We start from the raw sequence: 55,661 nt of genomic DNA on the forward strand, positions 1-55,661 counted from the left end.
GGCGTGTTCAACGGCTCCCGCTACCGCACGGTCATCGCCCCCCGGATCGCCGCCTTCATCCGCGCCCAGCAGGCGGAAGCCGGAGCGCGCGGCTCGCATCTGCGGCAGGTGGGCTGAAACCGGAGACGCCCTCTCCCGTGCGGGCTACGACGTTCACACATCGCTGCCGGATGTGAGCCAAGGCTAACCCCAAGCGCGGTTCCCTCCTCCGTAGAGCTACGGCCTACACAGTTTTGAGGCACCGGCGCTGTTGCAGGCCGCGACGCGCCCCCTCTCCCGTGCGGGAGAGGGTTGGGTGAGGGGCCAAGACTTTCCGGAGATGTCGCACCCCTCACCCTGTCCCTCTCCCGCACGGGAGAGGGGACCTGCGCCTCCTCCGCCAGCGGCAGGACCACGGCTCTGACCGAAACCTGTATAGCCTATAGCCCGCAGAGGGGGGGGAGGGAGAGACGCCTGTGTCCGGCTGTGCCCTCATCCGGAATGCGATTTATGAACACCGCAGCTCGTCGAGCGAAAGGCGCAGTGCGCCTTCGGACTCTGGGCTGCCGCCGCAGACGGGTAACCCCGCGAGCCCGACCGGGCTGTCACGCTGAATTATGAATTCTTTTTCGCGCATGATGGCGCGAGGCTTGCGAGACGGCGTCCGTGAGCACGATGACCGCCGACCCCACCGCACCCCGTTTTCCGGTCCAGCCGCCGTCCCGCCTCCGGTGGGCGGGACGGTGCGGGCGCGTGCATGAGGCGGGGAACGAGAATTCAATTCCCCAAAACCGTCTTGCGATAGCCGAGAACTGGCGCATGCTGCAGCGTCTGTAACATTTTGGCCCGTTTCGGGCTGAAATGACGGTCCGGAGACAGCGCCTTTCGTCGAACCCTTCACACGCCGCACCCGAGATGCAGGCCGGCGGCCGGGCCGAGGCCCGCACCGGCCAGGAGATCACGATGGACCGCAGGACGTTCCTCAAGGGCTCGGCCGCCATCGGGCTGGCCGCGCCGCAGATCGCCAGGCCGGCTCTGGCGCAGGGCACCAAGGTGCTGCGCTTCGTGCCCCAGGCGAACCTCGCCAATTTCGACCCGATCTGGGGTACGCAGTACGTGGTGCGCAACGCCGGCACCCTCGTCTGGGACATGCTCTACGGGGTCGACGCGCAGCTGACGCCGCAGCGCCAGATGGTCGAGGCCGAGGAGGTCACGGGCGACCAGCTGACCTGGACCTTCCGGCTCCGGCCCGGCCTGAAATTCCACGACGGCGAACCGGTTCTCGCCAAGGATGTCGTGGCGAGCTTGACCCGCTGGATGGCCCGGGACCCGATCGGCCTCATGATCCGGGGGATCCAGGACGAGCTTGCCGCCACCGATGACCGGACCTTCCGCTGGCGCCTGAAGAAGCCGTTCCCGAAGCTCCTCTACGCGCTCGGCAAGACCAACGCCCCGATGGCCCTGATCATGCCGGAGCGGATCGCCAAGACCGATCCGTTCACGCAGATCACCGACTATGTCGGCTCCGGCCCGATGACCTTCGTGCGCAACGAATGGGTGCCGGGCGCCCGCGCCGTGTTCCAGAAGTTCGCCGACTACAAACCTCGCGAGGAGCCGAATTCCTGGCTGGCCGGGGGCAAGCAGATCCTGGTCGACCGGGTCGAGTGGGTGATCATGCCGGACGCGGCCACCGCCTCGGCGGCGCTGCAGAACGGCGAGGTCGACTGGTGGGAGAACCCGATCTCCGACCTCGTCCCGCTGCTGCGCAAGAACGCCAACCTCAACGTCGATATCGCCGACCCGCTGGGCAATATCGGGTCGTTCCGGATGAACCACCTCTATCCGCCGTTCGACAACCCGAAGATCCGCCAGGCCGTCCTGACCGCCATGAGCCAGGAGGATTACATGCGGGCGATCGTCGGCGACGACGACAGCCTGTGGAAGCCGCTGCCGGGCTTCTTCACCCCGGGCACGCCGCTCTACACCGAGGCTGGGGGCGCCCAGGTCGGCAAGGGCGACATCAAGCTCGGACAGAAGCTGCTCAAGGAAGCCGGCTACAAGGGCGAGCCGGTGGTCTGCGTCGTGGCGCAGGACCAGGGGATCACCAAGGCGCAGGGCGACATCACCGCCGACCTGCTGAAGCAGATGGGCTTCAACGTCGATTTCGTCGCCACCGACTGGGGCACCACCGGCAGCCGCCGGGCCTCCAAGGCGCCGCCGGCCCAGGGCGGCTGGAACATGTTCCACACCTGGCACGCGGGCGCCGACGCCATCAATCCGGCCGGCTACCCGGCGGTGCGCGCCGGCGGCGACAAGGCCTGGTTCGGCTGGCCGAACGTCCCGCCCGTGGAGACGGCCATCGCCGAGTGGTTCGACGCGGCCGATCCGGCCGCCGAGAAGGCCGCCATCGACAAGGTCAACGCGGCGGCCTGCGAAGGCGTGGTCTACGTCCCGACCGGGTTCTTCCTCGGCTACCAGGCTTGGCGCAAATCGGTCTCGGGCATCGTGAAGGGGCCGATCCCGTTCACCTGGGGCGTGTCGAAGGCGTGATGAAACATCCCGCGATCGTCCCGTTCGGCGCGACGCGCCCCCTCTCCCGTGCGGGAGAGGGCTGGGGTGAGGGATGCGCCCTCTCCGGAAAGATCTGTCCCCTCACCCTGTCCCTCTCCCGCACGGGAGAGGGGACCTGCGCCCCAGCCGGATGCCGCCCGGGGCGCGGGCAACCGATGAGATAGGGGAGACCTATGCTCGGCTATATCGGCAGGCGCATCCTGGCCACCATCCCGGTGATGGCGGTGGTCGGCTTGTTCGTCTTCAGCCTCCTGTACTTCGCCCCCGGCGATCCGGCCGCGATCATCGCGGGCGATCAGGCGACGCCGGACGACGTGGCGCGGATCCGCGCCTCGCTGGGCCTCGACCGGCCGTTCCTGGTGCGGTTCGGCGAATGGTCCTGGCAGATCCTCCACGGGGATCTCGGCACCTCGATCTTCACCAACCTGCCGGTCACCACGATGATCGGCCAGCGGGTCCAGCCGACCGTGTCGCTGATGCTCGTGACCCTGATCCTGGCGATCGTGGTGGCGGTGCCGCTCGGCGTCGTGGCGGCCTGGAAGGCCGGCAGCCTGATCGACCGGCTGGTCATGGGCCTCGCCGTGCTGGGTTTTTCCGTGCCGGTCTTCGTGGTCGGCTACGTGCTCGCCTACGTGTTCGCCCTCGAGCTCGGCTGGCTGCCGGTGCAGGGCTACACGCCGATCGAGCAGGGCCTGTGGCCGTGGTTCGCGAACCTGATCCTGCCCGCGGTGACGCTCGGCCTCGTCTACATCGCGCTGATCGCCCGGGTGACGCGGGCGACCATGCTGGACGTGCTGAGCCAGGATTACGTCCGCACCGCCCGGGCCAAGGGGCTGGCGCAGGGGCCGGTGCTGTTCATCCACGCCCTCAAGAACGCCGCGGTGCCGATCGTCACCGTGATCGGCATCGGCATCGCCCTGCTGATCGGCGGCGCCGTGGTCACCGAGACGGTGTTCGCGATTCCCGGCCTCGGGCGCCTCACCGTCGATGCGATCCTGCGGCGCGATTACCCGGTCATCCAGGGCGTCGTCCTGCTGTTCAGCTTCGTCTACGTGCTGGTGAACCTCGCCATCGACCTGTTCTACACCTTGCTCGACCCGAGGATCCGCTATTGACCGCGACCGTCGCGCCTCTCTCCGGTCCGCCCCTCGCCAAGGGCCCGCCGCTCAAGGCGCCGCCGCCTGCCGGCATCGCGGTCGCTACGCCGATGCCGGACGTGATCCCGGCGCGCAAACGCCGGGGGCCGGTCTGGACCTATGTGCGCCGCAACCCGACCATCGTGGCAGGCGGCCTGCTGCTGCTGATCGTGTTCCTGATGGCTTTGCTCGCCCCCTATCTCGGCACCGTCGATCCCACCGCCCTGGCGCCCGCCAAGCGCACCCGCGTGCCCTCGGCCCAGTACTGGTTCGGCACCGACATGCTCGGCCGGGACATCTACTCGCGCGTGGTCTACGGCGCCCGCGTCTCGCTGCTGGTCGGCTTCTCGGTGGCGCTCCTCGCCTCGGTGGCGGGGCTCGCGGTCGGGCTGATCTCCGGCATGGTGCGCTGGCTCGACGGCATCGTCATGCGGATCGTCGACGGCATGATGTCGATCCCGCCGATCCTGCTCGCCATCACCCTGATGGCGCTCACCCGCGGCTCGGTCCAGAACGTGATCGTGGCCATCACCATCGCGGAGATCCCCCGGGTCGCCCGGCTGGTCCGGGGCGTCGTGCTGTCCCTGCGCGAGCAGCCCTATGTCGAGGCTGCCGTGACTACGGGCACGCGCATGCCGGCGATCATCTGGCGCCACATCCTGCCCAACACCCTGGCGCCCATGACCGTGCAGGCGACCTACATCTGCGCCTCCGCGATGATCACCGAGGCGATCCTGTCGTTCATCGGCGCGGGCGTGCCGCCCTCGACGCCGTCCTGGGGCAACATCATGGCCGAGGGCCGGGCCCTCTGGCAGGTGAAGTTCTACATCATCCTGTTCCCGGCGATCTTCCTGTCCATGACGGTGCTCGCGGTGAACCTCGTCGGCGACGGCCTGCGCGACGCCCTCGATCCCCGCATGGCCAAAGACGCATGAGGCTGGATACATGAGGAGCCCCGGCGTGAGCGGCGTACCCCTCCTCTCCATCGAGAGCCTGCAGGTCCATTTCCGCACCCCCGACGGGGCCAACCGGGCGGTGGACGGCGTGTCCTTCGCGATCCAGGCCGGCGAGACCCTGGCGATCGTCGGCGAATCCGGCTGCGGCAAGTCGGTGACCGCGATGTCGATCCTGCGGCTCCTGCCCGAGCCGCCGGCCAGCATCGCCGGCGCCATCCGGTTCGAGGGGCGAAATCTCCTCGACCTGCCCATCAAGGCGATGCGCAAGATCCGCGGCAACGACATCAGCGTCATCTTCCAGGAGCCTATGACCAGCCTGAACCCGGTGCTCACCGTCGGCCGCCAGATCGGCGAGACCCTGCGGCTGCACCAGGGCCTGAGCCGGCGTGAGGCCGAGGCGCGGGCGGTGGAGATGCTGACGCTGGTCGGCATCCCCGAGCCGGTGCGCCGGGTGCGGGAATACCCGCACCAGCTCTCGGGCGGCATGCGCCAGCGGGTGATGATCGCCATCGCGCTCGCCTGCTCGCCGAAACTCCTGATCGCCGACGAGCCGACGACGGCGCTCGACGTGACCATCCAGGCCCAGATCCTCGACCTGATGCGCGACCTGAAGCGCCGGGTCGGCGCCGCGATCATGCTGATCACCCACGATCTCGGCGTGGTCGCCGAGGTCGCCGACCGGGTGGTGGTGATGTATGCTGGCCGGAAGGTCGAGGAGGCCTCGGTCCGCGACCTGTTCCGGGCGCCGCGCCATCCCTACACCCGTGGCCTGATGGGGGCGGTGCCCAAGCTCGGCGCGGTCGAGCACGGCGCCACCGAGCGGCTCGCCGAGATCCCCGGCATGGTCCCGAGCCTGAAGCAGCGGATCGAGGGCTGCGTCTTCGCCGGCCGCTGCCCGGACGTGACCGACCTGTGCCGCACCTACGCCCCGGCCCTGGAGCCGAAGGCCCCGGCCCACCTCGCCGCCTGCCACTACGCGCCCAAGGACGCCCTCGCGGCATGATTTTTTTTCATGAGACCGCCGAGTCGGGCCTCTCGATGCGGCCGCGCGCTTTCCCTTCCCCCTTCTGCGGGGGAGGGTACCCTGCGGAGCAGGGGGGGAGAGGAGAGCGCCGCTTCCGGACAGGGCGCGGTGACCGCTACATCCGGCACCGTCGCGCAGCCCCTCTCTCGACCCTCGCTGACGCGAGGGCCACCCTCCCCCGCAGGGGGGGGAGGGGACGCGCTGCGCGCGCCTTTTCTCGTCTCGTCACGGAGACCTGCCCGTGACCACGACCGCCCGCACGCTCCTCCAGGTCAACGACCTCAAAAAGCACTTTTCCCTCGGCGGCGGCCTATTCGGCCGGTCGACCCGGGTGCTCAAGGCGGTGGACGGCCTGTCCTTCACGGTGGATCGCGGCGAGACCCTGTCGTTGGTCGGTGAATCCGGCTGCGGCAAGTCCACGGTCGCCAAGGCGCTGATGCGCCTCTACGTCCCCACGGCCGGACAGGTGGTGCTGGCCGGCCGGCGCATCGACGACCTTTCCGCCGGCACCCTGCGGCCCCTGCGGCGGCGGATGCAGATGGTGTTCCAGGACCCGTTCTCGTCGCTCAACCCGCGGATGCGGGTGCGGGCGATCCTGGCCGAGCCGATCCGCAATTTCGGCCTGGCCAAGGGCTCGGCCGACCTCGAGGCGAAGCTCGCCGCCCTGATGGAGCGGGTCGGCCTACCGCGGGAGGCCTTGGGACGCTGGCCCCACGAATTCTCCGGCGGCCAGCGCCAGCGCATCGGCATCGCCCGGGCGCTCGCCGCCGAGCCGGACCTGATCATCTGCGACGAGGCGGTCTCGGCGCTCGACGTCTCGGTGAAGGCCCAGATCGTCAACCTGCTGTGCGACCTGCAGCGCGAGCTCGACCTCGCCATGCTGTTCATCTCGCACGACCTCGCCATCGTCGAGCACATGACCCACCGGGTGGCGGTGATGTATCTCGGCAAGATCGTCGAGATCGGCCCGCGCCGGGAGCTGTTCCTGTCCCCGAAGCACCCCTACACCCAGGCTCTGCTCTCCGCGGTGCCGATCCCGGAGCCCGGGGCCGGGCGCACCCGCATCGTGCTCAAGGGCGACGTGCCGAGCCCGATCGACCCGCCCAGCGGCTGCCGCTTCCACACCCGCTGCCCGCAGGCCTTCGAGCGCTGCCGGGTCGAGGAGCCCCGCCTCGACTCCGTGGGCGCCGGCCATCTGGCCGCCTGCCACCTCAACGAAGACACCGTGGCCGCCGAAGCCGCCTGAGATCGGAGCGGAGACAGCCGTGCAGCACGACCTCATCCTCAAGGGCGCGCGGGTGATCGACCCGTCGCAGAACCATGACGGCGTCTGCGACGTCGCCTTCGCGGAGGGCCGCGTCTCGGGCTTCGGCCGCGATCTGGTCGCGGGCCCGGGCACGCAGGTGCGGGAGATGGCCGGCGCGATCGTCACGCCCGGGCTGATCGACCTCCACACCCATGTCTATTGGGGCGGCACCTCGATCGGCATCGACGCCGACGATTTCTGCCGCACCTCCGGGGTGACCACCTCGGTCGATACCGGCAGCGCCGGGCCGGGCAATTTTCCCGGATTTCGCAAGCACGTGATCGACCGGTCGGAGGCGCGCATCCTCGCCTATCTCCACGTGTCGTTCGCCGGCATCTTCGCCTTCTCCAAGACGATCATGGTCGGCGAGAGCCAGGATCCGCGTCTGATGGCGCCGCGCGAGGCCGTGGAGGTGGCCGAGGCCAACCGGGACGTGATCGTCGGCATCAAGGTCCGGGTCGGGCGCAACTCCTCCGGCGACCAGGGCACCGCGCCGCTCAACATCGCCCTCCAGGTCGCGGACGAGACCGGCCTGCCGCTGATGGCCCATATCGACGAGCCGCCGCCGAGCTACGAGGAGGTGCTCGCGATGCTGCGCCCCGGCGACGTGCTGACCCACGCCTTCCGGCCGTTCCCGAACGCGCCCGTGACCGCGCAGGGGGCGGTCAAGCCGGCGCTGCGCGAGGCCCGGGCCCGGGGCGTGCTGTTCGACATCGGCCACGGCAAGGGCTCGTTCGCGTTCAAGACCGCCCGGGCCATGCTGGCGGGTGGTTTCCTGCCGGACACGATCTCGTCCGACGTGCACCAGCTCTGCATCGACGGGCCGGCCTTCGATCAGGTCACCACCATGTCGAAGATGCTCTGCCTCGGCATGAGCCTGCAGGCGGTCATCGCCGCCTCCACGGTCAACGCCGCGGTGGCGCTCAAGCGGATGGAGTACGGCACCCTGAAGGTCGGGGCGCTCGGCGACGCCACCGTGCTGTCGGTGCGGGACGGCGCATTCGATTACGTGGATACAAGGGGCGAGCACATGACCGGCGCCCAGCGGATTGTTTCCGAGGGCGTGGTGCTGCGGGGCCAATGGTGGCACCCGGTTTGAGGTTGGGACGGGCTCTGCGGAATGCGCAGGCTAGTTTGCCTTGAAGTGTCACACTCAGTGCTATAAATTGATGAGCGCGGCGGTCAGGATCATCTCTTGCGCGGTCAGGGCCAAGATCGCGCGTAAGCCAGCAAGGTTCACAAGTCTGTCGTGAGGCATAGGATTGGATAGCGTTCGTATCGGGCCCAGGCCCGGCGAGGCTATCATGAAGATTTACGTCACATCAGCTTTCTCAAAAATTGCTGAGAAAGCCGATGTTTCCGACGATGCCTTGCGCGAAGCCGTCGCTCGTGCGGAGAGGAACTAGATCGACGGACCGCTCGGCGGTTACCTCATCAAGCAGCGCGTCGCACGCCGAGGGCAGGGACGGTCGGCGGGCTTCCGAACCATCCTATTCTACAGGCGCGGCGAAACCTCCGTGTTCATCCATATGTTCGCCAAGAACAGAAAAGCGAACCTAACCAAGCGCGAGCAGGACGCGTTCCGCGATTATGCCGAGCAGTTGGCCCAGCATACCGAAGAATACTTTTCCCGCCTTGTTGCCGAGCGCGGATGGAGGCGAATCGACGATGAGCAGCGCGAAGAAGACGTACCGCAGTGATGCGCTCCAGTCGCTTCACGCGGCCGTCACGGATTCCTACGCAGTTGGAGCGATCGACAAGGCGACGATGCGCCGGTTCGATGTCGCCTGCCTTACCCCTGTGGAGCCCCTGGCCCCGGAGGCAATCAGGCAGATCCGGGAGACGGCCAAGATGAGTCAGGCGATCTTCGCGCTCGCCCTGAACGTGACGACATCGTTGGTGAGCCAATGGGAGCGGGGTGAGAAGAAGCCAAGCGGTCCCTCGCTCAAGCTCCTCTCACTCGCTGCCAACAAGGGCATCGAGACGATCATCTGAATGCTGCTGCCGCAGCGATTGTGGTCTCTACCTGGGCCTAAGACCTCAGCGCCCCATGCCCGAACGAACGGCACGGCGAGGACCATCGGAATATGCGGTCGTTCAGGGTTGGGGAGGAACGGCCCTGGATTTTTTTACGATCGGCCTTGGTTCGATCCATCGCCTGCAACGCGCCGTCGACAAATAAACAACCGTCCCAATCCGGACAGCAATCCTAGTTTATTAAGAATACCAGGCTTTACAGCCTCTCCGCATCGACCCTACACTTTCCCGTGAAGTCCGGACCATCTCCGGGCTGTCAGCGACACGCGGCCCAAGCCGCGGCGCCAGGGAGGATGGATGGGTACGGGTCAGCCTCTGCTGGAAGTCGATGGCGTCACGCTCCGCTACAAGACGCCCGACCACCTCGTCACGGCCACCTATCGGGTGAGTTTCAAGGTCTGGCCCGGGGACCGGTTCGTCCTGCTCGGGCCGTCCGGCTGCGGGAAGTCGACCCTGCTCAAGGCGGTGGGCGGCTACATGGCCCCCACCGAGGGGGAGATCCGATTGAAGGGCCGCTCGGTGACCGAGCCCGGGCCCGACCGGATGATGGTGTTCCAGGAATTCGACCAGCTCCTGCCGTGGAAGACGGTCCGGCAGAACGTGATCTTCGCCCTCGAAGCCTCGGGCCGGCTGAAAGGCCGTGAGGCGCTGGAGCGGGCCAACCTCTACATCGACAAGGTCAACCTCACGAAGTTCGCCGACAGCTACCCGCACACCCTGTCGGGCGGGATGAAGCAGCGGGTCGCCATCGCCCGCGGCATGGCGATGGAGCCCGACATCCTGCTGATGGACGAGCCGTTCGCGGCGCTCGACGCGCTGACCCGGCGGCGCATGCAGGACGAACTGATGATGCTCTGGGAGGAGACGCGCTTCACGGTCCTGTTCGTGACGCACTCGATCCCCGAGGCGATCAAGCTCGGCTCGCGCATCCTGCTGCTCTCGCCCCATCCCGGCGAGGTCAAGGCCGAGCTCAACAGCGCCGCCACGCCGGAAGCGGCGCTGCGGCTGGAGAGCCGCATCCAGCAGATGCTGTTCTCGGAAGAGATCGAGGAGGCGGAGAATGTCTAGCGCACGCGTTCTGACCGGTGCTCCCCTGACCGTGCCGCCGCGCCCGGCCGCCGTCGAGCCGATCCGCCCCGAGATCGTGCGGGAGACCGGCCAGGCCCACGGCGCCCCGGTGGTGGAGAAGCCGCTCTCGGTGTTCGAGCGCCTCTACAACCAGGCCTGGCTGCGCAAGATCCTGATCCTGGTCCTGCTCGCCGGAATCTGGGAGGCCTACGGGCGCTACCTCGATAACGACCTGCTGTTCCCGACCTTCTCGGCCACCATGGAGGCGTTCTTCCGGGCCGTCGCCGACGGCACCCTGCCGGCCCGAGCCTGGAGTTCGCTGAAGGTCCTGCTGATGGGCTACGCCGCCGGCGTCGTTCTGGCGACCCTGCTCACCGGCATCGCCATCGCGTCGCGGATCGGGACCGACTTCCTCGAGACCCTGACGTCGATGTTCAACCCGCTGCCAGCGATCGCGCTGCTGCCGCTGGCGCTGATCTGGTTCGGCCTGGGCAACGGCAGCCTGATCTTCGTGCTGGTCCATTCGGTGACCTGGGCGATCGCGCTCAACACCCATTCCGGCTTCCTCTCGGTGAGCCGGACGCTCCGGATGGTCGGGCGCAATTACGGGCTGTCGGGCCCGCGGCTGATCGGCAAGATCCTGATCCCGGCGGCGTTCCCCTCGATCCTCACCGGCCTGAAGGTCGGCTGGGCCTTCGCCTGGCGCACCCTGATCGCGGCCGAACTGGTGTTCGGCGTCAGCTCCGGGGCGGGCGGGCTCGGCTGGTTCATCTTCGAGAACAAGAACATGCTCGACATCCCGAACGTGTTCGCCGGGCTGCTCACCGTGATCCTGATCGGCCTCGTGGTCGAGAATCTGATCTTCCAGACGATCGAGCGCCGGACCATCCAGCGCTGGGGGATGCAGGCCTGACGGCCAGGCCGATCCTCTTCCTCGCGGAGGCGCCGACCCTGGCGGCCGGCGTCTCCCGCGCGCGATAAGCTGAGGGTCCCGGAAGGTTTTATGGCCGAGATTGAAGATCTGGTATGACCAGAACCCGATGTTTCCCGTGAAACATTCTGGGTCCAGAACGCGCGGGCTCAGCGGGCAGAATTCCTGCGACACAGCTGAGGTAAAGCTGCGTCCATGGTTGCTGGATCGGAGAGCACTTGCGCAGGATCACTCGGTTCTCCAGAGCTACGGATGAAGGACACGACGATGGCGCATCACCACAGCGCCACGCAGCCGCCGGGCCGGGGCAAGGCGTTTTGGGATGCGGAAGTGGCCAAGATGGTCGAGGTCTGTCACGCCCCGATCGACGAGGCGGACAGCCACGCGATTGCGGCCGACCTGGCAGATACCTATTGAGCGGTCGCAGCGCCTCAGCGCAGGGCCACGGCTTGGGCAGCGTAGGCGACGACGCTCTGCACCGCGGGCATGTCGTAGGCGTAGATCCGTCCAGCCAGGATCGTCAATGCGAGCGTCCAGAACACTGCACCACCGACCCGACGGGCGGTCCGATCACCCGCAGCGGTCGGGCACGCATCGGCTACGCCCTGGGCGACGGGCTCGCCGAAAGGGTCGAACGCCATCGTCGTCGACCGGATGTCAGGGGTGGTGCGCATGCTGGTGAATTTCGCGCTCCGAACCCTGCCATGCAATGGACGCGTCTTCCGAAGATTTCTCCAGACGTAGAGCATCTTTCTCTCGCGCGCATTTGCGACAAACGTTTTCTTCCCTTTGCCGTGATGCCGACCACGGAGCGACCGTCGTGAGTCTCAAAACCTCGTCCCGGACGGGTGCCACCGAGACGGCCGCGCGGGACGCGTCCGCCGCCTCCGTCCTGCCGGGCATCGGCCTGTGTGCGGCGATCACCGCTGTGGCCATGGCAGCGCAGGCGGTCGAGGAGCGCGTCGCCGGCCATCCCTATGTCGAGGCGCTGGTGCTCGCGATCCTGATCGGGATCGCCGTGCGCACCACCTGGACGCCGGATGCAAGGTTCCGCACCGGCATCGCGTTCTCGGCCAAGCAGCTTCTGGAGGTCGCGGTGGTCCTGCTCGGCGCCTCGCTCAGCCTCGGAGCGATCCTGGCCTCCGGGCCGGCCCTGCTCGCCGGCATCGTCGGCACCGTGGTGATCGGCATCGGCGCCAGCGTGGCGATCTGCCGGGCCCTCGGCCTGCCGCCCCGGATGGCGATCCTGGTAGCCTGCGGCAACGCCATCTGCGGCAACTCGGCCATCGCCGCGGTGGCGCCGGTGATCGGAGCCCAGCCCAAGGACATCGCGGCCGCCATCGCGTTCACCGCGGTGCTCGGCGTGCTGATGGTGCTGGGGCTGCCGCTGTTCGTGCCGCTCGCGGGCTTGAGCGACAACCAGTACGGCGTGCTGGCCGGCCTCACCGTCTATGCGGTGCCGCAGGTACTGGCCGCGACCGTGCCGGTGAGCCTGCTCTCCACCCAGGTCGGAACCCTGGTCAAGCTCGTGCGCGTGCTGATGCTCGGACCCGTCGTGGTGGCGTTCTCGCTGATCGCCCCGCGCCTGCCTCAGGAGGCCGGAACGGAGGCGAGGGGTCCGAAGGGACGCCCCGGCCTGACCAAACTGGTGCCGTGGTTCATCCTGGGCTTCCTGGCTCTCGCCACGTCCCGCTCGCTCGGGTTGATCCCGGACGCGGCGGTCAAGCCGCTGACGCAGCTCGCGGGCGTGCTCACGGTCCTGTCCATGGCAGCCCTGGGCCTCGGCGTCGATGTCCGCGTGCTCGCTCGGGTCGGCGGTCGGGTGACGCTGGCGGTGACCGCATCGCTGGCCGTTCTGGTCGCCGTCAGCCTCGGGCTCATTCACGGCCTCGGGATCGGGTGAGTCTATGAACAGGACGAACTTCGTTCTGAGTTTCGTATTTAAAATTTTCTTTGCATTTGAGCCTGCGAGCTGGAGCAGAATGACTGCTGCGCTCGATAAAGACAGAAGGTCTGAAAATCGGGTTCCTTAGAGATGCATTAAAATTCTCCTGAGCCAGCCATCGGCTCAAGAAAACATCTTGACACTGTGATGATTTTTGCTTTGGAGACAGGCTGTCCCAAACGAAATCTTAGACTGGATCTTCCGCCGTGCCCGAATCGATTCCTGAGAGCCACATCGAACTCGCCGTGCTGGTGGGCGACGTCGTCGCGGCCTATGTTTCGAACAACCCCGTCCCGCCGGCCGCCCTGCCGGAACTCATCGCCAGCGTGCACGGTGCGCTGGTCAATCTCGACCGGAAGCTGCCTGTCGTGGCCGAGCCCGTGATCGAGCCGCCGACGGCGGCGCAGATCCGCAAGTCGGTCCAGCAGGACGGTATCATCAGCTTCATCGACGGCCGGTCGTACAAGACGCTGAAGCGCCACCTGACCGCCCATGGCCTGACGCCGGAGCGCTACCGCGAGCGCTATAGCCTGCCGACCGATTATCCGATGACGGCGCCGGGCTACGCCGCGCAACGCTCCGCGCTCGCCAAGGCGATCGGCCTCGGCGTTCCGGGGGCCCGCGCCGATCAGCGCCGGACCGGCACGAACGGCTGATCGACGCCGGCCGGTCGGGGCGGAAGGCTGCGCCGATTACCGCCCGCGGAACGGCAGCACGCGCGCTATCATCCCGGGCAACCGGGCCCGCGACGGGCGGCCGAAGGTCTGGGCCCAGCTCAGATAGATGATGCGCGCGCCGATGCGTTCGGCAGCCTCCGGCGCAGCCGCGCGGCTGTCACCGGTGCCGGGCCTCCGCGCGGCCCGGTGCGCCGATCCAGCGCGGCGGGACGGCTTCGCATCGGGCCGGAGACGCATGCGCGGGGATCGGGGATCATCGGGCTTGGCTGAGAACGACACGTCAAGAATCCCCGTCCGCGTTCGAGGGGCGAGCGGGGACGGACATTTCGGTCGGCCGTAGATCCGCCAGGGCGCTCGGCCCTCGATAATGCGGCCATTCTATCGAATGGCTCGAAGCGGGACAGGCGGCGTTCGTCCAAAAAACTTGTCTCTGTGTCCCAGGACATCCCTGGCGTCCCAGGGAGGGGACCGAATGTCTCACGCACGCCCGCTACGAAGCGCGGGCCCCCGGAACCGCCGCCAGCAGACTGCGGGTGTAGGCGTGCTCCGGGGCAGCGAACAGGTCGGCGGTCCCGCGCATCTCCACGATCGCGCCGCGATGCATCACGGCGATCCGGTCGCAGATCGTCGCCGCCACCCGCAGGTCGTGGGTGATGAACAGCATCGCCAGCGACAGCCGCTGCTTCAGGTCCTCCAGCAGATCCAGCACCTGGCGTTGGACCGAGACATCCAGCGCCGAGACCGCCTCGTCGGCGACCAGCACGTCCGGCTCCATGGCGAGCGCCCGGGCGATGCCGATGCGCTGGCGCTGGCCGCCCGAGAACGCATTCGGGTAGCGGGCCGCCGCCTTCGGGTCGAGGCCGACCAGGTCGAGGAGGCTCCGGGCGCGCTCCCGCGCCTCCGCGGCCGGCACGCCGTGGGCGATCGGGCCGGCGATGATGATCTGCTCTACGGTACGCCGCGGATTCAGCGAGGCGAACGGGTCCTGGAAGATCATCTGGATGCGGCTGCGCTGTTGCCGCAGCTCCGCGCTGCGGAGGGCGGTGTAGTCGAGGCTGCCGAGCCGGACGGTGCCGCCATCGGGCTCGATCAGCCGGATCGCCAGCCGCGCCGTGGTCGACTTGCCGGAGCCGGATTCGCCGACCAGCCCCAGGGTCTCGCCGCGCCGCACGTCGAAGGCGACCTCCTTCACGGCCGCCACCACCCGGGGCTTGCCGAACAGGCCGGCCTTGGTCGTGTAGGTCTTGGACAGCCCGATCACCGACAGGGCCACGGGGGCCGCCTGGACGGCCGCGCGCGCGGGCGGCGTCAGGCTCGGCACCGCGGCGAGCAGGGCCTTCGTGTAGGGGGCCTGGGGATCGCGCAGCACCGCCTCGGCGCTGCCCGACTCCACCAGCCGGCCGCGCTGGAGGACCGCAACGTGGTCGGCGATCTCGGCGACCACGCCGAAATCGTGGGTGATGAACAGGACGCTCATCCCGCGCTTGCGCTGCAGGTAGCGGATCAGCCGCAGGATCTGGGCCTGGGTGGTGACGTCGAGCGCCGTGGTCGGCTCGTCGGCGACCAGGACCGACGGCTCCAGGGCCAGCGCCATGGCGATCATCGCCCGCTGGCGCTGGCCGCCGGAGAGCTGGTGCGGATAGGCCCGCACCGCCTCCTCGGGATTGGGCAGCCCGACCTCGGTGGCGAGCGCCACCGCCCGGGCGCGCCGCTCGGCCCGGGTAAGCAGGTTATGCGCCTCGAACATCTCGGCGATCTGGTCGCCGATGCGCATCACCGGATTGAGCGCGGTCATCGGCTCCTGGAACACCATGGCGATGCGCCGGCCGCGCAAGGCGCGCCAGGCCGGCTCGTCCAGGGCCAGCAGGTCCCGGCCCTCGAACAGGATCGAGCCGCCCTCGGGCTTGAGTGCCCGGGGCAGCAGGCCGGTGAGCGCGTAGGCGCTCATCGACTTGCCCGAGCCCGATTCGCCGACCACGCAGAGGATCTTTCCGGGCTCCAGGTCGAGGTTCAGGCCCTCGACGGCGTAGGGACGGTCGGCGCCCTTGGGGAGCGCGATCGTCAGGTCACGGATGCGGACGACCGGCTCGCTCATGGATCAGGTCCTCGCTGCGCGGCGGCGTAAAATGTCCGGGCCGGCCTCGCCGAGATCCCAGAACAGCCCGGCCATGATCGCCAGGCCCTCGCGGGTGCTGGAGGCGAGCATGTGCTCGTCCGGCCCGTGCTGGCGGCAGGCCGGGTAGGAATGCGGCACCCACAGGGTCGGCAGGCCCAAGATCTCCGAGAAGGCGTCGTTCGGCAGCGAGCCGCCGAGATTGGGCAGCAGGGCCGGTTTTTTTCCCGTGCTCGCCTCGATCGACAGAAGCGCCCAGTCCACCCAGGGGTCTTCCACCGGCAGCCGCGTCGCTTGAAAAACCTCCGCGGCCCGGGCCGGCCGGACCTCGATCATCGGGAAGCCGTTGGCGTCGAGATGCGCGCGCACGTTCTGGATCAGGTTCTGCCAATCGGTGCCGACCACGAAGCGCAGCTGCAGGGTCGCCTTGGCATGGGGCGGCACGGCGTTGAGCGGCCCGTCCGGATCGCCGGTCTTGAAGGCCAGGACCTCCAGGGTGTTCCAGGCGAAGACGCGCTCGGCCGGGCTGAGCCCGGGCTCGCCCCAATCGGCATCGATCGTGGGCGCGGTCGGATCCTCGCCGACCCGGATGTCGCGCAGCGCCGCGCGCACGCCCTCGGGGATCGGCGGCGGCCGCAGGGCCTCGACCCGGATGCTGCCGCGGGCATCGACCATGGACGCGATCGCCGAGGCCAGCACGGTGCCGGGGTTGCGCAGCAGGCCGCCCCAATTGCCGGAATGGTGCGGGCCCTCGCGCAGGTTCAGGCTCAGCTCGAAATTGTAGGCGCCGCGGGAGCCCAGGAAGAGCGTCGGACGCTCGGCGCTGAGCCGCGGCCCGTCCGATGCGATCAGCACGTCGGAGTGCAGGGCGTCCGCTTGCGCGCGGCAGAACGGCCGCAGGCCCGGCGAGCCCGCCTCCTCGCCCATCTCGATCAACAGCTTCACGTTGAAGCCAAGGCGGCCGCCGCGCGCCGCGATCACTTGCTCCAGGGCCGCGAGGTTGATGACGTGCTGGCCCTTATTGTCGGCGGTGCCGCGCCCGTACCAGCGGTCGCCCTCGACCACGATCTCCCAGGGGCCGAGCCCCGCACGCCACTGCTCGGGATAGCCCCGCACCGTGTCGCCGTGGCCGTAGATCAGCACGGTCGGCAAGTCCGGCCCCTCGTGCCGCTCGGCGATCAGGAACGGGCCGTGGACTCCGTCCGGATTGTCGAATTTTTTGGGGGACTCGAAGCCGAGGCGGGTGACGACCGGCGTGATGAAGGCGTCGAGATAGGCGTGCAGGGCGGCTTCCTGCCCCGGCGCCTGGCTCTCGGTCGGGTAGGCGACCGCCTCGCGCAGGAGCGCGAGGAACGCGCCCGAGTCGAAGGTCTCGGTTGCGCGTGCGATGGCGTCGTCTCGCATCATGGTGTGTTTCCCGTGAAACATTGCGGGGCTTCGCCGGAGCCGATCCGCATCAATGCCGTGCCTCGGGGGCGGTGATGTCCCGCAGGCCGTCGCCCAGAAGATTGATCGCCAGCACGAGGAAGAGGAGCGCCACGCCCGGGATGGTGATCACCCAGGGCTGGAAGAACATGTACTGCTTGCCCTCGGCGATCATCAGGCCCCAGGACGGCAGCGGCGGCTGCACGCCGAGGCCCAGGAACGACAGGGCGGCCTCCAGCAGGATCGCGTGCGCCATCTCCAGCGTCGCCACGACGATCAGCGCGTTGAGGATGTTGGGCAGGATCTCCTGGAGCACGATCCGCAGGTCGGTGAGGCCCGAGGCGCGCGCCGCCGAGACGAAATCCTGGTTGCGGATCTGCTGGGTGGCGGCCCGGGTCACCACGGCGAAGCGGTCCCAGAGCAGGAAGCCGAGCACCAGCACCACGACCTTGAGCGAGCCGCCGACCAGCGACGCCATGGCCAGCGCCACCAGCACCACCGGCATCGCCAGCCGGGTGGTCACGATGTAGCTCACCACCGAATCGACCCAGCCGCCGAAATAGCCGGCGCAGAGGCCGAGCACCGTGCCGATCAGCCCGGAGATCAAAGCCGCCGAGATCCCGATCAACAGGGAGATCTGGCCGCCGTAGAGCAGGCGGCTGAGGTAGTCGCGCCCGAGCTTGTCGGTGCCGAGCACGTGGTCCCAGGTGCCCTTGGCCTGCCAGATCGGCGGGATCAGGCGGCGCGAGACGTCCTGCGCGTAGGGGTCGTGCGGGGCGATCAGCGGGGCGGCCAGCGCCGCCAGCACGATCAGCCCGAGGATGCCGGCGCCGATCAGGAGGCCGCCGTGGTGCAGGCCCCGCCGCAGGACCAGGCTGGTGGGCGAGCGCACCGGCGCCAGGGCGGTCGGCACCGCGATGTCCGGGGGGAGGACGGGGGCGGCGAGCGCCGCCGTGTCGGGGGGGAGGCTCATGGGCGGCGCATCCTCACGATTGGCGCAGGCGCGGATCGAGGAAGGCGTTCAGCAGGTCGGCCGCCAACGTCAGGGCGATGTAGATCATCGCCAGGACCAGCACGATCGCCTGGACCACCGGGAAGTCGTTGCGGGCGATGGACTCCCAGGCGAGCTGGCCGAGCCCCTGCAGTGAGAACACCGCCTCGATCACGATCGAGCCGCCGAGCATGAAGCCGAACTGCACCGCCGCCAGGGCGATCACCGGGATCACGGCGTTGCGCAGGGCATGCCGGACCAGGATCTTCCGCGGCGGCAGGCCCTTGGCCCGGGCGGTGCGGACGTAGTCGGAGGCCAGCACCTCCAGCATGCCGTTGCGGGTGAGCCGCATCACCGCCGGCATGGCGTAGTAGCCGAGCGCCACCGCGGGCAGGACGAAGTTCTTCCAGCTCGCGTTGCCCGAGACCGGCAGCCAGCGGAGGTTGACCGAGAAGATCAGGATCAGGGTCAGCCCGAACCAGAAGCTCGGCATCGCCTGGCCGAGCACCGAGATCGACAGGGCGAGCCGGTCGATCCAGGTGTCGCGCTTGACCGCGGCGATCACCCCGAGCGGCACTGCCACGAACAGGGCCACCGCGAGGGCGATCACACCGAGATAGAGGGTGATCGGCAGGCGGGCGGCAAGCAGGTCTATGACCCGCTCGCGGAAGTAGAAGGAATTGCCGAAGTCGAGATGCAGCGCCTTCCAGGCCCAGGCGAGGAACTGGGCCAGCAGCGGCTGGTCCAGGCCGTAATCCTTGCGGATCTGCACGATCTGGGGGCCGGTGGCCTCCGGCCCGGCGATCGCCGTGGCGAGGTCGCCGGAGAGGTGGAGCAGCATGAAGCTCGCCACCGAGACCGTGAAGGCCACCGCCAGGGCGACCAGGATGCGCCGGAGCGTGAAGGCCAGCATGGGACTCAGGCTCCTTCCTGCTGATAAGGATCGAGCGCGCGCCCGCTCTCCCGTGCGGGAGAGGGGGCACGTCGCGCAGCGCCCGCTCGGTCCGGTGAGGCGGCGGACATGATCACTTCCAGGACGCCGCGTAGAAGCGCGGCACCTCGTCCGGCTGGGCGGTGAAGGTGAGGTCCGACGTGAAGGCGTAGTTGGTCGCGTAGGAGAACATCGGCAGGGCGTAGGCCTCTCCGGCGATCCGCTGGAGCGCCCTGGCGTAGGCGGCCTTGCGCTTGTCCGGATCGGTTGAGCCGTCGCCCGCCTGCAGATCGGCGATCACCTGCGGGTCCTTGGTCAGGTCCTCCTCGCCGCCGCGGAAATACACCCCGTCGAAGGCCGAGACGTCGTTGACCGAGAACGAGCCCCAGGTCTGGTAGCCGATCGAGATCTTGCCGGCCCGCAGGGAATCCCGGAACGCGGCGTAGCGCAGGTAGTTGAGCCGCACCCTGATGCCGACCGCCCCGAGATAGCCGATCACCGCCTCGGCGTAGTCCCGCTCGCGATAGGCGCCGAGATCGATCTCGAATCCGTTCGCGTAGCCGGCTTCCTTGAGCAGGGCCTTGGCCTTGGCCGGGTCGTAGGGGTAGCGCATCACCCCCTGGTCGTTGCAGCCGAACTGGTCGACGAAGCAGAGCGCGTTCATCACCCGGGAGGCGCCGCGCACGAGGTTGTCGACCATCGCCTTGCGGTCGATGGCGTAGGAGATCGCCTGCCGGACGCGCACGTCCTTGAGCGGCGAATTCTCCCGGGCGCGGCTCAGCGTATCGAACTGCAGGAAGCCGACCCGCATCGTCTCGGAGTTCAGCACGGTGACGTTGGGCGCGGCGCGCAGCTGCTCGGCCTGATCGCTCGGCACCCGCCAGATCCAGTCGACGCCGCCGGTCATCAGCTCGGCCATCCGGCTCTCGCCGTCCGGGATGACCCGGAACTGCAGCTTGCCGATCTTCGGCTTACCGAGCGGGCTGCCGGCCCAGTACTGGGCGAAGCGCTCCATGGTGACGCCGCGGCCGCTATCGACCTTGGTGATCTTGTACGGGCCGCTGCCGATTGGCGCCTTGGCGAAGCCGTCGAGGCCGACCTTTTTGAAATAGGCCGCCGGGAAGATCGGGGTCGGGCCGGCGAGGTATTCCAGCGCCGCCGGGAACGGCGCCTTGAGGTGGATCCGCACGCTGTGCGGGCCGGTGACCTCCACCGACTTCATCCAGTCGACGTTCTGGCGGGTGACGGTGCGGGCCTCTGGCGTCAGCACGTAGTTGAACGTGAAGGCCACGTCCTCGGGCCCGAGCGGGTCGCCGTTGTGGAAAGTCACGCCCTCGCGGATCGTCAGGTCCAGGGTGGTGTCGTCGGTCCAGGTCCATGCGGTGGCGAGCATCGGCTTGTAGGTGCCGTCGGCCGGGTCGCGCCACAGCAGCGTGTCCCAGCAGTTGCGGGCCAGCACGACGCCCTCGCGGGCGCTGTTGTGATAGGGGCTGACGTTCTCGGGCTCGCTGTCGGAGGCGTAGACCAGGGTGTCGTCGGCCTTGCCGGCGAGCGCCGGGCTCGCGGCGACCAGTGCGATCAGGGAAGCCGCCAGGGAAGCGGTGAGGGTGATCGTCCGTACCGGCATGTCGACTCCGTCTCCGACGGCAAGGCGACAGGACGCTGGGAGAGACTCCGCGACTGCCGCCTTTTTCACCCTGCCATGATGTTGTGCATCTGAGATCGCAACAAGTAGAATTTGGCGAGCGCTGCATTGCCGTTTCGGCAACGGAGATGTGGTATAAGTGAATTCGAGGCAGGATAATGCAGATTACTGGGCTGCGCTACTTCCTGGCCGTCGCCCGAACCGGCTCGATCGCGGCGGCCTCGGCCCAGCTCAACGTCGCCGCCTCGGCGATCAGCCGGCAGATCGGCAACCTGGAGGCCGAGCTCGATTGCGTGCTGTTCGAGCGGCGCCCGCGCGGCATGGTGCCGAGCCCGGCCGGCGAGCTCCTGGCCCAGCACGCGCACCAGATGCTGGTCCGCTCGGAGCAGGTGGTCACCGAGATCCGCGAGCTGGAAGGCCTCGCCCGGGGCCTGATCCGGGTGGCGAGTTCGGAAGGGTTCGCGCTCGACATCGTGCCGAACGCCGTGGCGTCCTTCCACGCCGCCCATCCCGGCCTGCGCTTCGAGGTGACGGTGCTGCCCCCCGCCCAGGTGACCCAGATGGTGGCCGCGGGCGAGGCCGATCTCGGCATCACCTTCGCGCTTGCGCCGACCACCCAGGTCGAGGTGCTGTATGACGGGCGGGTCGACATGCGGGCGCTCACCGCCCCCGACCATCCCCTGGCGCGGGCGAGGGTCGTGCAACTCGCCGATCTGCCGAACTATCCCGTCGCCCTGCCGACCCGGGACACGACCCTGCGGCAGGTGTTCGACGCCGCCTGCCTGCACGAAGGCGTCGTGGTCGAGCCGGTGCTGACCGCCAACAACCTCGCCGCCCTGCTGCCGTTCGTGCGCAACTCGCGCGGCCTCGCGCTGATGTCGGCGCTGTCGGTGCGGACGCCGGTGGACCTGAACGCCCTGGTCAGCCTGCCGATCCGCGCCCGGGCGAGCCTCGCCCGGGGCATCCAGGTCCAGGCCATGCGCGACCGGCGGCTGCCCCGGGCGGTGCGGGGCTTCCTGCGCCAGCTCATGGACGCGCTGCCGCCGCCGGTGGGGGAGGGCTGAGCAGATCTTCGGCGGGGTCATCGCCGTCGCGTGACGAGCATCCGAGATAAACCAAGATTCAGGATGGCATAAGCACCGGACGGATGCTGAAGGATCCGGATCCCGGTCTGTTGGCCCTCCGGATCCTTATTCCGCTCGACTGGCCGTGCGGGCTTGCCATTTCGGATCTGTGTGATGATTCTGTCGGCGAGCGTCGGGGCGAGTCCATGATTCTCGATGAGCTTGGGCCGCGCATCTGCATCATGGGGCCGTCGAACAGCGGCAAATCCACCCTGGCGGTCGCGATCGGGCGGACCCGAGGCCTGCCGCCGATCCATCTCGACCAGCTCTACCATCGGCCGAACACCGACTGGGAGCCCCGCCCCGAGGAGGAATTCCGCGCGCTGCACGACGCGGCGATCCTCGGCCCGTACTGGGTGATGGACGGCAACTACTCCCAGTACCTGCCGCAGCGAATGGAGCGGGCGACGGGCGTCATCCTGCTCGATGTCCCGACCAGGACCAGCCTCCTGCGATACCTGCGCCGATGCTGGTTCGAACGGGACCGACCCGGTGCGCTCGAAGGCGGCCGGGACAGCGTGAAATGGGACATGATCCGCCATATCGCGGTCGCCACCCCGGCGAATCGCGGGCGATACGCGGCTTCGTTCGACCGCATCGGCCTGCCGAAGCTCCGGCTGGACACGCCGGGTGCGCTGGCCCGCTTCTACCTCACGGCCGGGCTCGATCGCTGATCGGCGGCACGCTGCCTCAGGCGCCGCCTCTGCCCGACGCGACGGCGCAGCTATGGTCCATCACGTCCTCGGCGCTGGCGCTCGGCGCCCGGTAGGCCAGCAGCAGGAAACCCGGCTCGGGATCGCCCGGCGGCGTGGCGAGCGCGGCAAAACTCGTCCGGTGCAGGTCCGGCCGGGGACCCGGCAGGGTGCGCAGGGCCGCGAACGGGTTGAAGCGTTCGGCCTCGGCGGCGGGCACCCGCATCGCGTGGTAGCGATCCCCGGCGAGCGGCACCGGGAAGCGCGTCCAGGTCCCGTGGATCTCGCGGCCATGCGCCTTCACGGCGGCCAGCACGCTGGGCTTCAGGCAATCGAGATGGATGTGGAGCTGGTCCTGGCTCCGTCCCCGGGCCGAATTGACCGCCAGCCCCACCGCCTCGGGCGGCAGCCTGCCCTTGAGGGCGTCCGACACGAACGGGCGCGCCGCCAGCGCCGCCCGCCAATAGGCGGCCCCCCGCCGCCCGCGCAGGACCGGGGCTTCGAGCCCGGCCACGGTGTCGGTGGGCATCACCACGATGTGGGTCGGCTCGCCGGGCGCGCGCAACACCGCCGAGCCGGGGCGGTTCGTGTCGCCGAGATCGACCGAGAGGCACGGAAACGTCCGGTCGGCGATCCGCTTGGCGAGCACGCAGGTCTTCAGCGCGGCCCACAGGACGTCCCGGGTCGGGTCCGGCGCCGCCGCGGCCGGCATCGCGAGCGCGACGAGGAGGACGGCGATCGGCGCACGGCGCATGGAAGGTCCCGATGAGGCTGGGGCGCCGGGGGCTGCCCGGCTCGCCACGCTTGCGATAACCATCTCGGACCACGCCGGCAAAGCACCCGGTGCCGCATGGGACGTCTCGCGATGCCGAATGCACTCACCCCGGAGATCGGCGCCCGCTTCGCGGCGGTCGCCCTCGGCCACGTCACCCGCGAATACCCCAACAAGCCCGGCCATGTCCTGGCCGGACCCGCGGATGCGCGCACCCCCGCGGCTTTGCACCCGGTCTTCCACGGCAGCTACGATTGGCATTCCTGCGTCCACGGATATTGGCTGCTGGCGCGGGTGCTGCGGCTGTTCCCCGAAGGCGTGCAGGCCGGGGCGATCCGCACGCTTCTCGACGGGCAGCTGACCCCGGAAAAAGTCGCCGGGGAATGCGCCTATTTCGCCGCCCCGACCGCCCGGGGCTACGAACGGCCTTACGGCTGGGCCTGGCTCCTGAAGCTCGCCGACGAACTGTCCCGCCTGCCCGAGCGCCGCTGGGCCGAGGCCCTGGCGCCGCTCGCCGGCCTGATCGCGCAGCGGGTCCGGGACTTCCTGCCGATCGCCCCCTATCCGGTGCGGGTCGGCACGCATTTCAACACCGCCTTCGCGCTGCGGCTGGCGGCCGACTACGCCGAGGGCGCGCGGGACGCGGGCCTGTCCGACCTGCTGCGGGGCACCGCCGAGCGCTGGTACGGGGCGGACATGGATTGCCCCGCCTGGGGCGAGCCTGGGGGCGACGACTTCCTGTCCTCCGCGCTGATCGAGGCCGAATGCCTGCGCCGGCTGCTGCCGCCTCAGGAATTCCGGCCCTGGTTCGACCGGTTCCTGCCGGATCTCGCCGCGGGGCGGCCCGCGACCCTGTTCCGGCCCGCCACCGTGACCGACCGCAGCGACGGCAAGATCGCCCATCTCGACGGTCTGAACCTCAGCCGCGCCTGGTGCTTCCGCGCGCTCGCCGCTGCCCTGGACCCGGACGATCCCCGCCGCCCCCGGCTCCAGTCCGCCGCCGAGGCGCACCTGGAGGCCGGCCTCCCGCACGTGACCGGCGACTACATGGGCGAGCACTGGCTCGCGACCTTCGCGCTGCTGGCGCTGGACACCGAACCGGCATCCGGCCCAGGCGCCACCGAAGGATGAGAAGTTCTTGAGAACCTTCGGCCGCAGGCGACGTTGTTCCCTGTCGGCCGCATGCGCGGCGCGAACAAAAAAAGGACCACCCCCGAAAGAGCGGTCCGAAGTCTTGGGAGGAAACGCCCACGAGGGGCAGCAGCACGGCTACGCCATCGCCATGCTGCATCGCATCAACCGGAGAGTGGGGGCCTTGTTCCCCGCCCGCCCCGAAGCTGCGTCGCCTCGTAGAGCACCTGGGCGAGCTGCGCGGCGGAATACGGCTTTCGCACCAGCGCGAACCCGTGCGCGTCGTCGGTGGCCAGGACGTGGCTGTAGCCTGAGGTCAGGACCACCGACAGGTCCGGGCGGGTGATCTGCAATTGCCGGGCGAGGGCGACGCCGCCCATTCCGGGCATGACCACGTCCGAGAAGACCGCGTCGAAGCGGGCGGGCGTCCGCTCCAGCTCGGCGAGCGCCTCCTCGGCGGATTTCGTCCAGATCGGCGCGTGGCCGAGATCCTCCAGGATCTGGGTGCAGAAGCGCCCGACCTCGAGATTGTCCTCGACGACCAGGATGCACAGGCTCCGCTGCGGCTCCGGCTCGCGCCGGTCGTCGCGGCCGGAATCGGCCACGTCCGCGGGGGCGTCGACCTGCGGCAGGTAGAGGGTGAAGCGCGTGCCGCTCCCCGGCAGGCTCGCCACGTCGATATCGCCGCCCGATTGCTTGGCGAAGCCGATGACCTGGCTGAGCCCCAACCCGGTGCCCTTGCCGATCTCCTTGGTGGTGAAGAACGGCTCGAAGATCCGGCCGAGATCCGGGGCCGGGATGCCGGTGCCGGTATCGACCACCATCACGGCCACGAACGGCCCCGGCGCGCCGGCATGGCCGCGGATCGGCGGCATCGGGCGGCCGCTCTCGAGGCGCAGGGTCAGGCTGCCTTCCCCGTCCATCGCGTCGCGGGCGTTCACCGCCATGTTGATCAGCGCCGTCTCGAACTGGCTCTCGTCGGCCCGCACGAAGCAGGGCGTGCCGGGCAGGTCGGTCTCCACGTGGATGCGCGCGCCCGTGACCGAATCGAGCATGTCGGAGATGCTGCGCAGCCGGGCGCAGATGTCGAAGACCTGGGGCTTGAGCGCCTGGCGCCGGGCGAAGGCGAGGAGCTGGCCGGTGAGCTTGGCGGCCCGGTCCACCGTGTCGGAGACGGCGTCGAGGTAGCGGCGCTTGCGCTCCTCGGCGAGCTCCGGACGGCGCAGGAACTCGACCGACGAGCGGATGATGGTCAGCAGGTTATTGAAGTCGTGGGCGACGCCGCCGGTGAGCTGGCCGATCGCCTCCAGCTTCTGCGATTGCCGCAGGGCTTCCTCGGCCTGGCGCTGCTCGGTGATGTCGCGCCCGAAGCCGTAATACAGCCCGTCCTCCGGGACGACGGTCCAGAGCACCCGCCGCCGGTCGCCGTCGCGGGTCGTGCAGGCGAGTTCGACATCCTCGACCCTCCGGTCCTCGCAGAGGGGCTCGAGGGCCGCGCGCGCCGCCTCGCGATCCGGGGCGGCGATGAAATCGAGGGCCGTCCGGCCCAGGGTCTCGGCCTCGGACCAGCCGAGCGCCCGGCTCCAGGACGGGTTCACCGACTGGACCTGCCCGTCCTTGTTCGAGACGATCTTCAGCACCGGCGACAGGGTCCAGACCCGGTCGCGGTCCCGGGTCTGGGCGGCGACCTGCGCCTCCAGGCGATCCGCCCGGGATTGCAGCAGCGCCTCGTCCCGGTGCCGGGCCAAAGCGGCGCGCCGGCCCTCCAGCAGGCTCATGAGGGTCCGGCCGAGCCCTTCCAGGATGAAGACCTGCGGCTCGGTCAGGCTGCCGTGCGGCGCGCGGTCGAGGACGCTGAGCGTGCCGATCGCCCAGCCGTTGGGGGTGACGAGCGCGACGCCGGCGTAGAAGCGCAGGCCCGGCTCGCCGGCGACATCCCCGAAATCCGACCGTATCAGCACGCCCTCCCGGCACAGGGTCTCGAGGCAGAAGCCGGTATCGCGGGGGCCGTCCTGCGCCGCGTGGCCGAAGGCGGCCTTGGTCCAGGTCCGTTCGGCATCGACGAAGGTGATCCGCGCCATCGCGGTGCCGCAGGCCGCCGCCGCCATCCGGGCGATCTCGTCGAACGGGTGCTCCGGCGGCGTATCGAGGATCGCGTAGCTGTGCAAAGCCGCGAGGCGCTGCGGGTGATAGCGTTCGAAGCCCGACGGGCAGGACATGGTCTCGTTCCGCGACACGGCTGCGTCATAGCCTACGGGACCGACCCCCCAATGAATCATCGGCGTGAGTCGGTCGGCGGCGGCCGGACGGCTTGTTAAGCCGGTTCTCCCTACAACGCGCGGGCGTCGATTCGAGACCGGGCGCCCGGTGCAGATCGACGCGCCGACCGGGGGCTCGATCCCTTAGCCCGATCCTTCGCTCGATCTTTAACGATGTGCAGTATCGTCGCACGGCGTATCGAAGCGAGTCGCCGCGGGTTCCCCGTTCAAGCGCGTTACGACCGGAGCAGGCGTGGACCTCAGACTCGACGACATCGCCTGGGACACACGAGGCGATCCGGTTGCGGCGGCCCGTGAGGTCGCGGCCGGCGCGTCGCGTCGGGCCGGACGCCACGATCACGACGGGGGGTTCCCGGCAGAGGATGTGGCGGAGCTCGCCCGGGTCGGCCTGCTGGCCGCACCGGTCCCCCGGCGCGCCGGCGGCGCGGGGCTCGGCGAGGAGCCGGACGGGTCGATCCTGCGTGCGGTGCTCACCCATGTCGGTGCGGGCAGCCTCGCGTTGGGGCGGGTGTACGAGGGCCACGTCAACGCGGTCCAGCTCGTCGCCCGCTATGCCGCCGGCGAGGCCCGCAACAACCTGCTCGCCGATGCCGCGCAGGGCCACCTGTTCGGGGTCTGGAACACCGAGCCGCCGGGCCAGGGCCTCAAGATCGACGACACCGACGGCACCCCGACCCTGCGCGGCGTGAAGACCTTCGCGTCGGGGGCCGGGTTCGTCACCCGCGCCCTCGTGACCGCGCAGCCGGCCGCGCCCGGGTCGCAGATGATCGTCGTCGCCCTCGAACCCGGCGAGCGGGCCGACCTTTCCGCCTGGCGGGCGCAGGGGATGCGGGCCTCGGCGACCGGCACCGTGGATTTCACCGGGCTGGGGCCCGACCGCTTCACCCTCGTGGGCGCCCCGGACGATTACCAGGCCCAGCCGCATTTCTCCGGGGGGGCCTGGCGCTTCCTCGCGGTGCAGCTCGGCGGCCTGGAGGCGCTGCTCGACGCGTGGCGTGGCCACCTCGTCGCCACCGGCCGCGGCGAGGATCCGCATCAGCTCGCCCGCCTCGGCGAGGGCGTGATCGCCGCCGAGACCGCGCGCCTCTGGGTGGCGCGGGCAGCCGCCATCGTGGGCGAGGAGGGCGATCCGGACGGGATCATCGCCTACGTGAACCTCGCGCGTCTCGCGGTCGAGCGGGCCGGGCTCGACCTGCTGGAGCGGGCGCAGCGCTCGGTCGGCCTGCAGGGCTTCCTGCGCGACCACCCGCTGGAACGCCTGACCCGGGATCTCGCGACCTACCTGCGCCAGCCCGGCCCCGACCGGGCGCTGACAGAGGGCGCCCGCCACGTGCTGCGGGCCCCGCAGGCGAGCGGCGATCTCTGGCTGGACGAGGCCTGACCCGAAGGGGCCGCGCCCTGAATCCGGAAAGCCTTGGATCCGGAAAGCAAGCCGTCCGGAATGCGGCATCGCGTCTGTGAATCGGAAGGCTGCGGCCGGGAGCCCTGAGGGTCGCCCGGCGTTTCCAGCGTCCGGGACAGGTTCGGATCAGGCATGGCCAAGCGCAGGACGAAGACGGTCGCCCATCAGGAGACCGAGGACGCGCCGCTGATGCCCACGGGGGCGCTGGCGGTGGCTCTGCTGGATCTGGCCGAGAGCGCGGCCCCCCGGGTCACGGCACCTCTCGTCCACGTCGCCCGCGACGCAAGGCGGCTGGAGGAACTGGCCGCGACCCTGCGGGCGCTCGACCCCGAGGCCCGCGTCGCCGTCTACCCAGAATGGGACTGCCTGCCGCTCGACCATGCCTCGCCGTCGCGGGGCACCATGGGCGCCCGGGCCGCCACGATGCGCTGGCTGACCGACCGCGAGGCCCTGCCGGGCTTCGTGCTGACCACGGCCCCGGCGCTGATCCAGCGGGTGCCCCCGCCGGAGACCTGGGCCACGGCCCGGGTGACCCTGCGGGTCGGCGATCCGCTCGACGTCGCTGCCGTGACCGCCGACCTCCAGCGCCTGGGCTACATCCTCGACGAGCGGGTCGACGAGCCGGGCGAGATCGCCGTCCGGGGCCGCACCGTCGAGGTGTTTCCCGCCGCCGCGCCGCGCCCCTGCCGGGTCGAGCACGCCGAGGGCCGGGTCACCGCGATCCGCTCCTACGACCCGATCTCGCAGCGCTCCGTCGCCGAGGTCGCGGACCTCGTGATCGACCCGGCCACCGAGATCGTCCTGGCGCCGGAGTCCGGCCAGAGCTTCGAGCCGTTCACCGGCCAGGAGCACCGCCTGGAGCGCTACTATCCGCGCCTCGTCACCCTGCTCGATTACGTGCCCGAGGCCCGGCTCGTGGTCGAGGATGGCACCCAGGCCCGGGTCGACGCCTTCTACGAGCAGATGGACGAGGCCGGCGCCCGGCGGACGCCCCGCGGCGGTCGCGCCGAGGGTGGCGAGGGCCTCTATCTGACGCCGAAGGCGTGGCGCAGCCTCGTGGCCGAGCGCACCCGGGCCGTCGCCACCGACACGGCGGCCGAGCCGCTCGGGGTCCCGGTCTTCGCTCGGGGGCGCCGGCCGGAGACCGCCTTCGCCAAGGCGATGCGCGAGCGGCTGAAGGCCGGCGACATCGTCGTGCTGGCCGGCTCGCGCCAGCCGCTCCGGCGCCTCGTGCGCCAGGCCGGCAAGGTCGGCGAGCGCCCGGTCCGGTTGATCGACGCCTGGTCCGACCTCGCTGAGGCGGCGCCGGGTGACATCCTCGCCCTGGAGGCGCCGATCGGGGCCGGCTTCCGGGTCCCGGGCCGGGGCGCGACGGTGTTCGCCGCGGCCGACCTGTTCGGGCCGGACGCCGCCATGGCCGGCACCGCCCGGGCGATCCTGCCGATGGGCGAGGTCGATCTGCGCCCCGGCGACGTGGCGGTCGACCGCGATCACGGCCTGTGCGTGTTCGAGGGGCTGGAACCCGTCGCGAGCCCGCAGGGCGTCGGCGCGGACGACGAGCCCTCCGAGGCGTTGCGCCTGCGCTTTGCCGGCGACGCGATCCTGATGGTGCCGGTCACCCAGGCCGACCGGATCTGGCGCTACGGCCCGGAGCCCGACGCGGTCACCCTTGACAAGCTCGACGGCGGCACCTGGGCCCGCCGCCGCCTCCAGGCCGAGGCCACCATGGCCCGGACCGCCCGGGTGATGCTGGACGCCGCCCGCGCCCGCCGGGACACCGAGGCCCCGGTCCTGGCGCCGCCATCCCGCGACATGGAACGGTTCGCCGCCGGCTTCGGCTTCGCCCCGACCCCGGACCAGGCCGCCGCGGTGGACGCGCTGATGGCCGACCTCGCCTCCGGGCGTCCGATGGACCGGCTGGTCTGCGGCGATGTCGGGTTCGGCAAGACCGAGGTCGCGCTGCGGGCACTTGCCGCAACAATTTTTGCCGGCAAACAGGCCGCGCTGATCGCCCCGACCACGGTCCTGGCCCGCCAGCACGTCGAGACCCTGCGCCGCCGGTTCGGCCGCTTCGGCATCGAGGTCGCGCAGCTCTCGCGCCTGGTCTCCCCGGCCGAGGCCAAGCGGGTGAAGGCCGGTCTGGCCGACGGCTCGATCCGGCTCGTGGTCGGCACCCAGGCGCTGGCCGCCCGCGGCGTGTGCTTTTCCGATCTCGGCCTGACCGTGATCGACGAGGAACAACGTTTCGGCGCCAAGATGAAGGCGGACCTGCGCCGCCTCGCCGAGGGCGGCCACGTGCTGACGCTCACCGCCACGCCGATCCCGCGCACGCTCCAGGCGGCTTTGGTCGGCCTCCAGAGCCTCAGCGTGATCGCCACGCCCCCGGCGATGCGCCAGCCGGTCCGGACCGTGGTGGCACCCTTCGAGGCCGACGCGGTGCGGGAGGCCCTGATCCGCGAGCATCGCCGCGGCGGCCAGAGCTTCGTCGTCTGCCCGCGCATCGAGGACATCGCCCCCATGGCCGGGCGCCTGCGCGGCCTCGTCCCGGGCCTCGACGTGCTGGTGGCGCATGGCGACCTGAAGCCGTCCGCCATGGACGAGGTCATGGTCCGCTTCGCCGACGGGGATGGCGACGTTCTGCTCGCCACCGCCATCGTGGAGAGCGGCCTCGACGTGCCCCGGGCCAACACCATGCTGGTCTGGGAGGCGGCCCGGTTCGGGCTGGCGCAGCTCCACCAGCTGCGCGGCCGGGTCGGCCGCGGGCAGCGGCGCGGGGTCGTGCACCTGCTCAGCGATCCGGCTGCGCCGCCCCCGCCGGCGGCCCTCCAGCGCCTGCGCGCCCTGGAAGCGCTGGACCGGCTCGGCGCCGGCTTCGCGGTCAGCGCCCGCGACCTCGACCTGCGCGGCGCCGGCGACCTCGTCGGCGAGGATCAGGCCGGCCACGCCAAGCTGGTCGGGCTCGGCCTCTACCAGCACCTGCTGCAGCTGGCGCTGACCGCCGCCAAGGGCGAGCCGGCCGAGGATTGGAGCCCGGAGATCGAGATCGGGCTGCCGAGCCGGATCCCGGCGGATTACGTGCCCGAGCCCGAGATCCGCCTGAGCCTCTACACGCGCCTGCTGCGGCTGCGCGACGGCGAGGCGATCGAAGCGCTCGCCGGGGAGGTCGAGGACCGCTTCGGCGCAGCCCCTGCGCCGGTCCTGGCCCTGTTCACCCTGGCGCGGCTGCGCGCCGCCTGCTGCGGGCTGGGCGTGGCCCGGCTCAGCGGCGGGCCGCAGGGTGTCGCGGCCGACATCCGGTCCGACCGGCCCCTGCCGCCGATGGCGGCCGAGGACGGGATCGTCCTGCGCCAGGGCCGCGTGGTCTGGCGCCGAGCCTGTGTCGACGCGGAAGCCCGCGCGGGCCTGGCGGCCGACCTCCTCGACCGCATCCGGTCCGCCCGGGAGCGCGCCGCGTGAGGCGGTTCTCGTCGGCAGTCCTCACAGTCACGCGCTTGTGAGGGTTGCCCGGGCCGGACCGGTACGAACGTATCAGTGACAGCGGCGCCGCCGCGGCCCATCTGCGGCGGGCCATACCCCGACCGCGAGCCGGATGCCCCATCGTGGCGTGCCGGACCGGTCGGATCCCGACGTTGTACCGGAGGCTCTTGCCCTTTCGTCTCCGGTACGGCCGCATGGCCGGGTGCCCATGAACCCCGTGCAAGGCGGGCGCCCGGCCTGTCGTCCGTCCGATCCCGGAGTTGACCGGGGGCCTCCGCTCGGGCCTTCTCAACCGGAACGGGTGATGCCCGGCTCCGCTGGAACCGTCCCGCGAGCCTGTGCATTCCCGGGGCCAATCAGGGAGGCACCATGCACGTCACGATTGAGCAGGCCGAGCGGGCGATCGCCGCGGCACGGGCGAAGGCCGTGGAACTGGGCACCCAGATGTGCATCGCGGTGGTCGATTCCGGCGGCAACCTGAAGGCGTTCCACCGCATGGACGATGCCTGGGTCGGCTCGATCGACATCGCCCACAAGAAGGCCAAGACCTCGGTCTTCTTCGGCATGATGACCGGCCAGATCGGCCAGCTGTCCCAGCCGGGCGGCCCGCTCTACGGCATCGAGCATTCCAACGACGGCTTGATCACCTTCCCGGGCGGCATCCCGATCGTCGACGCGGACGGGGTCATGTCGGGTGCGATCGGCGTCAGTGGCTCCACGGTCGAGAACGATCACGCCGTGGCCGAAGCCGGCGCCAAGGCCATCGGCCGGACCGAACTTCCGGCCCATCCCTGGCGAACCTGAGCCCGGGCTGGAGGCCCTACGAGTCCCGCCGCGCCAGCGCCCGGCCGATCCCGAGCAGCAGCGTGCTCGAGATCAGCCGGAGGTTCTCGTCGCCGTAGCGATCGAGCGCGGTCTGCAACCGGATGCAATGGTCGGCCGCGGCTTCCAGATGCTTGACCTGTCCGGGGCCGTCGTCGTGCGCGGGCGGCCGGGAGCCGTAATAGAGATCCGTGACGTCGATATAGGCGCCGCGCCCGCGTAGCGCCCCCCCGATGTCCGGAGTCAGGCGGCCGCGATTGAGGATCCAGCGAACCTCGCCGGTCTCGCTCAGGACGCGGAACTCCAGCGAGACCAGGCCGCCCGTCCGGCGCACCGTGCGGATCCGGTCGAACACCCAGCCGCGATCCTCGGCATGGATGCGTCCCAGGGCGACGTCCAGCGGCAGGGGCTTGCCGGCAAACCCCGGGTCTCCGGACAGCAAGGCGGCCGCACCCGTGTCGAGCACGGATCGGCCGGCCAGGACATCCGTGTCCCAGGTCCCGACAAATCCCGCATCCTGCAGGGCGGAGGTCGCCGTGGACGCCAAAGCCATTCAACCCCCCGAACCGGCTGCAGCGTCTCTCGTGTCCGGCACTGACAACCCGCTGTGACACATGCAGCCGACAGTCTCCATGTCCAGGGATTGATCCAGATCAATGGCCGCCCCGCACCCGGACATGTCGTCACGGGTCTCCGGCCTCCGGGCGATGACGGGGCCGGCTTTTCGACAGCGTGGCGGCGCATTCGCGCCGGGCAAACGCGACGTAAAGCTTTTCGTGGTGCGTTCTTCGCGCCGCTGAACCCATGTCCACTTCGGCGGTACGTGCTCTACATGTTCGGATACGGTATTCTTTCAGGTCTCTTGATGCGCACCTACATCTTCCGGGCGATCCGCCGCGGGCCGGACGGGATGCTCGGCCCGGACCTGTACCGGCGCGCTTTCGCGGCTGCGGATGACGCGGGCGCGGTGGCGGCGGCCAAGCGGATCGACCTCGACCTGGCCGAACTCGGCGCCAATGCGGTCTACGTCTCGGCCGAGGATGGGCGGGCGATCTGGAGCCTGCACGCACAGGATTTCCCCGATCCGACCCTCTGAGGCCGGCTCCTCCCTGGTGCCGGGCGGGGTCACGGCCTAACGTCGTCGCCTTCGGTATTTGGTCGGCCGAGGCGCGCGGGATCACACGGGCATGGATCGCACCAACCTCCCGCTCTCGCAGGACCGCCTCTGGGACAGCCTGATGGCGCTCGCCCGGATCGGCGCGCTCCCCCACGGCGGCAACGACCGGCAGACCCTGACCGACCGGGATGCCGAGGCGCGCGCCCTGTTCCAGCGCTGGGGCGAGGCGATCGGGCTCACCCTCACGGTGGACCGGATCGGCACCATGGTGTTCCACCGGCCGGGGCGGGACCCGGGCCGGAAGCCTGTCGCCATCGGCAGCCATCTCGACACCCAGCCCACCGGCGGCAAGTTCGACGGGCCGCTCGGCGTGCTCGCCGGCCTGGAGATCCTGCGCGCCCTGCACGAGGCCGGGATCGAGACCGAGGCGCCGCTCCTGCTGATCAACTGGTGCAACGAGGAGGGCTCGCGCTTCGCCCCGCCGATGAGCGGCAGCGGCGTCGCCATGGGGATTGTCCCGGAGGCCGACGTGATGGAAACCCGCGACCTCGCCGGCCACGTCTTCGGCGACGAACTGCGCCGGATCGGCTGGCAGGGGGAGGCGGATCCGGCGGCCCTTCGCGGGATCGGCGCGTATTTCGAATTGCATATCGAGCAGGGCAAGCGCCTGGAGGAGGCCGGCCTGACCATCGGGGTGGTCGACCGGGCGCTCGCCCAGATCTGGTACGAGATCACCGTGCAGGGCGAGGAGGCCCATGCCGGCAGCCCCATGGTCGGCCGGCGCGACGCCATGATGGCCGCCGCGGCGCTGATCGGATCGCTCGAAGACATCGCCCGGGAGGCGGTCGGCCCCGAGGGCGAGCGCGGCCGCGCCACCGTCGGCGTGCTGAAAGCCGAGCCCGCGAGCCGCAACATCACCCCGGGCCGGGTCTGGTTCAGCCTCGACACCCGCCACGGCGATCCCGGGCAGCTGGAGGCGATGCGCGGGCGGATCCTGGCCCGGGCCGATGCGCTCTCCGCCGAGCGCGGCGTCACGATCCGGGTGGAGGAGTTCTGGCGCGCGCCGCTCACCCCGTTCGACCCGGTGCTGGTCGATCGCGTCCAGGCGGCGGCCGAGGCGCGGGGCCATGCCTGGACCCGGATGCCGACCGCGATCTATCACGACGCCGTCTATTGCGCCCGGAGGGTGCCGGCGGCCCTGGTGTTCTGCCCCTGCCACGGCGGCATCAGCCACAACGAGGCCGAGAGCATCACGCCGGACTGGGCCCGGGCCGGCATGGAGGTGCTGGCCGACGCGGTGCTGGCCACCGCCGGCCTCGCGCGGTCCTGAGGAGGCTGGTTCGGCATGTCCGACGATAACGTCATCCGCCCGACCTTTGGCGCGCCCCGCAACACCGCTCCGCTCACGCGAACGGAGGCCGAGCGGACCGGGCCCGATCCGGATCCCAATCAGCCGCCGCTGCGCCTGTTCGGCGCGGCCGCGGGCCACCGGGTCGGCCTGATCCGCGACCCGGCCGCCCAAGAGGGGGACGTGTTCCGGATCGTGATCGGCCCGGAGAACGAGCAGGCGGTCGAGACCGTGGCGCTGCTGCCGGCCGGTGCCGACGCGGAGGGCGAGGCGGAGCGGATCGGCTTCGCGATCCTGCGGGCGCTGGAGGTGGTCGAAGGGGCGGTCTGAGGCGCGGTCTGGCCCGGATGCCTGCGCGACCGGCCGGTCAGGCGATCGGCTTCGGCTTGATGATCGGCGAGCGGGTCAGGCTCTGGATCTCGCGGCCGGGCCGCCCGGCCTTGAGGGCGATCTCCTCCTCCTGCTCGGCGATGACCTGCCGGGCCGGCTCGTCGCCGTCCAGCCCGCCGAGGATCTCGGCCGGGACACGGCGGTTCGAGGCCCGGGAGCCGTCCTCGAAGACGACGTCGAACAGAATGAAGCCCCGTTCCTGGGGTCTCGACTTGATGCGCTTAGCCATAGGTGCTGATACGCCAGCGCGATCCCGCGCGGCAGGGGGCACCGCCGCGCAGGGGGTTGCACCGCGCGCAGCGCCGAACCCGTCTGCGGCCCCTATCTCGCCGTGATCTTTCGTGCGGCCGGTCCCCGACCGGCCGCACCGCCAATCGAGGAAACGTCCGTGATACCCTGGGTTCATCTCGACACCGGATCCGTCCCGGGGGGCGGCACCGACCTGCGCCTGATGCAACGCGGCGACGAATTCTCGATCCTGGCCGACACGATCGAGCTGATGAACAACCGCCGCAGCGGCTCCGAGGCGGCGCTCGCCGCCATGACATGCGAGCGGCTGAAGGACCGGCCCCGGGCCCGGATGCTGATCGGCGGGCTCGGCATGGGCTTCACCCTGCGGGCGGCGCTCGAAGGCCTCGGCCCGGAGGCTCGGGTCGTCGTGGCCGAGCTGGTCCCGGCCGTGATCGCCTGGGCCCGCGGCCCGCTCGCCCATGTCTTCGGCGATTGCCTGGACGACCCCCGGGTCGAGGTGCGGGAATCCGACGTGAACCGCCTGATCCAGGCGGCGCCGGGCCAGTACGACGCCATCCTGCTCGATGTCGACAATGGCCCGGAGGGCTTGATGCGCCGCTCCAACGACCGGCTCTACGACAATTGGGGCCTCAAGCGCGCCCGCTGGGCCCTGCGGCCGGGGGGGATCCTGGCGGTCTGGTCGGGTGCCCCCGACCGGAAGTTCAAGGCGCGGCTACAGCGCTCCGGCTTCGCGGTCGAGGAGGCCCGGGTCCACGCGAGCGGCCGCGGCAGCGGCCCCAAGCACGTGGTCTGGCTCGGCACTCGCATCAAGGGGCCGGCGGCGCCGGACCGGCCCGAGACCGGCCGCCCCAAAGCAACCCGATAGGCGCCGGCCTGCCGCCCACGGTCGCACCCCCTGGGCCGACGCCCGGGACTCCGCACATGCGGGGCATGGGTGCGAATGGCGGGCATCTCTACACGGTTGAGGTCAGGCCGAGCCGGCACGACCCGGGCCGCTTCACGTGGGCGATCCGCGACCGCGGCAAGCTGGTCCGGGGATCGTACCGGCCGCACGCTTCCGAGGGGGCCGCTCGTGCCGTCGCCCTGGCCGAGGTCGAGCGGCTGATCGGGCATGACGAGCCGCAGAACGTCGGCTGACCGACCGTACGGGACCTGAGCCATGGCCTAGGCGCGTATCTCGACGACCAGGACGTGTCACCCATGCATGCAGAAACAACCACCGATCTGTTGCATACCGCAATGCGGTAGCCTATCTCTGCACTGCGGGATGGCGATGGCGTCGCGATCCCGCTGCCCTTCTTGGGCGTTTCCTCCCTAGACTTCGGGCCGCTCCTTCGGGAGTGGCCTTTTTTCTTGCCGGCATCCGCTGCCGGGCATCGGGACCGAAATTGGCGCGCGTGATGCCTGTGATCTGACGCGCTCGCTTGCGCCGCACCGGTATCCCCTCTGGCGCCGACCGTTCGAGCCCGGACCAACGGTCAAGCGGAACCATGACCTTGGCTGTTCGTTCTGCCGTCATGGAACACTACAAGTCCACCCTCGCGACGACCGCTATCGCCGTATTCGGGCTTGTGGTGGCCGCTCATACACTGCATCCGGGCAATTACGAGTTGCAGCCGCGGCCCGCCCGGATCGCCGCGTCGACGGTCGTGCCGTCGACCTGGATGGATCCGCCGGCCCGAACGGCCGGCGCCGACAAGCCGGAGGCGCGCGTCTCCGAGACTGCCCGCGCGTCCGCGTCCGACCTGCTGGCGCCGCAGATGGCTGCGGTGCTGCCGCCGGGTGCCGTCGTGGCCCCGGCGCTGCCGAGCGAGATGATCGCCCCGGCCGACAAGGCGCGCAAGACGTTGGCGGCGCACCGGTCGAAGGTGGCGGATCGTGGCCTGCGTCGGACGGCCCGCCTGCGCCACGCTGGTCTTGCCCGGACGGCGGCCGTGGACCCGGCGGTTGCTCCGTCAGAGCCGGCGCCGGCGCAAGCCTCCAAGAAAATCGATCCGATCGGTGACCTCATCCGCGGGCTCGGCCTCGGTCACGACAGCGAGGGCTGACCGGCCCACGCGCTACTGCACGTGGATGGTCAGCTTCATCTTCGGGTGGATGCCGCATTCGATGACGAAATCGCCCGGCTCCGCCAGCACCAGCCGGGTCTCGGTGCCGGGCTCCTGATCGCCGGCATCGAACGAGAACCGGTCCGCCTCGATGGAGGCGTGGTGGGTCTGGCTGGCATCCTCGTTGCGCAGGGTGATCGTGTCGCCCAGCCGCAGAAACAGGTCGATCGGCACGTAGTGGCGCCCCTTCTGGAGGACGACACGGGTCGTGCTCGCCAGCGTCGCCCAGGCCGAACCCGGCGCCGTACACAGGCATCCGAGGGCCATCGTCCCGACGAGAAGCAGGGGCCGCAGGCATCGGTTGCGAAGGGGCATGTCTGGCGTCCGCGCGAGAAGGGGATGCGTCCCGGCAAGGGATCGGGGAGGTCGCGTACCGAAGCGGCCCGGGATGCCGCTGCAGGCCATGATGCGCGGCGCCCCTCAACGCCGTCCTACGCGGAAGCGTAAGATTGTCTCGATCGCATGGTCAATAGCGCATCGATAGTTCAGAAATACAATCTTAGACTGTATTCGTCGGTGAAAGCGTCTCCTCATCGCACGGCGTCAGGGCCGCGCGCACGTGCTCCCGGAAGACCTGGACCCGTGCCGGCAGGTCGCGCCCGGCCAGGGTGACGGCGCGCAGCACCGCCCCGCGGCGCGCCCAGGGGGCCAGCACGCGCACGAGTTGGCCCGCGGCGACCGCCCGGTCGGCCACGAGGCTCGGGATATGGCCGATCCCGGCACCGGCCAGGGTCAGGCGGTGGACAGTGGAGAAGTCGCTGACCCGGATAGCGGGGTTCAGGACGAGTTGCTCGGCCCGGCCCTGCCCGTCGGTCAGGGAGAGGGCCCCCCCGCCGGTCCGCTCCCGGGGGAGGATCAGGTCGTGGTCGTGCAACCCGGCCAAGTCGGTCGGCGCCGGTCGGCGCAGCAGGTAGGCAGGCGCGGCGTAGAGGGCTACCGACAGGGTCGCCAGGACGACGGCCCGGTAGCCGGTCTCCTCCGCGCCGCCCAGTCGCAGGGCGAGGTCGATCCGGTTGGCCGCAAGGTCGAGGCGGGTATCGGTGTTCAGCATCTCGACCGTGATCTGCGGGTAGGCCGCCCGAAAGCTCGCGACGATCTCCGGCATCACCTCGATCCCGAAATCGATCGACGTGGTCATGCGCAGGTGCCCGGCCGGCACCGTCTGGGCGTCGCGGGCAGTCTCGGCCGCCGCGTCGAGCAGCGCCAGGCTCTCCTGGGCCTTGGCGTAAAAGGCGAGCCCCTCCGCGGTAGGCGAGACCGCCCGCGAGGTCCGCGCCATCAGCCGGGCGCCGAGCGCCTGCTCCAGCCGGGACAGGCGCCGGCTGACGCTGCCCTTCGTCTCCCGCAGGCTGGCGGCCGCGGCCGTGACGGTGCCGAGATCGACGACCGTGCAGAAGGCGCGCACGTCGTCGAGGCTGCCGTGGAAGGTTTCCGATCTCGCAACCATGGGGTTCCGGATAGCAGGCTCAACCGGGGCCGTGAACGGGTCTAGACCGACGTGGCTGTGCGCCGGACCGAGTCGGCCGTCCCAATCGGCCGTCACACCCGCCGTCCTCATCTGGGAGAATCCCTTGAAGTCGCTTCTCGCCTCCGGCCTTCTGGCCCTCCTCGTCGCCACCCCGGCCCTGTCGCAGACCCCCGCGACCCGGGACCCGGCCCAGATCCAGGCCGGCACCTACGCGGTCGATCCCCACCACACCCAGGTCGGCTGGCGGGTCTCCCATATGGGTTTCTCGAACTATGCCGGCGGCTTCTCGGACGTGTCCGGCACCCTCGATCTGCAGCCGAAGAACCCGGCGGCCGCGAAGCTCACGATCAAGATCCCGGTCGCCTCGGTGACCACGACCAGCGCCAAGCTCACCGACGAGCTGAAGGGCGACCAGTGGCTCGACGCGGGCAAGTTCCCCGACATCACCTTCGTGTCCACCAAGGTCGCCCCCGAGGGCAAGGACAAGGCGAAGGTCACCGGCAACCTCACGCTCCACGGCGTGACCAAGCCGGTGACCCTGGACGTCACCCTGGTCGGAGCCGGCGTGAACCCGCTGAGCAAGAAGGTCACGGTCGGCTTCGACGCCACCGGCACGCTCAAGCGCTCCGAGTTCGGGGTGAAGACCTACGTGCCGCTGATCGGCGACGACCTGCACCTGACCATCGCGGGTGCTTTCGAGCGCCAGGACTGACCCGGAACTCCGGGGCGGGAGGATGGCCATGGCACCCGATGCGGCGGCGCGGCGCTACTCCGCGGTGGCCATCCTGCTGCACTGGGCGAGCGCGCTGGGCGTGCTCGCCCTGATCGGCATGGGCCTGACCATGACGCATGCGGGGCTGAGCCCGATGCGTCTGTTCCCGCTCTACCAGTGGCACAAGTCGGTCGGGATCACGGTGCTGATCCTGACCGGGCTGCGCCTCGCCTGGCGGCTGACCCACCGGCCGCCGCCCCATCCGGCCGGCATGCCGGCCCGCGAACGCCGGGCGGCCGGGGCGGCGCACGGCGCCCTGTACGGGCTCCTGATCGGGCTGCCGCTCACCGGCTGGGCGGTGGTCTCGCTCTCGCCGTTCAACATCCCGACCGTGCTGTACGGGCTCGTGCCCTGGCCGCACCTGCCGCTCGCCCCGCTGCTCGCCGACCCGGCGGGCGCCGAGGGGCTGTTCAAGGCCGTGCACGCCTACGGGGCCTGGTTCCTGACCGCGCTGCTGGTGCTGCACGTCGCGGCCGCGCTGCGCCACCATCTCATCCTGCGCGACGGCGTGCTGTGGCGGATGCTGCCGGGCCGCCGCATGGCGACGCTCTCTGAGCCCCTGGAATCCACCCGATGACCCTGCGCCGCCTGCTTTCCACCGTGTGCCTGTCGGCCGCCCTGTCGGGCACCGCGTTCCCGGCCGCCGCCGCCGAGTGGGCGGTGGATCCGGCCAAGAGCGCGATCCGGTTCTCGGGCGTGCAGGTCGGGACCCCGTTCTCCGGTCGCTTCGAGCGTTTCGAGGCCCGAATCGATTTCGATCCCGCCAAGCCCGAGGCCGGCCGCGCCACGGTGCTGGTCGATCTCGGCAGCGCCCGCACCGGCGACGCCCAGCGCGACACGGCGCTGCCCCAGAAGGACTGGTTCGACGTGGCGAGCGCCAGCCAGGCCCGCTTCGAGGCGAGCCGCTTCGTCGCCAAGGGCCAGGGCGACTACGAGGCCATCGGCGACCTGACGATCCGCGGCGCGAAACGCCCGCTGACGCTGCCCTTCCACCTGTCGCTCGATGGGGGCCAAGCGCACGCCACCGGGCATGTCGGCCTCGTCCGCACCGATTTCGGTGTCGGCCAGGGTGCCTGGGCCTCCGGACAATGGGTCGCCCTCGAAGTCGGCGTCGATGTCGACCTCGTCGCTGCGGCCAAACCCGCACCGGCCGAGGGTCACTGACCGATCCCGTGGCTTTCTATGCCCCCGGCTGGTCCTCGGAGCCGGTGCCCAGCGCCCGCTGCACCATCACGCTGTCCGACCAGCGGCCGTACTTGAACCCCACCGCCTTCAGGAGGCCGACGCGGGTGAAGCCGCAGGTCTCGTGGAGGCGTAAGGACGCCGCGTTCTGCGCGTCGATGTAGCCGATCATCTGCCGGTAGCCGCCGGCCGCGCAGGCCTCGATCAGCGCCGGCAGGAGGCGGCGCCCGATCCCGGCATGGAGATGGTCGGGATGCACGTAGATCGAGTGCTTGAGGGTGTAGCGATAGGCCGGGCGCTTCCGGAACGGCACCGCATAGGCGTAGCCCGCCACCTGGCCGCCGCGCTCGGCGACGAGGTGGGGCAGGCGCTTCTTGCGCATGGTCTTGCGCCGCCGCTTCAGGTCGTCGGGCAGCAGCCGCGCCTCGTCGTCGAAATCGGCGACGTTGCCGACGCCCTTACCGATATGGTGCTCGTAGATCGCCACCATGGCCTCGACATCCGCGTCCGAGGAGGCGCGGATGATGATGTCCGGGCTCGGCCGCGCCGGGATCGGGGCGCCCTCCTCGGGCTCGATCTCCATCAGGCGCCGTCCCGCACGACGTAGGTATGGAAGCGGATCCGCCCGTCCGGCTCGACTTCGCGGTAGACCCCCTGGATCTCGGCCTCGAAGCCCGGGAACAGGTTGGCCGAGGCCTCGAACATCTTGAAATAGTCGAGCATCGGCTTGGCGCGGTCGTCCAGGCGTTCGCCCGGCAGGACCGTGCCGATCCCCGGCGGGTAGACCAGCATCAGGGTGGTGGCGATGCGCCCCTCGGCCTCGGCGATCGGCACGTAATCGACCTTGTTGCGGGTCAGCATCTGGGCGGCCTTCTTGGGCGGCATCACCATCTCGGGCAGGTGCGCGGGGGCGAATTGCCGGCGCTGGAGCGCGGAGGTGCCGGCTTCCCGGTGGAAGGCGTGGAACTCGGCGCAGAGGTCGCGCAGGCGCACCCCGCGGTAGCGGTTGGGCCGGCGGTTGACGAATTCCGGCATGGCCTCTTCCAGCGGCACGTTGTCGTCGTGGAGCCGCTTGAACGCGACGAGGCCCGAGATCAGGGTGCCGGCCTTGGAGGATTCGACGCCCGGCGTCAGCAGGAAGAGCAGCGAGTTCAGGTCGTTCTTCTCGGCGACGATCCGGTTCTCGCGCAGGTATTGCGCGACGATCGGGGCCGGCACGCCGTGGTCGGCATAGGCGCCGGTCCGCCGGTCGAAGCCCGGCGTGAGCACGGTCAGCTTGTTCGGGTCGGTGATGGCGTAGCCCGGCGCCACGTGGTTGAAGCCGTGCCAGGCCGCCCCCGGGGCGAGTTCCCAATAGCGCGGCTCGGACGCCAGCGCATCGGTGGGCACGCGCTCCCAGGCGATCTCGGCGCCGTCCGGCCCGGCCACGCGGTCGGGCACGAACGGGTCGAAGAACCAGCGCCGTAGCGGGTCGGCCTCGTTCTCCTCGAATTCCCGCCGGATCGCCCGGACCTTCTTGCGCCACTCGATCCCGAGCCGGATCGTGTCGTCCCACAGGATCATGCCCGAGCGGCCCTTCATCATCTGGGCGCCGACATCGAGGGAGGCGAACAGGGGGTAGAACGGCGAGGTCGAGGCGTGGACCAGAAAACTCTCGTTCAGGCGCTTGTGCTCCACCCGCCGGGTCTGGCCGCGGATATGGCCGTCGCGGGTGTGGATCTGCGAGGCCTGGGAGAAGCTCGCGAGCTGCTTGTGCGTCGATTGCGTGGCCACGATCCCCGGCGAGGTCTCGTCGAGCCCGGTGAGCCCCATGGCGAAGCGGCGGGCGAAGAGCGGGTGGAACTTCATGAAGCCCGCCCAGGCCTCGTCGAACAGGATGTAGTCGCAGAGGTGGCCGATCCGCTCCAGGATCTCCTGCGCGTCGTAGATCGTGCCGTCGTAGGTGCATTGCTCGATCACCGCGACCCGGAACGGCCGCTCCCGGCGCCAGGCCTCGGGGTCGGTGACCAGGGGGTTGGCCCGGATCTTCTCGCGGATCCGGGTCTCGTCCAGGGCCTCGTGATAGATCGGGCCGATCAGCCCGTAGGCGTTCCGGTCGGTCTCCAAAAAGATCGGGATGCCGCCGCCGAGGAACAGGGCGCCGTGATGGGCCGCCTTGTGATTGTTGCGGTCGAACAGCACGAGGTCGTCCTCGGCCACCAGCGAGGACAGCACGATCTTGTTGGAGGCCGAGGTGCCGTTGAGGACGAAGTAGGTCTTCTCCGCCCCGAAGATCTTGGCGGCTTCCTTCTGGGCCTTGAGCGCCGGACCCTCGTGGGTCAGCAGGTCGCCGAGGTCGAGCACCGAATTGTCGAGGTCGTCGCGGAAGATCGCCTCGCCGAGGTGCTCCACGAAGATCCGGCCGATCGGCGAGCGGTTGTAGAAGATGCCGCCGTTATGGCCCGGGCAGGTCCAGAGCTGGTTGCCCTTCTCGGCGTAATCGACCAGGGCGCCGAAGAACGGCGTCTTCAGGGTCTCGGCATATTGCGTCACCCGGCTGACCAGGCCGCGGGCGATGAATTCGGGGGTCTCTTCCGCCAGGAAGATGTAGCCGTCGATGAAGTCGAGCAGCTCGACCGGGATGTCCTCCAGCCGCTTGCGGCGGACCATGATGACGATCGGCATCTCCAGGCCGCGCTTGCGCATCATGTCGATGAGCGCGGCGGCCCGGCCGTCGAGGCCGCGCTTGCCCCAGTCGACCACCATGCAGCCGATGGCCGCGTCGGTCTGCACGGCGATGGCCGCGTCCTCGACGCGCCGGGCGCGCACCACCTCGAAGCCGCGATTCTCCACCGCCGCCACGATCTGGGCGACGCGCGCACCCTCCAGGTCGTCCGGATCGAAGGCGGGGGCGCACATCAGAACCGTGAAGCGACGGTGGAAATCCATGGAGCCCCTCTCAGCCTTGCAAGCAGCGAGTGGCTTTCTGGCCCATCTGCGACGTTTGCATGACGGTGCTGCGGATGGCGGCCGAATCCGCCTGGGGAATCGCGAACCTCAGGCGCCGATCACCTCGGCCATCGGCCGGACGGCAATCCCCCGGGCGGCGAGGTCGGACCGGACCCGGGCGGCCATCGCGACGGCCCCTTGAGTGTCGCCGTGGACGCAGATGCTGTCGATCCGGACCGGCATGCGCCGCCCTGACAGACCGGTGATTGCGCGGTCCTCCAGCATTCGCACGACGCGCTCCGCGGCCTCGGCCGGATCGTGCAGGACAGCGCCGGGGCGCTTGCGCGAGACGAGGTTGCCGTTATCGGCGTAAGCCCGGTCGGCGTAGATCTCCCGGGCCAGGGGCAGGCCGAGCCGCTCGCCGGCCCGCTCGGTCTCGAGGCCGGGCATGACCACGAAGATCAGGTCGCGGTCGAGCGTCCGGATCGCCCGGGCGACCGCCAGGGCGAGGTCCGCATCCTCGTTGGCGATGTTGCCGAGCGCGCCGTGGGTCTTCACGTGCCGCACCGGGCAGCCGGCATCCTGGGCCAGCGCCAGGAGCGCGCCGACCTGGTAGAGCACGGCCTTCTCGACATCGGCCGGGCGCTCACCGTGGATCGGGCGCCGCCCGAAACCCCAGAGATCGAGGAAGCCCGGATGCGCCCCCGCCTGGACGCCGGCGCGGACCGCCAGGGTCAGGGTCTCGTGCATGACCAGCGGGTCGCCGGCGTGGAACCCGCAGGCGATGTTGGCCGAACTGGCGATCGCCAGCATCCCGGCATCGTCGCCCAGGCGATAGACGCCGAAACCCTCGCCCATGTCGCAGTTCAGGTCGACGATCATTCCGGTCCCTCGCAGGTGCAGCGACTCTGCGTATTCAAGGGCCGGACCAGCCGGCGTCTCGGGATACCGAGGCGGCCGCCTAATGCAGCGGGTACCGACTCAGGATGTCGTCGGTCCGCTGGACGGTCTTGTCGTATTGGCAGGCATAGAGGGCGCCGGTGGTGCCGCTGCCGTTGTTCCACTCGCTGAAGGTGAGGTCGCCGCAATCGGCGTCCCGGAAGGCGATCCAGGCGCGTTGGGCTGCCGTGAACTGGGCCTTCCAGGCCGCCTTGGCGTCCGGCGGGCGGTCGTCCTGGTCGATGACCGACAGGGCCTTCTTGTAGGCCGCATTGAGCTTCGCGTCGGCTGCGTCGAGGGCCTTGTGCAGGCAGGCCTGGGTCTCGGGCGTCGCGGTCGCGGCCTGGCACAGCTTGGCCGAGGGCTGGTCGGCCCGAGCACCTGCGGACGGGAGCGCGCAGGCCCAGAGCGCGACGAGGAGCAGGATCCCGGGCGGCCGGGTGCGCTTGGACGGATTCGGATGCATCGGTGTCTCCCCGGAGGCGAATCGGGCCGGCTCGGGCTGGTGGGCGGATGGCGGTACGCTCGCCGGACAGGGATGAACACGTCTTTGGTGAGCTGGGCGATCCGCCGACGCCGGGTCCGGCTTGAGCGGACCGCCCCCGACCCTCGAACGCATGGCGGCGGTCGATCCTATGATCCTTCGCGCCATGCGGTTCTGGATTCAAGCAAAACGCATCAACATCCCTCGTTGAATTGCGGCATCGGCAAAAACTTTAAGTTGGTGTTTGTATAGATGTTCCAATTTTAGAGTAAAAACTCCCTAGATAAGTTTCGTTGACTTGCTGACTATGCCATGGAACGGCGATCTCGATCGGTTCAGCGCCGGGATATCGAGTCGTCCAAGATGCCCATGTCGCGTTCAGGCTGTTGGGGACTGGTGTGTCTCGCCTCCGTCGCGATTCTGGGCGCGAATGACCTAGGCGTCGTCGGTCCCGGTGCCGCGCGGGCCGAGGATGTCCGTCCCGGATCCACCGTCCAACTGGACGAACTCTCGGTGGAAAGCACCGGCGCGCCGCGCGGAGTCGTTCCGGCCTATGCCGGCGGGCAGGTCGCGCAGGGTGGACGCGTCGGCCTGCTCGGCAACACCGAGGCGAAAAAGTCGCCGTTCAGCGTCACCAGCTACACCGACACCTTCGTGCGCGACCAGCAGGCCCGCACGGTGTCCGAGGCCCTGAGCCGCGACCCATCGGTGCGCGCCACCCAGACGACCGGGGCGCCGTTCGATTCGTTCTCGATCCGCGGCTTCCCGTCCGGTGAGGGGACGAGCGGCGAGATCGCGTTCGATGGGGTCTACGGCGTCGCGCCGAGCTTCCGGGTCTTCACCGATTATGCCGAGCGGATCGAGGTGCTGAAGGGACCCTCGGCGGCTTTGTCCGGGGTCTCGCCGAACGGCGCGGTCGGCGGCGTCGTCAACGTCGTTCCCAAGCGCGCCGGCGAGGATCTGACCCGGTTCACCCTCGATTACGGCTCGGTCGCCCGGGGCGGCAGCCAGCTCGACGTCGCGCGCCGCTTCGGCCCCGGCCGGGAATGGGGCGCCCGCGTGGTCGGTAGCCTGCATGGCGGCGACACGCCGTTCGCGCGCCAATCCGAGACGACCGGCGTCGGGGCGCTCGCCCTCGACTATCAGGGCGACCGCTTCCGCGGCTGGCTCTACCTGCTGGCGCAGACCGACCGCTTCGACGCGCCCCTGCGCCCGTTCCAGCTCCGGGCCGGCGTGCCGGTCCCGCTTGCGCCGGACGGCCGCCTCAACCTGACCCAGCGCTGGGAATACTCGGATATCGACGACCGCGGCGCCCTGCTGCGCCTGGAATACGACCTCACCGACGCGATCACGCTGTTCGCCGATGCCGGCGGGGCGCAGACCGAGGTCGATCGCTACTTCCAGTCGGCGCCGACCATCCTCAATGCCCGCGGCGACACGACCAGCACGCCGCAATTCTACGCGATGGGCATCGACCGCTCGACTTATGATGGGGGCGCCCGGGCTCGGTTCGAGACCGGCTTCATCCACCACGCCGTCGTGGTGCAGGCCTCGGCCTACAACGAGGATACGGCGCGGCAACTTCCCGCCGGGCGGGGCGCCTACCTGTCGAACCTCTACGCGCCGCAGCTCGCCGCCACCATTCCGCCACCGATCACCGCCGGGCGGCCGCGCCTGTCCGACAGCACGCTGTCGGGGGTCGCGGTGGCCGACACGCTCTCGGCCCTCGACGAGCACATCCTGCTGACGCTGGGGGTGCGCCGGCAGCGGGTCGAGGCCCACAACTACCTGTCCAATGTCGGCACGCTGAGCTCCGCCTACGACAAGAGCGCGACCACCCCGGTGGTCGGCCTAGTGGTGCGGCCGTGGGACGCCGTCTCGCTCTACGCCAACTCCATCGAGGGCCTGAGCCGCGGCGACGTCGCCCCGCTGGCGGCAAGCAATGCCGGCACGATCCTGGCGCCTTACGTTGCGCATCAGGTCGAGGCGGGGGTGAAGCTCGATCTCGGCCGGATCGGCGCCACATTCAGCGCCTTCCGGATCACCAAGCCGAACGGCGAGGCGAATCCCGTCACCCGAAACTTCGGCCAGACCGGCGAGCAGCGCATCAGCGGGCTCGAGTTCTGCGTCTACGGCGAGATCACCCCGGAACTGCGGGTGCTCGGCGGCCTCAGCCTGCTCGACGGCGTTCTCACTCGGACGGTCACCACCAGCAATCTCGGCCACGTGCCAATCGGGGTGCCGGATGTGCAGCTCAATCTCGGCGCCGCGTGGGACCTACCCGGGCTGCCGGGCCTCACCGTCGACGGGGCGGTGATCTACACCGGGCGGCAGTATGTCGACCTCGCCAACACCCAGGCCCTGCCGGACTGGGCGCGGCTCGATCTCGGCCTGCGCTACGCGACGACGATCGACGGGCGCCGGACGACGTTCCGAGCCAACGTGCTGAATGCCACCGGGACACGCTACTGGACCGGGGTCGCCTCGTTCGGGACGTTTTTCCAGGGCGGCCCGCGCACCTATCTGCTGTCGATGTCGTTCGACCTGTAGGGATCGATGGCGTGCGGCCGCATGCCTCTATGCGGCGATGTTTCACGGGAAACACTTTCTTAAACCCGGCCGCCCGAACCTGTGACCCGGATGCCGTCGCCTTCCCGCGCGTCGCGCGCTAGCACGGCCCCGGCATGACGGCATCGATCACGACATCCAGCTGGCGCGACCTGAAGAACGCCAAGGCCCGGGCCCGTCTGGAACGGGCCCTGCCTTCGATCTTCCCGGCCCCGGTCCTGCACCACGCCCTGACGCGGCCCCTGATCCCGCCGACGCCCCGGCTGGCGGTGGAGAGCTACTGGCGCAACCACATCCTGCGGGCCGACCGGCTGGCCCGGGCCCTGGCGGTGCGCTCGGGGACGCCGGAGAGCTGGACCTGGCAGCTCGGCGAGGGCGGTGCCGGCGGCCGCCCGGCGAGCTTCCGGGTGCCGCCCGCTCCGTTCCGCGAGCCGGCCTTCGCCCGCGGCCGCGGCGCCTGCTGCATCTGCGGCCAGCCGGTCTACCGCTTCGGCTGGCACCGGGACCTCTGGGGGCAGGGCGTCCCGAACGGCAAGGCCGGCTGGCACGCGGCCTGTGTCGCCGCCTGGAAGTTCTGGAGCGCGCCGCACGAGCAGGTCAAAGTGCTGAAGCGCCACCAGGGGCATCGCTGCAAGGCCTCGGGCAAGCGGCTGCTGCGCACCGCCGAGGTCGACCACGCCCTGCCGCTCTACCGGGTCTGGCGCGAGCACCGGGACGCGCCCTGGCCGGAACTGCTCGGCTACTGGGGGGCGCCGAACCTGCAGGTGGTCAACCGGACCGCCCACGTCCTGAAATGCCGGGACGAGGCGGCCGAGCGCTCCCAGACCCTGCGGCTGTCCCGGTATCGGGTGGTCGAGGACGAGTCCGGGTTCAGCGTGGTCGAGGAGGAGTGAGCCGCCGGCTCAGCCGCGCGTGACCGCCTCCAGGCCGCGGGACAGGTCGGCCAGAAGATCGTCCACGGCTTCGAGGCCGATCGACAGGCGCAGCAGCCCGTCCGTGATGCCCGCGATGGTGCGCGCCTCGGGATCCATCGCGGCATGCGTCATGGTCGGCGGGTGCGCGATCAGGCTCTCGACGCCGCCCAGCGACTCGGCCAGCGTGAACACCCGCAGCGTCTCCACCAGGGTCTTCACCGCGGCGCGACCGCCGGCCAGCTCGAAGCTCAGCATGGCGCCGAACCCGGCCTGCTGCGCCTTGGCGATGGCGTGGCCCGGATGGCCCGGCAGGCCCGGGTAATGGACCCGGCTCACGGCCGGATGGGCGTCCAGGAAGGCCGCGAGCTGCCCGGCGTTCTGCTGCTGGCGCTCGACCCGGACGAACAGGGTGCGGATGCCGCGCAGCGTCAGGTAGGCGTCGAGCGGCGAGCCCGTGACCCCGATCGTGTTCGCCCAGGCGGCGAGTTCGTCGCCAACCGAGGCCTCGGCGGCGATCACCGCCCCGCCGATCACGTCCGAATGGCCGTTGAGGAATTTCGTGGTGGAGTGGACGACGAGATCCGCCCCGAGGGCGATCGGCTGCTGCAGAGCCGGCGACAGGAAGGTGTTGTCGACCACGGCCAGGGCGCCGACCGCCTTGGCCTGACCGGTGACCCGGCGGACATCCACCACCCGCATCAGCGGGTTGCTCGGCGTCTCGACCAGCACGACCTTGGGTTCTTGGGCGAGCGCCGCAGCCAGGGCGGCCGCGTCGGTCTGGTCAACGAAGATCACGCGGTACTGCCCGCGGGCGGCGCGCAGGCTGAGCAGCCGGTGCGTTCCGCCGTAGCAATCATGCGGCGCGACCAGCAGGTCGCCGGGACACAGGCTCGACAGGGCGAGATCGAGGGCGGCCATGCCGCTCGACACCATGACGGCCCGGGCGCCGCCCTCGAGCTTGGCGATGGTGTCGGCCAGCTGATCGCGGGTCGGATTGCCGAGCCGGGAGTAATCGTACGGGCCGGGCTGCTCGAAGGCCGGGAACTTGAAGGTCGTCGACAGATGGATCGGCGCGATCACGGCCCCGAAGGCCGTATCCTGGGCCACCCCGTTGGTCGCCGCGATGGTGCGGGCATCGAGTCCCTCGGGCATCGGCTGTTCCTTCCTGCGCCGGAATCGGGCCGGCGCGCGTGACCGGCTGGCTGGTACGCGCGTTCTTTATGGCGAACGGAACAGGCTTTCAAGAGAACGATGGCCGCGATCCGAGGCCGGCTTCCGGCGCGTCCGCTATTGGCCGGTGCCCGGTCACGGCCTCGTCACGGCAGGAAATCCAGCCGGGACAGCAAGCGTCCGCCGGCAGCGGCCTCGCCAACGGCGACGCTGCAGGTCATGCCGGCCGCGAGCGACACGCCCGGCGGCACCGTGTCGATATGGATCCGGACGGGAATGCGCTGCGCCAGCCGCACCCAGGTGAAGACCGGGTTGACGCTCGGCAGGCCCAAATGGTTCGGGCTCTCGTTGGCGTCGGCGATGCCGTGCCCGATGCTGTCCACGTGCCCGGAGACGGGCGGCGCGAAGCCCATCAGGCGGATCTCGGCGCGGGCGCCGACCGCGATCCGGGACAGCTTCGTCTCCTCGAAATACGCGGTGATCCAGAATCCCGTGGCATCGATCACCGAGACGTGGGTGACGCCGGCCGTCGCGTAATCGCCCGGCCGCAGCCGGAGGTTGGTGACGTAGCCGTCGACCGGTGCCCGGATCGTGGTGCGATCGAGGTTGATCTGCGCGACAGCCGCGATGCTTGAGCGTGCGAATCCGGAACGAACGTGTGAGGGACCCAAGACCAGCGTGCCGTCGATTTGTAAGCAGGATCATCCTACCTTTATCGCAGCCATCGTCAATCGCTGCGCCGAGAGGTAGGATGATCCTGCTTCCCGCCCGATGAGACCGGCATGGCGACCACCCCGTCCCTTCCCCAGATCCCGCGACGCTCCCTGGTCGATTCGACCATCGATCTCATCCGCACGCAGATCGAGGGCGGCCACTGGACAGTCGGCGCCCGCATCCCGAAGGAGGCGGAGCTTGCCGAGATGCTGCAGGTCGGGCGCAACACCGTGCGGGAGGCCGTGCGGGTGCTCTCCCATGCCAAGGTGCTGGAGGTGCGGCAGGGCGACGGGACCTATGTCCGCCTGAACGTCGACCCGGCGGAGATCATGCGCCGGGTGACCCATGCGAGCCTGCGCGACCATTTCGAGCTGCGCGCTCTCCTCGAAACCGAGGCGGCGCGCCGCGCGGCGGCCCGGCGGAGCGACGACGACCTGCCGCGGCTCGAAGCCTTGCTGGAGGCGCGCGGGGAGCGTCCGCAGGACGGCGACCTCGCCGGCTTCATCGCGCGCGACGTCGCCTTCCACGTGGCGGTGGCGCAATGCGGCGACAACGCCGCCCTCGCGGAACTCTACCGCTACTTCGCGCTGTCGTTGCACGCCAGCACGAGCACGGCGCTGGCCGACCTGACCCTGCCCGAGCCGGACCTCGCGGCCCATCGCCGGCTGGTCGACACGATCCGGGACCGGGACGAGCCCGGCGCGGCGGAGGCTGCCCGGGCGATCGTCGGCCCGATCCTCGATGCCCTCGGGCGCGTCGAGACGCCGGCTGCCTCCGGCGGCTGACGCCCCCGGCTTCGTCAGTCCTGCATCCCCAAAACCTGTCTGGCGAGCGAGACCGCGTCCCGATCGGTGGCGCAGGCGGCCTGGGGCGTGCCGAACGCGCGGACTAGGCTGGGAAAGGCCGCCTCCAGCGCCTGGCGTCGTTCCGCGTCGGGCTCGACCACGATCAAGGCCCGGCAGCGTGCTGCCAGGGCCGCCTTGTTCCGCTTCAGCCAGAGACCCCGGGCGACCCGATCGTCATGCGGCTCGTCGGTCCGGCGGGTCGGGTAGATGAGCGCGAAGGGTTTTTGGCTGGCCAGCAACCGATCCATCTCCGCGCACCAGGCAGGCGCGTAGCCGGGTGAGGACGCCCCCTCATTCCGCAGCCGGACGATGGGGAAGATCGAGACATCGTGGAGGGTGAACGAGTCTTGGTCCATGACCTGAACGCCTTGGAATTGCGCTAAAAGATAGTTTCATCCAATCATCCTACCTTTGTTGACGGAAGCGGGCAATCGCCGTAGCGCTGGGCTCCCCACACAGGAGCCCGATGATGTCTCCGCACCCGCTGCACGCCCTTGCCCATTCCATGTTCGACCGGCCGCGGCCTTCGGGCTTGGGCAGCGGGGCAGGCGGCGCAGTGCTGGCGCTGTTCCTGTGCCTCGCCCCGGCCCAAATCCGCGCCGAGTCTCGGCCGCCGATCGACGGGCCCTCGGGCGACGCGCCGGCCCGGCTCTCGGCAGCTCAGAACCGGGCCGCTCCCAAGCGCGGCCGCGGCGACGGCGCGGAGATCGCGCTGCCGGCCCTCACGGTCAGCGGCCGCGGGATCACCGGCACGGACCCGGTCCCCGGCCTCGTGGCGCGGGTCACGGCCGCGGGCACGAAGACCGACACGCCGGTCATCGCGGTGCCGCAGGCGGTGTCGGTGATTCCCGGGGCGCAGATCGACCAGCAGGCGGCCCGGAGCGTCGGCGATTCCTTACGCTACACGCCGGGCGTCTTCGCCGACACGCGGGTCGGCGGCGTGCTGGAAAGCGTGTTCCTGCGCGGCTTCGGCGGCTTCGCGGCAGGCGCGACCAACCCGCAGATCCTCGACGGCCTGCCGCTGGTCAAGGGCGGCAACTGGGCGGCGCAGGTCATCGACCCGTCGGTGCTGGAGCGCGTCGAGGTGCTGCGCGGACCGGCCTCGGTGCTCTACGGGCAGGCGAGCCCGGGCGGCATCATCGCCATGGTCAGCAAGCGGCCGACCGAGCAGCCTTTCCGCGCGGTCACGCTCACCACCGGCAACCGCAACCGCGCCGAGGCGGCCTTCGATCTCGGCGGCCCGGTCACCGAGGACGGAAACTGGGCCTATCGCTTGAACGGCCTTGGCCGGCGGGTCGACACCCAGGCCGATTTTTCCAGGGAGCAGCGGCTCGTGCTGGCGCCGGCGCTGGCCTGGCGGCCGGACGAGGACACGCACCTCACCCTGCTCGGCTTCTATCAGAACGACCCGGACAACAACTTCTCGGGCTGGCTGCCGGCCGAGGGAACCCTGTTCCCCAACCCGGCCGGGCGCATCCGGCGCCGCTTCTTCCCGGGCGAACCCGGTTTCGATGCTTACGATCGCCAGCAATACATGCTCGGCTACGCCTTCGAGCACCGCTTCGACGCGACCTGGGCCGTCCGCCAGAACCTACGCTACGCCCATATCGACACGCGCTTCGAGGGCGTGGCGATCAACTTCTTCGCCCCGTTCGGCGCGACCTCCAGCCTGCTCGAACGCTCGGCCTCCTGGTCGCGGGAGGCGGTCGACGGCGTGTCGCTCGACAACCAGGCGCAAGCCGACTTCGCCACCGGGCCGATCGGCCATACGGTCCTGCTCGGGCTCGGCTATCAGGGCTCCCGGGCGGACGTGAACGCCTCGGGCTTCGGCCCGGTGCCGGCGATCGACTACGCGGCACCGGTCTACGGCCGGCCCTTCGCGCGCCCGGCCGCTGCACCGCGCACCCGTCAGGACTGGAGCCGTGTCGGCCTCTACGCCCAGGACCAGATGCGCCTGGATCACTGGGCCGTCACGATCGGCGGAAGGCAGGACTGGTCCGTCCTCGACACCGCAACCCGCCCGGCCGCGCGCACCTCCGGGCAGGACGACCAGGCCTTCACCGGCCGGGTCGGCGCCGCCTACCTGTTCGACGGCGGCCTCGCGCCGTATGCAAGCTACGCGACTTCGTTCGAGCCGACGCTGGGCACCGGCTTCTCGGGCACCCCGTTCAAGCCGACCCATGCGCGCCAGGTCGAGGCGGGCGTGAAGTACCAGCCCCCCGGCCTGGAGAGTTTCTTCGCGGTCTCGGGCTTCGACATCACCCAGGACAACGTGTCCACCGCCGACCCGGCGCACCCGTTCTACACCGTCCAGACCGGGGCGGTGCGCTCGCGCGGCATCGAGCTCGAAGCCCGCGCGACCCTGTCCGACAGCCTCGACCTGATCGGCGCCTACACGTATCTCGACACGACCGTGAGCCGGGACAGCGACCCGGCGCTCGTCGGCAAGCGCTTCGTGGCGGTGCCCGACCAGCTGATCTCGCTCTGGGCGAATTACCGGTTCCCAAGCGGGCCGCTCGCGGGCCTCAGCCTCGCCGGCGGGATCCGTGCCATCGGCCGAAGCGCCGGCGACCCGGCCAACAGCTTCTCGGTGCCGGCCGTGACCCTGGTCGATGTCGGCGTCCGCTACGATCTCGGCGCCGCCGATCCGGGGCTGGCGGGCTGGCAGGCCTCGATCAACGCCGCGAACCTGTTCGACCGGACCACTGTAGCCTCCTGCTTCGGGGCGGGCGGCTGCTTCTACGGGAAAGGCCGGACCGTCATCGCCAGCCTCGGCTACCGCTGGTGAGTTTTTAAGTCTTTATTTCGCATTATCTTTTCCCGAAAGCCGGCAACCACCTTTCGGGATGATGCGCTACCGCGTGCCCGCCCGCCGGGTGCGGCGCTCGGCCTTGCGGGTCGCGGTCTCGCGCAGGTGCTGCTCGATGGCATCGTTGGCGCGGCCGCGCATGTGCCGGATCGCCTCGACGTCGTCGAACGTGTCGGGGAAGCGGCGCGACAGCCACAGATAGGCGCTGGCCAGCCGCACGGTGCGCTCCTGGTAGTCGAGTTCCCCGGCCAGGTTCGCCCGCAGCGCCGGGACCGTGGTGCCGGCCGCCCGGGCCTGGCTCCAGCGCTCGAGCATGCCCATGGCGATCTCGTCGCGCCGGTTGATCGGGCAGACCGAGAAGGCGAACTTTTCCTCGATCGGCAGGCGCGCCCGGTCGACCGTCCGGGCGACATCGAGGATTTCCTCCAGGGCCGAGGGCTGGAACGGCGAGCCGGCGTAGAAGGTCGCCCGGGCGAAATGCGTCAGCACCTCGTGGAGGCTCTGGGTCTGCATCTCCTCGGCGACGGACCGGATCGCGCCGAGGTCGGGCCGGACGAAGAAGCGCGAGTCGGCCGCCGGCGCCGTCGGTGCCCCCGACAGCGCGATCCGGATCGGGTCGACCGCGACCGCGTCCGTCGCCGCCACGTAGCCGACATCCTGGTGGCCGTAGCGGCCCGCCCGGCCGGCGATCTGGCGGATCTCGGAATTGGTCAGGCCACGCTCCTTCGTGCCGTCCCACTTGCGCACGGTCGAGAACACGATCCGCTGGAGCGGCCCGAGATTGAGCCCCATGCCGATCGCGTCGGTGGTGACCAGGACGTTGGCCTCGCCGGTGCGGAAGCGCGTGGCCTCGGCCCGGCGCACCTCCGGCGACAGGGCGCCGTAGATCGTCGCCACCCGGTGCCCGCGGGCGACCAGGATCTCGCGGTTCTCGTGCACGGCCCGGCGCGAGAACGCCACGACCGCGTCCCCGGGCTCGACCTTCTCCAGCGGCACCGGCGCATCGAGCAGCAACAGCGGCGACTTGCGGGTGAACGGGATCACCTCCAGCGACTCGCCCGCGGCCTCGGCGGCGCGCCGGACATAGGCCAGTGCGTCGTCGGAGCCGCACACGACCACGGTCCGGGCCGGGACGCCGAACAGCGCGTTGGTCCAGGCCCAGCCGCGATCGGGATCCGACAGCATCTGGATCTCGTCGATCACCGCCACGTCGATCGGG

General features: G+C 70.2%; 53 protein-coding genes (1 of these 53 running past the window's edge). 33 read left to right on the forward strand and 20 right to left on the reverse strand.

Going from position 1 to position 55,661, the window contains the following annotated elements; translation table 11 throughout:
• The first annotated feature begins 942 nt into the window (after positions 1-942).
• The 12 genes from MKL09_RS30710 (at position 943) to MKL09_RS30765 (ending at position 11,425) form a co-directional block, all read left to right on the forward strand.
• A complete protein-coding gene (locus MKL09_RS30710) occupies positions 943-2,529 on the forward strand; it encodes an ABC transporter substrate-binding protein (RefSeq protein WP_244025738.1) in 1,587 nt (528 codons plus the stop codon).
• 194 nt (positions 2,530-2,723) lie between these two features.
• Entirely contained in the window at positions 2,724-3,665 is a 942-nt protein-coding gene (locus MKL09_RS30715; protein ID WP_091863565.1) for an ABC transporter permease, read from the forward strand.
• A complete protein-coding gene (locus tag MKL09_RS30720) occupies positions 3,662-4,621 on the forward strand; it encodes an ABC transporter permease (RefSeq protein WP_244025739.1) in 960 nt (319 codons plus the stop codon). The genes MKL09_RS30715 and MKL09_RS30720 overlap by 4 nt, the downstream gene beginning before the upstream one ends.
• 10 nt (positions 4,622-4,631) lie before the next feature.
• Positions 4,632-5,645: an ABC transporter ATP-binding protein gene (locus MKL09_RS30725; RefSeq protein WP_244025740.1), complete on the forward strand. Its 1,014-nt coding sequence runs from the start codon at positions 4,632-4,634 to the stop codon at positions 5,643-5,645.
• Between the two features lie 262 nt (positions 5,646-5,907).
• Positions 5,908-6,912 (forward strand): ABC transporter ATP-binding protein, encoded by a 1,005-nt coding sequence (locus MKL09_RS30730; RefSeq protein WP_244025741.1) that lies wholly within the window; start codon positions 5,908-5,910, stop codon positions 6,910-6,912.
• A 19-nt stretch (positions 6,913-6,931) separates the two neighbouring features.
• The gene (locus MKL09_RS30735) at positions 6,932-8,071 is read left to right on the forward strand and encodes an amidohydrolase/deacetylase family metallohydrolase (RefSeq protein ID WP_244025742.1); all 1,140 of its coding nucleotides are present in this window, start codon (positions 6,932-6,934) and stop codon (positions 8,069-8,071) included.
• A 205-nt stretch (positions 8,072-8,276) separates the two neighbouring features.
• Positions 8,277-8,378 (forward strand): type II toxin-antitoxin system RelE/ParE family toxin, encoded by a 102-nt coding sequence (locus MKL09_RS30740; protein WP_244025743.1) that lies wholly within the window; start codon positions 8,277-8,279, stop codon positions 8,376-8,378.
• Positions 8,379-8,672 (forward strand): type II toxin-antitoxin system RelE/ParE family toxin, encoded by a 294-nt coding sequence (locus MKL09_RS30745; RefSeq protein WP_313901220.1) that lies wholly within the window; start codon positions 8,379-8,381, stop codon positions 8,670-8,672.
• Positions 8,641-8,967: a helix-turn-helix domain-containing protein gene (locus MKL09_RS30750; protein ID WP_244025744.1), complete on the forward strand. Its 327-nt coding sequence runs from the start codon at positions 8,641-8,643 to the stop codon at positions 8,965-8,967. The genes MKL09_RS30745 and MKL09_RS30750 overlap by 32 nt, the downstream gene beginning before the upstream one ends.
• Before the next feature lie 339 nt (positions 8,968-9,306).
• The gene (locus tag MKL09_RS30755) at positions 9,307-10,077 is read left to right on the forward strand and encodes an ABC transporter ATP-binding protein (protein ID WP_244025745.1); all 771 of its coding nucleotides are present in this window, start codon (positions 9,307-9,309) and stop codon (positions 10,075-10,077) included.
• On the forward strand, positions 10,070-10,990 hold the full coding sequence (locus MKL09_RS30760; RefSeq protein WP_244025746.1) for an ABC transporter permease: 921 nt from the start codon (positions 10,070-10,072) through the stop codon (positions 10,988-10,990). The genes MKL09_RS30755 and MKL09_RS30760 overlap by 8 nt, the downstream gene beginning before the upstream one ends.
• Positions 10,991-11,260: 270 nt before the next feature.
• Entirely contained in the window at positions 11,261-11,425 is a 165-nt protein-coding gene (locus MKL09_RS30765) for a hypothetical protein (protein ID WP_409567023.1), read from the forward strand.
• Between the two features lie 14 nt (positions 11,426-11,439).
• Here the strand turns inward: MKL09_RS30765 and MKL09_RS30770 are convergent, their stop codons facing one another.
• The gene (locus MKL09_RS30770) at positions 11,440-11,682 is read right to left on the reverse strand and encodes a hypothetical protein (RefSeq protein ID WP_244025748.1); all 243 of its coding nucleotides are present in this window, start codon (positions 11,680-11,682) and stop codon (positions 11,440-11,442) included.
• Between the two features lie 146 nt (positions 11,683-11,828).
• Between MKL09_RS30770 and MKL09_RS30775 the strand changes: the two genes are divergently transcribed.
• Entirely contained in the window at positions 11,829-12,911 is a 1,083-nt protein-coding gene (locus tag MKL09_RS30775; RefSeq protein WP_409567024.1) for a YeiH family protein, read from the forward strand.
• A 248-nt stretch (positions 12,912-13,159) separates the two neighbouring features.
• Positions 13,160-13,609, forward strand: coding sequence for a MucR family transcriptional regulator (locus MKL09_RS30780; protein WP_244025749.1), 450 nt, complete (start codon positions 13,160-13,162; stop codon positions 13,607-13,609).
• A gap of 511 nt (positions 13,610-14,120) precedes the next feature.
• On the opposite strand, the gene MKL09_RS30785 is transcribed toward MKL09_RS30780, so the two are convergent.
• From MKL09_RS30785 to MKL09_RS30805, 5 genes are all read right to left on the reverse strand, one after another.
• The gene (locus tag MKL09_RS30785) at positions 14,121-15,725 is read right to left on the reverse strand and encodes an ABC transporter ATP-binding protein (RefSeq protein WP_244025750.1); all 1,605 of its coding nucleotides are present in this window, start codon (positions 15,723-15,725) and stop codon (positions 14,121-14,123) included.
• A gap of 3 nt (positions 15,726-15,728) precedes the next feature.
• Positions 15,729-17,150: a M20 family metallopeptidase gene (locus MKL09_RS30790; RefSeq protein ID WP_244025751.1), complete on the reverse strand. Its 1,422-nt coding sequence runs from the start codon at positions 17,148-17,150 to the stop codon at positions 15,729-15,731.
• 49 nt (positions 17,151-17,199) lie between these two features.
• Positions 17,200-18,141 carry an ABC transporter permease gene (locus MKL09_RS30795; protein WP_244025752.1) on the reverse strand — a complete coding sequence of 314 codons (942 nt, stop codon included), beginning with the start codon at positions 18,139-18,141 and terminating at the stop codon, positions 17,200-17,202.
• Positions 18,142-18,154: 13 nt separating this feature from the next.
• A complete protein-coding gene (locus MKL09_RS30800) occupies positions 18,155-19,072 on the reverse strand; it encodes an ABC transporter permease (protein ID WP_058190792.1) in 918 nt (305 codons plus the stop codon).
• Between the two features lie 112 nt (positions 19,073-19,184).
• Positions 19,185-20,717, reverse strand: coding sequence for an ABC transporter substrate-binding protein (locus MKL09_RS30805; protein WP_244025753.1), 1,533 nt, complete (start codon positions 20,715-20,717; stop codon positions 19,185-19,187).
• Between the two features lie 176 nt (positions 20,718-20,893).
• On the opposite strand from MKL09_RS30805, the gene MKL09_RS30810 reads away from it, so the two are divergent.
• On the forward strand, positions 20,894-21,799 hold the full coding sequence (locus tag MKL09_RS30810) for a LysR family transcriptional regulator (RefSeq protein ID WP_244025754.1): 906 nt from the start codon (positions 20,894-20,896) through the stop codon (positions 21,797-21,799).
• Between the two features lie 206 nt (positions 21,800-22,005).
• Positions 22,006-22,533: an AAA family ATPase gene (locus MKL09_RS30815; protein ID WP_244025794.1), complete on the forward strand. Its 528-nt coding sequence runs from the start codon at positions 22,006-22,008 to the stop codon at positions 22,531-22,533.
• A 16-nt stretch (positions 22,534-22,549) separates the two neighbouring features.
• On the opposite strand, the gene MKL09_RS30820 is transcribed toward MKL09_RS30815, so the two are convergent.
• Positions 22,550-23,305: a CDP-diacylglycerol diphosphatase gene (locus MKL09_RS30820; RefSeq protein WP_244025755.1), complete on the reverse strand. Its 756-nt coding sequence runs from the start codon at positions 23,303-23,305 to the stop codon at positions 22,550-22,552.
• Positions 23,306-23,416: 111 nt separating this feature from the next.
• Here MKL09_RS30820 and MKL09_RS30825 point away from each other — a divergent pair, with 111 nt between their 5' ends.
• The gene (locus MKL09_RS30825) at positions 23,417-24,454 is read left to right on the forward strand and encodes a DUF2891 domain-containing protein (RefSeq protein WP_244025756.1); all 1,038 of its coding nucleotides are present in this window, start codon (positions 23,417-23,419) and stop codon (positions 24,452-24,454) included.
• 164 nt (positions 24,455-24,618) lie between these two features.
• Here MKL09_RS30825 and MKL09_RS30830 read toward each other — a convergent pair whose 3' ends face one another.
• Positions 24,619-26,673 carry an ATP-binding protein gene (locus MKL09_RS30830; RefSeq protein ID WP_244025757.1) on the reverse strand — a complete coding sequence of 685 codons (2,055 nt, stop codon included), beginning with the start codon at positions 26,671-26,673 and terminating at the stop codon, positions 24,619-24,621.
• 292 nt (positions 26,674-26,965) lie between these two features.
• On the opposite strand from MKL09_RS30830, the gene MKL09_RS30835 reads away from it, so the two are divergent.
• From MKL09_RS30835 to MKL09_RS30845, 3 genes are all read left to right on the forward strand, one after another.
• Positions 26,966-28,114 carry an acyl-CoA dehydrogenase family protein gene (locus MKL09_RS30835; RefSeq protein ID WP_244025758.1) on the forward strand — a complete coding sequence of 383 codons (1,149 nt, stop codon included), beginning with the start codon at positions 26,966-26,968 and terminating at the stop codon, positions 28,112-28,114.
• Between the two features lie 153 nt (positions 28,115-28,267).
• Positions 28,268-31,591 carry a DEAD/DEAH box helicase gene (locus tag MKL09_RS30840; protein ID WP_244025759.1) on the forward strand — a complete coding sequence of 1,108 codons (3,324 nt, stop codon included), beginning with the start codon at positions 28,268-28,270 and terminating at the stop codon, positions 31,589-31,591.
• Between the two features lie 390 nt (positions 31,592-31,981).
• On the forward strand, positions 31,982-32,416 hold the full coding sequence (locus tag MKL09_RS30845) for a GlcG/HbpS family heme-binding protein (protein WP_244025760.1): 435 nt from the start codon (positions 31,982-31,984) through the stop codon (positions 32,414-32,416).
• A gap of 16 nt (positions 32,417-32,432) precedes the next feature.
• Here MKL09_RS30845 and MKL09_RS30850 read toward each other — a convergent pair whose 3' ends face one another.
• Positions 32,433-32,987: a PAS domain-containing protein gene (locus tag MKL09_RS30850; protein WP_244025761.1), complete on the reverse strand. Its 555-nt coding sequence runs from the start codon at positions 32,985-32,987 to the stop codon at positions 32,433-32,435.
• Positions 32,988-33,299: 312 nt separating this feature from the next.
• Here MKL09_RS30850 and MKL09_RS30855 point away from each other — a divergent pair, with 312 nt between their 5' ends.
• The 3 genes from MKL09_RS30855 to MKL09_RS30865 all read left to right on the forward strand — a co-directional run bounded on the left by MKL09_RS30855 (position 33,300) and on the right by MKL09_RS30865 (position 35,229).
• Entirely contained in the window at positions 33,300-33,530 is a 231-nt protein-coding gene (locus tag MKL09_RS30855; RefSeq protein WP_244025762.1) for a hypothetical protein, read from the forward strand.
• Positions 33,531-33,621: 91 nt separating this feature from the next.
• Positions 33,622-34,881, forward strand: a complete 1,260-nt coding sequence (locus MKL09_RS30860) for an allantoate amidohydrolase (protein ID WP_244025763.1) — start codon at positions 33,622-33,624, stop codon at positions 34,879-34,881.
• Positions 34,882-34,896: 15 nt separating this feature from the next.
• Positions 34,897-35,229, forward strand: coding sequence for a hypothetical protein (locus MKL09_RS30865; RefSeq protein ID WP_244025764.1), 333 nt, complete (start codon positions 34,897-34,899; stop codon positions 35,227-35,229).
• Positions 35,230-35,266: 37 nt separating this feature from the next.
• Here the strand turns inward: MKL09_RS30865 and MKL09_RS30870 are convergent, their stop codons facing one another.
• Positions 35,267-35,518, reverse strand: coding sequence for a hypothetical protein (locus MKL09_RS30870; protein WP_007565173.1), 252 nt, complete (start codon positions 35,516-35,518; stop codon positions 35,267-35,269).
• Between the two features lie 159 nt (positions 35,519-35,677).
• On the opposite strand from MKL09_RS30870, the gene MKL09_RS30875 reads away from it, so the two are divergent.
• The 3 genes from MKL09_RS30875 (at position 35,678) to MKL09_RS30885 (ending at position 37,589) form a co-directional block, all read left to right on the forward strand.
• Complete coding sequence (locus MKL09_RS30875; RefSeq protein ID WP_244025765.1) at positions 35,678-36,406, forward strand: spermidine synthase; 729 nt, start codon at positions 35,678-35,680, stop codon at positions 36,404-36,406.
• Positions 36,407-36,462: 56 nt separating this feature from the next.
• On the forward strand, positions 36,463-36,678 hold the full coding sequence (locus MKL09_RS30880) for a hypothetical protein (protein WP_409567025.1): 216 nt from the start codon (positions 36,463-36,465) through the stop codon (positions 36,676-36,678).
• 380 nt (positions 36,679-37,058) lie between these two features.
• Positions 37,059-37,589, forward strand: a complete 531-nt coding sequence (locus MKL09_RS30885) for a hypothetical protein (protein WP_244025766.1) — start codon at positions 37,059-37,061, stop codon at positions 37,587-37,589.
• Positions 37,590-37,601: 12 nt separating this feature from the next.
• Here the strand turns inward: MKL09_RS30885 and MKL09_RS30890 are convergent, their stop codons facing one another.
• A complete protein-coding gene (locus MKL09_RS30890; RefSeq protein WP_244025767.1) occupies positions 37,602-37,964 on the reverse strand; it encodes a hypothetical protein in 363 nt (120 codons plus the stop codon).
• 184 nt (positions 37,965-38,148) lie between these two features.
• The gene (locus MKL09_RS30895) at positions 38,149-39,096 is read right to left on the reverse strand and encodes a LysR family transcriptional regulator (protein WP_244025768.1); all 948 of its coding nucleotides are present in this window, start codon (positions 39,094-39,096) and stop codon (positions 38,149-38,151) included.
• Positions 39,097-39,220: 124 nt separating this feature from the next.
• On the opposite strand from MKL09_RS30895, the gene MKL09_RS30900 reads away from it, so the two are divergent.
• From MKL09_RS30900 to MKL09_RS30910, 3 genes are read left to right on the forward strand one after another with little or no spacing between them, the layout of a single operon-like run.
• Positions 39,221-39,829 carry a YceI family protein gene (locus MKL09_RS30900; RefSeq protein ID WP_244025769.1) on the forward strand — a complete coding sequence of 203 codons (609 nt, stop codon included), beginning with the start codon at positions 39,221-39,223 and terminating at the stop codon, positions 39,827-39,829.
• 28 nt (positions 39,830-39,857) lie between these two features.
• Positions 39,858-40,466, forward strand: coding sequence for a cytochrome b (locus tag MKL09_RS30905; protein ID WP_244025770.1), 609 nt, complete (start codon positions 39,858-39,860; stop codon positions 40,464-40,466).
• Entirely contained in the window at positions 40,463-41,053 is a 591-nt protein-coding gene (locus MKL09_RS30910; RefSeq protein WP_244025771.1) for a YceI family protein, read from the forward strand. Before MKL09_RS30905 ends, MKL09_RS30910 begins: the two co-directional genes overlap by 4 nt.
• A gap of 16 nt (positions 41,054-41,069) precedes the next feature.
• Here MKL09_RS30910 and MKL09_RS30915 read toward each other — a convergent pair whose 3' ends face one another.
• The 4 genes from MKL09_RS30915 to MKL09_RS30930 all read right to left on the reverse strand — a co-directional run bounded on the left by MKL09_RS30915 (position 41,070) and on the right by MKL09_RS30930 (position 45,404).
• A complete protein-coding gene (locus MKL09_RS30915) occupies positions 41,070-41,654 on the reverse strand; it encodes a GNAT family N-acetyltransferase (RefSeq protein ID WP_244025772.1) in 585 nt (194 codons plus the stop codon).
• Complete coding sequence (locus MKL09_RS30920) at positions 41,654-43,999, reverse strand: Orn/Lys/Arg decarboxylase N-terminal domain-containing protein (protein ID WP_244025773.1); 2,346 nt, start codon at positions 43,997-43,999, stop codon at positions 41,654-41,656. The genes MKL09_RS30915 and MKL09_RS30920 overlap by 1 nt, the downstream gene beginning before the upstream one ends.
• Before the next feature lie 108 nt (positions 44,000-44,107).
• The gene (locus tag MKL09_RS30925; protein ID WP_244025774.1) at positions 44,108-44,881 is read right to left on the reverse strand and encodes a LamB/YcsF family protein; all 774 of its coding nucleotides are present in this window, start codon (positions 44,879-44,881) and stop codon (positions 44,108-44,110) included.
• A 79-nt stretch (positions 44,882-44,960) separates the two neighbouring features.
• Positions 44,961-45,404 carry a lysozyme inhibitor LprI family protein gene (locus MKL09_RS30930; protein WP_244025775.1) on the reverse strand — a complete coding sequence of 148 codons (444 nt, stop codon included), beginning with the start codon at positions 45,402-45,404 and terminating at the stop codon, positions 44,961-44,963.
• A 381-nt stretch (positions 45,405-45,785) separates the two neighbouring features.
• Between MKL09_RS30930 and MKL09_RS30935 the strand changes: the two genes are divergently transcribed.
• On the forward strand, positions 45,786-47,972 hold the full coding sequence (locus tag MKL09_RS30935) for a TonB-dependent receptor (protein ID WP_409567026.1): 2,187 nt from the start codon (positions 45,786-45,788) through the stop codon (positions 47,970-47,972).
• Between the two features lie 134 nt (positions 47,973-48,106).
• Positions 48,107-48,883: a hypothetical protein gene (locus MKL09_RS30940; RefSeq protein WP_244025777.1), complete on the forward strand. Its 777-nt coding sequence runs from the start codon at positions 48,107-48,109 to the stop codon at positions 48,881-48,883.
• A 9-nt stretch (positions 48,884-48,892) separates the two neighbouring features.
• Here the strand turns inward: MKL09_RS30940 and metB are convergent, their stop codons facing one another.
• Both metB and MKL09_RS30950 read right to left on the reverse strand, forming a co-directional pair.
• Positions 48,893-50,056 (reverse strand): cystathionine gamma-synthase, encoded by a 1,164-nt coding sequence (gene metB, locus MKL09_RS30945; RefSeq protein WP_244025778.1) that lies wholly within the window; start codon positions 50,054-50,056, stop codon positions 48,893-48,895.
• A gap of 164 nt (positions 50,057-50,220) precedes the next feature.
• Complete coding sequence (locus MKL09_RS30950; protein WP_244025779.1) at positions 50,221-50,745, reverse strand: efflux RND transporter periplasmic adaptor subunit; 525 nt, start codon at positions 50,743-50,745, stop codon at positions 50,221-50,223.
• A gap of 111 nt (positions 50,746-50,856) precedes the next feature.
• Here MKL09_RS30950 and MKL09_RS30955 point away from each other — a divergent pair, with 111 nt between their 5' ends.
• Positions 50,857-51,573 (forward strand): FadR/GntR family transcriptional regulator, encoded by a 717-nt coding sequence (locus tag MKL09_RS30955; protein ID WP_244025780.1) that lies wholly within the window; start codon positions 50,857-50,859, stop codon positions 51,571-51,573.
• A 14-nt stretch (positions 51,574-51,587) separates the two neighbouring features.
• Here MKL09_RS30955 and MKL09_RS30960 read toward each other — a convergent pair whose 3' ends face one another.
• Positions 51,588-51,989 carry a GntR family transcriptional regulator gene (locus MKL09_RS30960; protein ID WP_244025781.1) on the reverse strand — a complete coding sequence of 134 codons (402 nt, stop codon included), beginning with the start codon at positions 51,987-51,989 and terminating at the stop codon, positions 51,588-51,590.
• A gap of 110 nt (positions 51,990-52,099) precedes the next feature.
• Here MKL09_RS30960 and MKL09_RS30965 point away from each other — a divergent pair, with 110 nt between their 5' ends.
• On the forward strand, positions 52,100-54,421 hold the full coding sequence (locus MKL09_RS30965; protein WP_244025782.1) for a TonB-dependent siderophore receptor: 2,322 nt from the start codon (positions 52,100-52,102) through the stop codon (positions 54,419-54,421).
• Between the two features lie 66 nt (positions 54,422-54,487).
• On the opposite strand, the gene MKL09_RS30970 is transcribed toward MKL09_RS30965, so the two are convergent.
• Positions 54,488-55,661 carry the 3' portion of a helicase-related protein gene (locus tag MKL09_RS30970; RefSeq protein ID WP_244025783.1) on the reverse strand. Its footprint extends 968 nt past the window's final position, so only the last 1,174 of its 2,142 coding nucleotides appear in the window; the start codon falls outside the window, past its right edge — the gene reads right to left on this strand; it ends in the stop codon at positions 54,488-54,490.

This window comes from Methylobacterium sp. J-048, assembly GCF_022829515.1.
Classification (GTDB): domain Bacteria; phylum Pseudomonadota; class Alphaproteobacteria; order Rhizobiales; family Beijerinckiaceae; genus Methylobacterium.

Excerpts from the sequence above, each read along its gene's own strand:
- MKL09_RS30710 (WP_244025738.1), top strand. The coding sequence starts at position 943 with ATGGACCGCAGGACGTTCCTCAAGGGCTCGGCCGCCATCGGGCTGGCC.
- MKL09_RS30715 (WP_091863565.1), top strand. The coding sequence starts at position 2,724 with ATGCTCGGCTATATCGGCAGGCGCATCCTGGCCACCATCCCGGTGATG.
- MKL09_RS30725 (WP_244025740.1), top strand. The coding sequence starts at position 4,632 with ATGAGGAGCCCCGGCGTGAGCGGCGTACCCCTCCTCTCCATCGAGAGC.
- MKL09_RS30740 (WP_244025743.1), top strand. The coding sequence starts at position 8,277 with ATGAAGATTTACGTCACATCAGCTTTCTCAAAAATTGCTGAGAAAGCC.
- MKL09_RS30750 (WP_244025744.1), top strand. The coding sequence starts at position 8,641 with ATGAGCAGCGCGAAGAAGACGTACCGCAGTGATGCGCTCCAGTCGCTT.
- MKL09_RS30755 (WP_244025745.1), top strand. The coding sequence starts at position 9,307 with ATGGGTACGGGTCAGCCTCTGCTGGAAGTCGATGGCGTCACGCTCCGC.
- MKL09_RS30760 (WP_244025746.1), top strand. The coding sequence starts at position 10,070 with ATGTCTAGCGCACGCGTTCTGACCGGTGCTCCCCTGACCGTGCCGCCG.
- MKL09_RS30765 (WP_409567023.1), top strand. The coding sequence starts at position 11,261 with ATGAAGGACACGACGATGGCGCATCACCACAGCGCCACGCAGCCGCCG.
- MKL09_RS30770 (WP_244025748.1), bottom strand. The coding sequence starts at position 11,682 with ATGCGCACCACCCCTGACATCCGGTCGACGACGATGGCGTTCGACCCT.
- MKL09_RS30785 (WP_244025750.1), bottom strand. The coding sequence starts at position 15,725 with ATGAGCGAGCCGGTCGTCCGCATCCGTGACCTGACGATCGCGCTCCCC.
- MKL09_RS30790 (WP_244025751.1), bottom strand. The coding sequence starts at position 17,150 with ATGATGCGAGACGACGCCATCGCACGCGCAACCGAGACCTTCGACTCG.
- MKL09_RS30795 (WP_244025752.1), bottom strand. The coding sequence starts at position 18,141 with ATGAGCCTCCCCCCCGACACGGCGGCGCTCGCCGCCCCCGTCCTCCCC.
- MKL09_RS30800 (WP_058190792.1), bottom strand. The coding sequence starts at position 19,072 with ATGCTGGCCTTCACGCTCCGGCGCATCCTGGTCGCCCTGGCGGTGGCC.
- MKL09_RS30805 (WP_244025753.1), bottom strand. The coding sequence starts at position 20,717 with ATGCCGGTACGGACGATCACCCTCACCGCTTCCCTGGCGGCTTCCCTG.
- MKL09_RS30810 (WP_244025754.1), top strand. The coding sequence starts at position 20,894 with ATGCAGATTACTGGGCTGCGCTACTTCCTGGCCGTCGCCCGAACCGGC.
- MKL09_RS30815 (WP_244025794.1), top strand. The coding sequence starts at position 22,006 with ATGATTCTCGATGAGCTTGGGCCGCGCATCTGCATCATGGGGCCGTCG.
- MKL09_RS30820 (WP_244025755.1), bottom strand. The coding sequence starts at position 23,305 with ATGCGCCGTGCGCCGATCGCCGTCCTCCTCGTCGCGCTCGCGATGCCG.
- MKL09_RS30825 (WP_244025756.1), top strand. The coding sequence starts at position 23,417 with ATGCCGAATGCACTCACCCCGGAGATCGGCGCCCGCTTCGCGGCGGTC.
- MKL09_RS30830 (WP_244025757.1), bottom strand. The coding sequence starts at position 26,673 with ATGTCCTGCCCGTCGGGCTTCGAACGCTATCACCCGCAGCGCCTCGCG.
- MKL09_RS30840 (WP_244025759.1), top strand. The coding sequence starts at position 28,268 with ATGGCCAAGCGCAGGACGAAGACGGTCGCCCATCAGGAGACCGAGGAC.
- MKL09_RS30845 (WP_244025760.1), top strand. The coding sequence starts at position 31,982 with ATGCACGTCACGATTGAGCAGGCCGAGCGGGCGATCGCCGCGGCACGG.
- MKL09_RS30850 (WP_244025761.1), bottom strand. The coding sequence starts at position 32,987 with ATGGCTTTGGCGTCCACGGCGACCTCCGCCCTGCAGGATGCGGGATTT.
- MKL09_RS30855 (WP_244025762.1), top strand. The coding sequence starts at position 33,300 with ATGCGCACCTACATCTTCCGGGCGATCCGCCGCGGGCCGGACGGGATG.
- MKL09_RS30860 (WP_244025763.1), top strand. The coding sequence starts at position 33,622 with ATGGATCGCACCAACCTCCCGCTCTCGCAGGACCGCCTCTGGGACAGC.
- MKL09_RS30865 (WP_244025764.1), top strand. The coding sequence starts at position 34,897 with ATGTCCGACGATAACGTCATCCGCCCGACCTTTGGCGCGCCCCGCAAC.
- MKL09_RS30870 (WP_007565173.1), bottom strand. The coding sequence starts at position 35,518 with ATGGCTAAGCGCATCAAGTCGAGACCCCAGGAACGGGGCTTCATTCTG.
- MKL09_RS30880 (WP_409567025.1), top strand. The coding sequence starts at position 36,463 with ATGCGGGGCATGGGTGCGAATGGCGGGCATCTCTACACGGTTGAGGTC.
- MKL09_RS30885 (WP_244025766.1), top strand. The coding sequence starts at position 37,059 with ATGGAACACTACAAGTCCACCCTCGCGACGACCGCTATCGCCGTATTC.
- MKL09_RS30890 (WP_244025767.1), bottom strand. The coding sequence starts at position 37,964 with ATGCCCCTTCGCAACCGATGCCTGCGGCCCCTGCTTCTCGTCGGGACG.
- MKL09_RS30895 (WP_244025768.1), bottom strand. The coding sequence starts at position 39,096 with ATGGTTGCGAGATCGGAAACCTTCCACGGCAGCCTCGACGACGTGCGC.
- MKL09_RS30905 (WP_244025770.1), top strand. The coding sequence starts at position 39,858 with ATGGCACCCGATGCGGCGGCGCGGCGCTACTCCGCGGTGGCCATCCTG.
- MKL09_RS30910 (WP_244025771.1), top strand. The coding sequence starts at position 40,463 with ATGACCCTGCGCCGCCTGCTTTCCACCGTGTGCCTGTCGGCCGCCCTG.
- MKL09_RS30915 (WP_244025772.1), bottom strand. The coding sequence starts at position 41,654 with ATGGAGATCGAGCCCGAGGAGGGCGCCCCGATCCCGGCGCGGCCGAGC.
- MKL09_RS30920 (WP_244025773.1), bottom strand. The coding sequence starts at position 43,999 with ATGGATTTCCACCGTCGCTTCACGGTTCTGATGTGCGCCCCCGCCTTC.
- MKL09_RS30925 (WP_244025774.1), bottom strand. The coding sequence starts at position 44,881 with ATGATCGTCGACCTGAACTGCGACATGGGCGAGGGTTTCGGCGTCTAT.
- MKL09_RS30930 (WP_244025775.1), bottom strand. The coding sequence starts at position 45,404 with ATGCATCCGAATCCGTCCAAGCGCACCCGGCCGCCCGGGATCCTGCTC.
- MKL09_RS30935 (WP_409567026.1), top strand. The coding sequence starts at position 45,786 with ATGCCCATGTCGCGTTCAGGCTGTTGGGGACTGGTGTGTCTCGCCTCC.
- MKL09_RS30940 (WP_244025777.1), top strand. The coding sequence starts at position 48,107 with ATGACGGCATCGATCACGACATCCAGCTGGCGCGACCTGAAGAACGCC.
- metB (WP_244025778.1), bottom strand. The coding sequence starts at position 50,056 with ATGCCCGAGGGACTCGATGCCCGCACCATCGCGGCGACCAACGGGGTG.
- MKL09_RS30955 (WP_244025780.1), top strand. The coding sequence starts at position 50,857 with ATGGCGACCACCCCGTCCCTTCCCCAGATCCCGCGACGCTCCCTGGTC.
- MKL09_RS30960 (WP_244025781.1), bottom strand. The coding sequence starts at position 51,989 with ATGGACCAAGACTCGTTCACCCTCCACGATGTCTCGATCTTCCCCATC.
- MKL09_RS30965 (WP_244025782.1), top strand. The coding sequence starts at position 52,100 with ATGATGTCTCCGCACCCGCTGCACGCCCTTGCCCATTCCATGTTCGAC.